We start from the raw sequence: 52,930 nt of genomic DNA, 5'->3' as shown, positions 1-52,930 counted from the left end.
ACACGCGCCGCAACGACGCGCACAGAAAACCCGATCACGGCCACTGTCAACCATCAGCTGGGACCGAACTGTCAAGCATCACCCGGGATCGGACAAGCCCCACGCCCCGCACTGAGTTACAACTTTCTCTACTGGTTCAAGGCGGCTCGCTCCGCTCACCGCGCGCGGCCCGGCCCCCGGCCGGGCCTGCGCTCCTGTCTCCGCCCCGCTCCAGCCCGGCCAGCGCCCGTGCCGCGCACTGAGCAATCAGCCGCCTGATGCCAGAGAAGGGGTACGTCGCGGCTGGGGCGGTCGGCTCCACGGCTTTAGGCAGCCACTTTGGCGCGAGCCTCGAAGATCATGGCCCCAACGTCGTGCTTTACCGGGCAGGTCCACAGACTGCCCGACGCGCCGGAAGCTTACGGGGCCATGATCACTCGCGCCAAAGCAGCTCCAGCCCAAAGCCGTTCCGCCGACCTCACGACCTTGAACACTGCTCTGCCTCGGGCAGGTCCCGACGGATAGGGTTCGGTTAACGCGCACGGCTCCCGTCGAGCAGAGCTGTGACCGCCCAAGCCTTAGACCGGAGAAGACCTGCGTGAGCGTCCTCAGTCAGTTCGTGTGGAGCGTCGCCGACACCCTGCGCGGCCCCTACCAAGAAGCCGAATACGGCTCTGTGATCTTGCCGTTCACCGTGCTGCGGCGCCTGGAGTGCGTGATGGAACCGCACCGGGAGGTGATGGCCGAGATCATCAGCCAGTACCCCGGTGATCAGCAGCGCCGCACTCACCTGAAGCTGAAGACGCGCACCCCAGACAATGCGGGTCTGAACTTCTGGACCACCAGCAATTACACCCTGGAAAAGGCTCTGCAGGACCCGAAAAACCTCGCGGCCAATCTCATCGACTACGTCTCTGGCTTCTCGTCGAACCTGGACGTGTTCAAGTCCTTCGACTTCGAGAACGTCCTGAGCACACTCGACGTCCGTGATCGCCTCTCACCGGTCGTCAAACACTTTCAGAAGATCGACCTGAGCCCTGAGACCGTCTCGAACGCCGACATGGGCGACCTGTTCGAGAACCTCATCTACCGGTTCGCCGAGTCCGCCAACGACGGTGCCGGCCAGTTCTACACACCCCGCGACGTCGTCCGCCTCCTCATCGACCTTGTCTATGCCGAGGACACCGAGGCACTACGCGACCGAGGCCGGGTGCGCTCCATCTACGACCCCACGGTCGGTACCGGCGGCATGCTGACCGTCGCCGACGAGCACCTCCACGACCTGAACCCGTCCGCCTCAACAGCCCTATTCGGCCAGGAGATCAACCCGCGCACCTACGCGATCTGCAAGGCCGACCTGCTCATCAAGGGTCAGGACCCGACCAACGTCCGCCAAGGCGATACCCTCGTCGTCGACCGATTCAAGGACCGCAAGTTCGACTATGTCCTGTCCAACCCGCCATTCGGCACTGACTGGAAGGCCGTCGCTTCCGAGGTAACCGACGAGCACGAGCGCGGTGGTCAGGGACGCTTCGCCCCCGGATTGCCGGGCATAGGGGATGCCGCAATGCTGTTCCTCCTCCACGTCGCCTCGAAGATGCGTGACGTGGACGAGAACGGTTGTGGTGGAAAGGCCGGCATCGTCCTCAACGGTTCACCGCTCTTCACTGGCGGCGCTGAATCCGGACCGTCCAAAATTCGCGGGCACATGCTGGAGCAGGACCTAGTCGAGGCGATCGTCGCTCTACCCAACGACATGTTCTACAACACCGGAATCCCCACCTACCTGTGGATCCTCTCGAACGCCAAGCCGACCGAACGCAAGGGCACCGTCCAGCTCATCGACGCTACAGGGCTCGGCTCCAAGCTGCCCAAGTCGATCGGCTCCAAGCGCGTCGAAATCTCTGACGACGCTCGCACCTCAATCGTGCAGGCATTTGCCTCCCGCGAGGCATCGGATATCTCAAAGATCTTCGAGAACCGAGACTTCGCCTACTGGACGATCACCGTCGAGCGTCCCCTGCGCCTAAAGTTCCAGTGCACTGCCGCGCGGATCGCCGACGTGGCCGACCACAAAACCCTTGGTAAGATCCCAGACCTGGTTGAGGCCCTCGGCTCCTTCGGCGAGCAGGTCTATCTCAACAGGGAGGACTTCCTCCATGACATCGGCAAGCACCTGCGTGAGTGCTCCGTCACGCTGACCGCGGCTCAGCGCAAGGCACTGTGGCAGACAATCGGCGAACACGATGACGACGCCGACATCTGCCGCTACACCTCCGGCCCGCACAAGGGCAAGATCGAGCCCGACCCTGCTCTGCGCGACACCGAGAACATCCCCTTCGGTTGGGGCGGCCACCCCAAAACCCACGACGCCGCCCAGGAGACCATCGCCGCCTACTTCGAGGCTGAGGTCAAACCACACGTTCCCGATGCCTGGGTCGACAAGACGAAGACCGGCTACGAGATCCCGTTCACCCGGCACTTTTACCGCTACAATCCGCCCCGCCCGTTGGAGAAAATCGACGCTGACCTCAACCGCGTTGTTAGCGAGATCATGAAGATGCTGCGGGAGGTGGAGGCGTGAGCGCTGTTCTGCCAGTGAAACGACTGGCAAACGTCGTACTCGGGAAAATGGTTCAGCCGGAGCCGAAGAGCCCGTCTGACATCCCCGCACCATACCTGCGAGCTGCACACGTCCAGCCTCAAGGGAAGATCATTGACCTGCCGGAACAGCCGATGTGGTTCCAACCGAGCGAACTGCGGATACTCGATTTGCGACGCGGCGACGTTGTGATCGTTGAAGGTGGCGCCGGTTATGGCCGATCAGCTGTGCTCCGGGAGGACCTGCCAGGGTGGGGCTTCCAGAACTCGATCATTCGCCTGCGCCCCCTCGCTGGGCATGCCGATGGGAGGTTCCTCGACTATGCGCTGCAAGACGCACTCACGCGTGGCCGGGTTGACCTCGTCACAAGCACCGCAACGATTCCGCACTTCACCGCCGACAAGGTGTCCAAATTCGAGGTCTCCGCACCTGCCCTCGTTGAGCAGCGGGCCATTGCTGACTTCCTGGATCGCGAGACGGCACAGATTGATGTTCTGGTCTCCAAACAGGAGGAGTTCATCGAATTCCTCCGGGAACGACGAGCTGGGTTGATCGCCAGTGTCGTAGCTGGTCTCGATCGCGGCGCCGATCTTGAGTCGGACCACGTGTCCTGGATCGGGCCCTGTCCTCCGGGATGGACTCGTGGCCAGGTCAAGCACTTCGGATCGGTGACTCTTGGCAAGATGTTGCAGAGCGAAAACAAGGGTTCCGATGTTCTTGCTCCATATATGCGAGCCGCTAACGTGCAACCCAACGGCGAACTTGCCCTCGTCGACGCGAAGTCGATGTGGTTCAACCCTCGCGAATTGCGAATGCTCGACCTGCGAGCAGGTGACGTGGTCGTAGTCGAGGGAGGGATCGGTGGCTACGGTCGCGCGGCTTTCATCTCTGAGTCACTTGAGGGCTGGTGCTTTCAGAATTCCATCAACCGGATCCGTCCCGTCGGTGAGAACGATGGTCGCTATCTGACGTACTTCCTCATCATGGCCAGGCAGAAGGGCTTCATCTCGGCATACTGCAACATCGTCTCGATGCCTCACCTGACTTCCGAAAAGCTGGCGGCAATGCCCATTATGATCCCGCCCTCAGGTGTGCAGCGGCAGATTGCAGATAGCCTTGACGAGCAGACCGCAAAGATCAACGCCCTGATCGCCAAGGCGCAGGAGCACATCGCCTTCGCCAAGGAGCGTCGTGCCGCGCTCATCACGGCCGCTGTGACCGGACAAATCAACGTACGCACCGCCCGGAAAGCAGGCTGACGATGGCTGCGTCGGATCAGACCCGCGAGGATGCATTCGAAGCCGAGATCTGCGAGTACCTGGCCATCCACAGCTGGGCGTGCAGCGAGTCGGATGACGGGTACGACGCGAAGCGTGCCCTGTGGCCGGAGGACGTGCACTGGTGGCTGAGCACCACTCAGCCTGAGGAATATGAGAAAGTCGTCAAAGTCGGTACCCCGACGGTGCAGGCCGACAGGGACGCATTGCTCGATGCACTCGTGGCGCGCCTGGATGCTCCGATGAGTTCGGGTGGCGGCACGCTAAACGTGCTGCGGCGGCGTTTCTCGCACACTCGTGGTGCGACAGCGCACTTCCGGATGTGCCAGTTCGCGCCGGCAACGACCCTGAATCCGACGGTAACGAAGGCCTACGAGTCGGTGAGGCTGCGGGTGGTGCGGCAGGTGCACTTCTCGTCGGCTCGCGGCGACAACCAGTCGATCGACCTGGTGTTCTTCGTGAACGGGCTGCCGGTGGCAACGTTGGAGCTCAAGTCATTCTTCAAGCAGGAGTGGCGCACTGCGGTCAAGCAGTATAAGCAGGACCGCCAACCGAAAGGCCAGCCGCTCCTTGGCTTCGGCACTCGCGCCCTGGTCCACTTTGCTGTCGACGACGACGAAGTCTGGATGACCACGAAGCTGGCTGGCGACAGGACCTACTTCCTGCCGTTCAACCGGGGCCACGCCGACGGCGCGAAAGGCAACCCCTCGAACCCGAATGGTGCGGCCACCTCCTACCTGTGGGAGGAGGTTCTTGAGCGGCATAACTGGCTCTACATCCTCGGCGCGCTGATGTTCCTGCGTAAGGACGAGGACGAGGACCCGGCCACCGGGAAGATCAAGCGGACGACGACGCTGCTGTTTCCCCGCTACCACCAGTGGCGTGCGGTGCGGCGGATCGTCGACGAGGTCCGCGTTGGCGGGCCGGGGCGGCGGTATCTGATCGAGCACTCGGCCGGCTCAGGCAAGACCAACACGATCGCCTGGACCGCGCACCACCTCGCCCGGCTGCACGATGGGGACAATCGCAAGGTCTTCGACAAGGTCCTAATTGTCTCTGACCGCAAGGTCCTCGACCGGCAGCTCCAGGACGCCGTCAGCCAGGTCGACGACTCCGGCGACTCGGTGGCCATCATCGATTCCGCCGCCGTGCGCCGCGCTGGCGGCTCGAAGTCCCGGGCCCTACTCGACGCGCTGACCGGGCCTGCTCTGGTCGTCGTGGTCACGATCCAGACATTCCCCTACATCAAGGGCCTGATTGACACGACGTTCAGCGACAAGGTGTTCGCTGTCATCGTCGATGAGGCCCACACCTCTCAGTCGGGCAGGACGGCCAATGCCCTAAAGAAGGTCCTCACCGATGGCGGGCAGGTCGCCGAGGACGAGGTTGTCGACACCCAGGACGTCGTCAACGAGCTCCTGTCGGCCGACGACGAGCAGGCCAAGCGCGAGCGGCAGATATCCGCCGAGACGGCAGCCCGAGCCTCGTCGCCGCACGTGTCGTTCCTTGCGTTCACCGCCACACCGAAGCACAAGACGAAGACCCTGTTCGGGCGACCCGGCGACGATGGCAAGCCCGAGTCGTTCGATGTGTACACAATGCGGCAGGCCATCGAGGAAGGGTTCATCCTCGACGTGCTGCGTGGTTACCAAACGTACAAAACAGCGTTCGAGATCGAGGAGCGCGGCACCGGTGGCGTCGTCACCACGATCAGCAGTGGCGAGGACGGTCAACTGGTCGACCCGAAGGTCGCAACGAAGAAGATCATGCGATTCAAGAACCTTCACCCGTCCAACATCGGGCAGAAGGTCGAGATCATCGTCGAGCACTTCCGGGCCAACGTCGCGCGTCTCCTCGACGGCCAGGCCAAGGCCATGGTCGTCACCTCCTCACGCCAGGCAGCCGTCCGCTACAAAATCGAGATGGACAAGTACATACGCGTCAAGAGCTACGGGCTCAAGACGATCGTCGCGTTCTCCGGTGACATCACCGACGAGGACTACGGCTTGGAGAACGCCACCGAAGCCTCCTTGAACCCGGGCCTCGGCTCCGATCTCGCCCGGGAGTTCAGGCGCCCCGACTACCGGCTGATGCTGGTGGCGGAGAAGTTCCAGACCGGCTTTGACCAGCCGCTGCTGTGCGCAATGTACGTCGACAAGCAACTCCCTGACGTCCATGCCGTTCAGACACTCTCCCGTCTCAACCGCACCTACCGCGCCCCGTCGGGTGAGGCGAAAGACCAGACGTTCGTCCTCGACTTCGTTAACGACCCCGTCGACATCCAGAATGCATTCCTCCAGTACTACACCAAGGCCCACGTCGAGACTGCTACCGACCCCAACCTCGTCCACCAGCTCGCCACGAAGCTCGCCCAGCCCGGCATCTACACCCGCGCCGACGTCGAACGCTACGCCGAAGCCTGGTGGGGCCAGCAGCGGCACTCGGCACTGGCGGCGGCGATCGCGCCGGCTCGCGATGAGTTCGCCAACCGATGGGTCGACGCAACCGATAGGGACGACAGCGAGGCTCTGAACGAGCTGCGGACCTTCCGCAAGGACTGCGGCTCCTACGTCCGCCTCTACGACTTCATGTCTCAGGTCGTCGACTACGCGACCACCGACCTGGAGAAGCTCGCCGAGTTCCTGCGCCAGCTGGTGCGCCTACTTGCGGTCGACGACGCGCGCGCCGACGTGGACCTGTCCGGGATAGTCCTCAAGCGGGTGCGGCACATTGACCAGGGCAAGGCGGCCATAGCTCTGTCCGGAGACCAGGAGACGCAAGGGCTGCGGGGCGTCACTGGCATCGGTACTGCCGTAGCCCGCGATCCGCAGCAGGTGCTGCTGTCGGAGGTAGTCGCCAAGATCAACAGCCTGTTCGGGGGCGAGTTCGCGAACCCACAGATCGGCGGCTTCGTCACGGCCGCGGCCGGGATGGCCGAGGAAGACCCGCGGATCGCCGAGCAGATCGACAACAACGCCCAGGACCAGTTCCTCATCTCCCCCAACCTGCGCGAGGCCCTAACTGACGCGGCCGTGCTTAACGAGGGGGCTTTCGGGAAGCTGACTGGCGCGCTGACCGGCGAGAGCGAGCGAGCCGAAGAGCTCATTCAGCTGATCGGCGCTTACCTGTACCAGTCTCGGCGCGCGCGCACGGAGCCTGAGGGCGGCCCGGAAGATCTAAAAGAATGAATGCTTGAGGGAGGGATCTTCCGGGGAACGCCTCGGAAGATCCCTCCCCTGCGAGTGCCGCCCCATCTGCCCGACTGACCTGTACCTTCCCACTCCGTCGCACGGCAGCGCGTTCGCTGTTGTCCCCCATTCCCCTGTCCGCCGGACCGGGCGTCCGCTCCCCGCCCCGGCCCGCCGCTTCGCGGGCAGAACGAGCGGGGCCCTAACCAACAGCGACTGTGAAGCACAGCATCAAACTCAGGCTGACATCCACGGGTGACATCAAGGTGCAGAGACGAGCAAGCCAGCCTACGACCTAGTTGCAGGGCTGGGGTGTCCCGGAAGCATCCCGTGCTTGTTCGTGTGACGTCGCTTCCGGTCCCAGCCGAGCGACGCCATGCCGGGTACATCCCAACCAGTTGGTGTGCTAAGCAGGATTTACGTCTCCTGCTTCGCCCTCATCCACAATCTGCCGCCAGAGTCGCTCCGCGATCTCAACGAGCGTCCCTTCCCCCGAAACCCTCCACTGTTTAGGGCCTTGGACCGCGCTCCACTGCTCCTTCCAGTCGGCCTCGTTCCACATTTGAGAGACCAGTCCGGTCGGCGAGTACCTCCGGCCGTCGGCCTCCCAGAGGAGCGGCGCCTTCCGATCATTTACCCAACTGGCCCGGCGGCGCCGAGGGTCCGCGTCGAGCCACGCACCGATAGCCAGTTCCTCCACGGCGCTCGGGGCGTAAATGAGAGGCGTCCCATCCTTGATGGCATCGTGGTCGACAAGTAGACGCACGGTCTGTGGCCGCCGCTGCCGACTCCGTGCGGTGCCTTCCATGAATGCGTTCAGATTCATGGGAGAGTCCGGCCCATTACCACGTTCGAGAGTCCCGAGAACGGCAGTAACCAGTTGCGCGCAGCGCGCCTCGTTGGCAAACGTACTCGTGACGTAACTCGCACTCGTGAAAAGAGTGTCGACCATGGCGATGAGGCACGCAAGCACGGTACTGACCTGCACGGGCACCCCTGTGAGGACAGCCTCCCACTCGTCATCCGGCTCGTCGAACTTGTCCTTACCGATGCGTTGAAACACCAGATGGGCTACGAGCAGAGCCCCGCTGTCTACCACTGCCGCCGGCCGTCCGGTCATCTTGGCCCGCACCTCTGACAATTGGTCGCGAACCAGCCTAAAGACCTGCACTGCGCGCCAGATCTGCTGGGCAGTTGGCTGCTGACCGAACAACCTACCGTAGATTCCGCCCTCGCCCTCCTCCCATAGCGCGTTCGTAGATCCCTTGACTCGTACGGCGAGCGACGAGTCCCGGTGCATGCACGCCAGAGCAGTGGCTGCTTCCGTGACCGTGCAACCCGACTCAGGTGCAGGGTCCAGTTCGCCCCGTCGGAAGACATACTCCTTATCGAGCGAAAGCCTGAAATCCTTCTGGATCTCGCTTTGGACGGCATCGATGGCGATGAAGTCCCGGCGCTCCATGTGGTTCTGGGTATTAGTGGCCGTGGTGATGGAGTTACCAAAGCCCGTCGGGGCCCCGTCAAGGGAGATGATTCGCACTAGGACATAGGCCTCTGTGACAGCCTCAGGGTCTCTCTCATACGCCCGGAAGGCCGAAGACACCGTCTGAGCGCCGTTCACCACGCTGGCATTATGCAGAGTTAGAGTGGTGGGCTGCCCAACCGCTCTCTTGCCATGGTATTCCTGGACAATTTTGTCGCACTGCACGGTGATGCCGTTGTGCCGGTATATGAACCCCTCAGGGTCCCCCACCATTGAGTCCACCATGGTTTGGTTGACCCCGGTCAACCCCAGCGAACGTCGGACGTTGCGGTCGTAGAGGCGCTCGCCATGTCCTATGTCGTGGCCCCCGTCATCGCCATTTCCGCCGTACCAACGCGCCAACTGATCGGCGCTGATTTCACCAATCACTGCCTTGTAAGGAGTTTCTCTGGTGTACCACTCCCTGTCCATCGTGGCCTTGAGCGTGATGGGTTGCGGCTTCAGGTCCTCCCGAATCGCTCGGTGGAAGTCCCTCTGGTCTAGGACTCGGTACTCCACCGTCCGCCCGAGTCCGCCGAACTCGTGGGCTGCCTCCTTGAGGATGTTCTGGGTCTCGATGGAGAGACGACCATCACCAATAAGCGCGATAACCAGATTCACTTTGCAAGTTGGGAGCCGAAGGACACCGTGCACACGATCGGCGAGCAATTGCAATCGATCGTTGAAGTGATCGAGATCGCGATTGTCAAGCTTCTTCAATCCGTGCACAAGTTTGAGAGCTGCTTCCGTATCGAAGCCAGCTGTCCCTTTATCCTTCCATTTGGCCTGAATCAAATGGAGTTCAGAGCCGGAGGTGGAGAACGCGACGCAGTCGATGCCGAAATCATCCCGGCCGTCAATTACGCCTGCTGCCGCCTCGTCCGAAGTGCAATCCGTAAGGATGCTGGCGGCCTTGGCCGAAACGGCCCTCGACAACAAGGCCGTCTCTTTCTCCTTCGGATCCTTCTTCTCGAAGTCCTTCATGGAGATCCGGCCCCGGAACTCCCGTAGTAGCGCGCTCCTGATGTGCTGGACCTCAAGAGGCATGCCCTGTACACCCTTGCTCATTCCCACCCCCAACGAACCCACCCCAGGACGGGTCAGCGTATCTGAGAGACGATACGGTGCGCACTAATCTCGTGGACCAGTCGTGGACGACAATTTCCCTTACGCGTCACTGGATGCCGCTGACCAGGGCAGAAGCCGAGGAGTCAAGCGCCCTCCGGAGCCGTGTGCGCAGGTTCGAATCCTGCCGGGGGCACCCGTTATGAGGTGCCCAAAGACCCCGTCACCAGCGGAAACGCTGAGGCCGGGGTCTTCGCGTATGTGCAGGCGTATGCGGCCCGAAGCGGCTCTATGTCGAGGTCCGTGGAGGAGGTGTGGACGGGATCTTGAAGCATCGCCGCAGGATGAGACTGAGTGGGTCCGAGCAGACCTGTCCTCGCCATCGTCGTCCCGGTCTTGGACCATGCTGCGGGTGGGGAGCATGACCATGGCTGAGGGGCTGTCGTGCCGTCTTCAGTCGCCGCCTGCGGACCGACGAATGGACGAGTTGGGGGATCTCGTGGATGTGACCACGCTTGCCGTCGCGCTCATGCGTCGGAGGAGCGCTGGGCGGAACCTGGGTGGGGCAGCAGCCAGCGCGCAAGCCGGGCCGAAGCGACGGAGCAGAACCAGCGTGCGGATCGTGCACGGGAGCAGGAGCGCGATGAGCAAGCGCTGCAAGCCAAGCGTGATCTCTATGCCTATCTGAACACCGCGGTTCGCGCTTGCCGGGTCGCCGCCCAAGACGCCGTCCGTGCAGCCGAACGTGGTGAAAGCGCCGACCCGGCAATCCTTGACGCCGCAAAGGATGCTTGGGGCGACCAGTACTCCCAGGCGCAGATGGCTCTGGCGAAGGACGTCTTGCAGGTGGCCTCCAAGCTCAACAGGGCGCTCGGAGTCGGGTACTCAGTCGTGAAGCAGTTGCCAAGCAGTTCCGACCTCAACGAGGCGTATGAGCGGGCGAAGGCATGGTTCAGCGGCCCCCTGTCCGATGGCGTGTGGCTGCTACGAGTCACCCTGCGACACGACCTCGGCGTCGAAGTCGAGCCCCACTTCGAGCAGATCCGCATGCAGATGCTCACCTCGCTCGACACCGCCCGCGGAAGCCTTGAGCGCCTACTCGCCACAGAGCGCGCGAGCCGCTGAGTCAGCGCAGCACAGGGCACACAGTTACGGGCAAGATCGTCCATAGGGTCCGGGCGGGGTCGCGCCAGCTGGCCTCGTCCCGGCGTCGGCGGCCACAGCAGGTACGGCACAGCAAAAATCAACGGCTCCACCCCCGGTCGGGAGCGGGGGTGGCCTGCCGCTATCGTCCGCATGGCTGGGCCATGTGGCCCGACTTGGCAGGGAGGGGCCAGTCATGGGGATACTGCAGAAGTGGGCGCGCAAGCGCATGACTCAAGGCGCTATCGCAGCACGGGAACGGGGTGAAACCACCTACGTTCACAGACTGGCCAGTTCGAATCAGCAGATCCAGGACCGGTACACCTCGGTGATCGAGTCAGAGGGCTGGAAACTGGCCGGGATACATGAAGATCCCTCACGTCCCAAGGAGCGCTGGGTGATGACCTTCGAGCGCGCAGGCGAGGCTAGTGGGGGAACTACCCAATCGTCCGAGCAGGCCTAGTACACCTGTCTGCCTTCGCGATCTTGCGCCGAGCTCTTAGGACGAGCGGAGACAGCCACCACGTGATCCGACGAGAGGGCCCCTGGAGGATCCCAGAGGCCTCGGACTCGGGCAGTAGATCTCACTCGTACTCGCGGAGCAGGTCCTCGATACGTCGGTTGGCGACGTCTTGTCGTCCGTCGAGGCACTTCGCGTAGCGGGTCAGCAAAGACCTCGACGCTGTTGCCGGCGCGTTCGGCAACCTCGGTGGGATCGACCCCGGCGTTGAGCCACGTCGACAGCGCCGAGTGCCGAAGGTCGTACGGCCTACTTGCGAGTGGCGAGGCCGCGACGGCCGGCGGAAACGCCAGGAATCGAGCCTCCTGCCACACGCGGTAGTAGGTCGAGGACGGGACCACCGATCCCTTCTCGCCGAAGAAGGGCCGACCGTCATCCGCCGTCCCGAATGTGGCCAAGTGATCGCGCAGCACGGCGACGAGGTGAGGCGGGAGAGGCACCCGCCGGACGTTCTCGGTCGGTCGGTTCTTGAGCCCGCGGTCGTCGTGGGTCTCTCCCGAGTCGGTCCACTGCTTGCCGACCGACGGGTCCGATGAGCAAAGCCGATCCCCAGCCCGGTTCAGGGAGGGCCAGGTCAGTCTCGACAAGACCGACCGCTTCAGCCGGCCGGAGACCTCTTGCCGAAGCCCAACGAGCCTTCTTCAACGCCCTATGCCTCGACGCCGAGCGCCGCTTCCACAACGACGCCATGGACCTGCTCGAAGAGGCCGCCGACCACGACGCCTGACAGCACAGCGGCCCAGCAAAGGCCCTTGACTCGGTCATTGGGACTCCACCGACCTCGGTGACCACCAGCCGTGTCAGCCACGACAGAGGCGCACTCCGTGAAATCAGTTCTGAGGTCACCCCTGCGGGCTATCTGAGTGGCATGATCTTCAACCGCCCGCCAAAGTGTGACACATGAGTAAGCCAGGCTCTACAGCAGAAGACCGGAAGGCCAAGAGAACCCGAGCCTTCGTGCTTTTGATCGGGGTTGGCCTCTCTGCCAGCGTTGTAGAAATGGGGGCGCTCGGCGCCATTGACGCCAGTACAGCCGTGACATTTGGCGGCCGCATCACTGGAGTTATCTTCCTTGCCTCGGCCTTACTTGCGCTGGCAGCCGTATTTGCGATGTTCACCTACTCAACCGGCACTCGAGGGCCCAGTTTCTCAGGCGCAGTCATTCTGATCGGCGTCGCTATCGCCGGACTCATGAACCTGGGTCTTCTAATCATGCAAATCGAGACAGGCGACTACACGCCATACCTGTGGCTCTGGATATCTCTTGCATCTTGGTCTTGCTGGACCTTGTTCATGCTCCGCCGTCGAGGCGTATGGAAGAGGATCCCTCAACCGAAAAAATTCGCAGCGGGTGTGTTCCTGACCGGCGTCCTGGCGGTAGCGAACTTCACATACACTCAGGTTTACAAGCCTTACGCACAGCCAAGCAAGATAGAGTTGACCACATCGTTCGGCAAACCAAGCGTCACCCCGGATGGAAAGTCCGTCGCGCTACCGCTGCACATACATCTCGCGAACACAGGTGACGTGAGCCTCTATATCGTCGGTTCGCTCTATCAGGTCACCGCAAGGAAAGCGCACGCCTCGAAAGCTAGAACAACGAAAGACTGGCTACAGGACATCGAAGGATCCCAATTCGACCTCCAACGAGATGTGGACGTAAAGGGGTACGACCTGATTCAAAGTGGCCGCATCGAGGACCCAGGAATCTACATTGACCCAGGAGACAGCAGCACGGAGACCAAAGTCATAGAGATACCCTTGAGTGGCGCCTACGATGTTCTTTTTGCCAGGAGTGAAGCCCTAATCCTACGGAAGGATAAGGTGTCGCTTTCTAGCGACTTCGAGTATTCGGAGAAGTATTCATGGGATGAGAACTATCAACACTCCACAGATGCCCCCGACTGGGTCGACCAACCCCTCAAGCATGAGTTCATAGAATACCAAGCTCCAATCACACAAAACAGCGCCATCTTGAAAGCAATCCGAGGCTCGAAGAATTTGACCGCCTGGTGGATTCTGGGACAGCCGGCACAGGAATCGCAGTTTGGCCCCTACATAACTGGAGTCATAGCCTCAGTAAACGATGAGGGCCGTGAACCCACTTCACGTGAGAACGAACAATCCTCGGAAAGATATGGTTTGGCATTTTTGACGAGTGGAGTAGCGCAAGAATCTTTTGGCGCGGTAAAGAAATCAGTGACGGGCTGACTTGCCAACTCCATCAGAGCGATGACCTACAAAAGCGGAAGCCGGGCTCGCCAGCACGATCGGGTGCCGCAGAAATTTGGTTTCCGCACCGGACATCCCTACGGATCCGCACCGGACATCCCCACGGAGAGGAACGAGGACTCTCCGGCCGCGTCGGCGTCGCGGTGGCCTTCCTCGCGGGTTGTGCCCGGGACGAGCGTGATCGTGTCTGCGGAAGAGCGGTCCCTGAGGACGGACACCACACACTGGACCAACGCGGAATCGCTGCGCTCTTCCCCGACTGATCGACAGCTGGATCACCTTCCCGGCACGGACACGCGCATGCGAGCCGGCAGGAATCGAGCGCTGAGCTGGGCGGATGCCGACAGGAGAGAGCGGGAGTCAGTCCTACTGGCTCCCGCTCTCTCTCGTTGCATCCCGCTGTCCGCGACACACCTCCGACACACCCTGCGGGCGGACGTACGTATGAAGCGCCCCCTGCGCCCTAGAGCAGCCTGCGGCTCAGCCGACCGTCCACTTCTGGTTGGCGCCGCCCGAACAGGTCCAGATCTGCAGCCTGGTGCCGTTGGCCGAGTTGTTGCCCGTCACGTCCAGACACTTGTTCGCCTGCGGGTTCACGATGTCGTTCGCCGAGGAGACGACCCACTTCTGGTTCGGTCCGCCCCCGCAGTCCCACAACTGGACCGTCGAGCCGTCCGCCGTCCCGTTGCCGGTGACGTCGAGGCACTTGCCGAGCGCGCGGATCGTCCCGTCCGAGCCGACGGTCCACTGCTGGGCGGCGGAGCCGTTGCAGTCGTAGAGCTGTACGGGGGTGCCGTTGGCGGAGTTCGCCGCGGCGACGTCCACGCACTTCCCGGCGAGCCCTCTGATCGCGACGCCGGCGGCGGTGTCGCCCGTGGTCACCGACACGGAGTCCACCACCAGCTGCTGCGGGAAGGAGGTGGAGCCGTCCGGGTCGCCCGGCCAGTAGCCGCCCACCGCCAGGTTCAGGATCAGGAAGAACGGCTTGTTGAACACCCAGGAGTTGCCGCCCAGGTCGGCGGGTGTGCGCCGCTGGTAGACGTTCCCGTCCACCGACCAGGTGATCGAGTCGGGAGCCCAGTCCACGGCGAAGGTGTGGAAGGCGTCGGCGAAGGCCTGGCCGCCGGGCAGGGAGTAGGCCGCGCCTATGCCGCCCGAGCCGGAGTAGCCCGGGCCGTGGATCGTGCCGTGGACCGTGGAGGGCTCGTAGCCGACGTTCTCCATGACGTCGATCTCGCCCGAGGCCGGCCAGTTGACCGGTGTGCCGAGCATCCAGAACGCGGGCCACATGCCCTGCCCGCGCGGGATCTTCATCCGGGCCTCGACGTGCCCGTACTGTGCGGTGAACTTCCCGGACGTGTTCAGACGGGCCGATGTGTACTGGCAAGTCCCGTACCAGCACTGGTAGTTGGCGGGGTTCTCCCGGCGGGCCGTGATGACCAGATGGCCCTGACCGTCCAGGGCCGCGTTCTTGTTGCCCGATGTGTAGTACTGCCGCTCGTGGTTGTTGACGTTGTCGCCGGTCTCGATCTGCCACTTCGAGGAGTCGACGGCCGCTCCGGCGGGCCCGTCGAAGTTGTCGGAGAACGTCACGGCGGCGGCCGCGACACTCGGGGCGTCCGCCTTTGCCGGACCGATCGCGGCGGTCGCGACCAGCATGGCGGAGAGGGCGGCGAAGAGACATCTGCGGAGCGATCGTGGCGAGACCACGGCTCTCCCTTCCGGCGCACAGGTGCGCCGAGCGAGGTGGGGGGTGAGTGCGTCGCCTCTTGATTTAAGAAGTGAGATAAGGGGGCGTCAATAGTTTGGTACGGACCAAATGGTGAAGGCGTGGGGTGCGTCGTGCCGGATTCCGCGCAACGACGACCGGTAGCGGCGACCCCTTGGGCATACCGCCTTCGTCTGCGAGGTGGATCTTGCAGGTCAGGCCGCCCGGGACCGTCCAAGTCCCGCGTCTGGGCGATGGTTTCGGGGCGTCGTCCCTTTTTCTGGACGCGTGGCTTCTTCTCGTGGACACCGGCCGCGTGCTGACGGCCCGGCAGATGTCGAATCGTCGAATCCACGCCGGCCATGCTCCACCGGTCCGGTCGGCCGGATCGGCGCGTCCGTCGGCTGTCAGTGCCTCCTGGAGTAGACCTTCGTCGTCCGGCAAGGGCCGCCACGGAGACGCGGGCGACCAGCTCCACGCAGAGCTCCCGGGGTGCTCTGCGTTCCGTGTCAATCGGTTCCCGGCGACCGGCGATCTCGATCCTCGCCCCGTCCCCATCCCCCCGCAGCACTTGCGGTGACCTTGCCATTCTCCTGTCGCACCCACACCTGACGCGGGATCATTACCGCGACACGACACGACAGCACATGGTGACGCGGGGGACCAAGATGACCGACGACGCCACGCAGCACTTCTTCATCAGCTACGCGGGTGTGGACCGGCCCTGGGCGGAATGGGTGGGTTGGCACCTGGAACAGGCTGGGCACCAGGTCATACTCGATGTGTGGGACTGGCGCACGGGGGAGGACTTCGTCCAGCACATGGACCAGGCGCTCAGTCGGGCTGACGCCGTCGTGGCTCTTTTCTCCAGGTCCTACTTCGATCCCGAGCGTTGGACTCAGGAGGAGTGGACCGCGACCGTCGCCCGCAGGGAACGAGTCATCCCTCTTGCCCTCGAACCCATCGCCGCCACCGATGTCCCGCCACTCCTGGCTGCCAAGCTACGCAAAGATCTCCATGGCCTGGACGAGGGAGCCGCCGTCGCCGCCTTGCGTGAAGCGGTCAACGGCGGGATCCGTCCCACCACTCCACCACTTTTCCCGGGCACCGCTCCGTCAGCGAGCGTCGCCGCGGGCGCAAGCAGCACAAAGCCCCGGCTGCCCAGCAGCACTGGCCGGCCCGACGTGTGGAACGTGCGCCGCCGTAACCCCGACTTCTCCGGTCGTGAAGCTGAGATCGCCCAGCTCCGCGACGGTCTGCTCAGCGGGCAGCAAGCTGTGGTACGGGCGCTGCACGGGATGGGCGGCATCGGAAAGACCCAGATCGCGCTGGAGTACGCCCACCGGTTCGCCAGCCAGTACGACCTGGTGTGGTGGATCGACGCCGAACAGGCCGACCAGGTACCCGTCCACTACATCGAGCTGGCCGAGCGTCTCGGGATCGCCAAACCGGAGGCCGGTTCCGAGCACAACGCCCGCGTCCTCCTTCAGCACCTGCGCGCTCAACAGCGCTGGCTCATCATCCTCGACAACGCGGAGAATCCTGATCAGATCGACCCCTGGCTTCCGGAGGGTTCCGGCCACATCCTGATCACCTCTCGCAATCCTGACTGGCGCGGTATCGCCCACCAGACCGGCTTGGACGTCTTCAGCCGCTCCGACTCCGTCTCCTATCTCAAAACCCAAATTCCGAGCATCACCTCCGAGGAGGCGGATCTCCTCGCCGGGGATGTCGGCGACCTTCCCCTGGCCCTCGCCCAAGCTGCGGGCGTCATCGGCAGCGGCATGACCATCGGCCGCTACCGCCAGCTCCTCACGACAAGCACCGCACGGATTCTGAAAGAAGGCGACGCCCCCGGTTACCCGGCGCCGCTGGCCGCCGCGGTCAGCATCGCCACCTCCGGCCTCGAGAACGAGCACCCGGAGGCCGCGGCTCTGCTACGCCTCGGCGCCTTCTTCGGACCTGACCCCATACCGACTGGCTGGCTGGAGAGCGTTCGCCCGCGACTGGCCACCATTCCCGGCGATCCGGGCGATCTCATGTGGCCGCACGCGGCCCTACAACCTCTCAGCCGTTTCGGCCTCGCCCGCGTTGACCACGAGACCTTCCAGATCCACCGCCTGACCCAGGCCGTCCTCCGCGACCAGACGAGCCCCGAGGAGACCGGAAGGATCCGGAGCGACGTCGCCACCATCCTCAGCGGCACCGGCCCCGGCGCTCCCGAAACACCGGACACGTGGCCCGCCTGGGCCTCTTTGGCCTCGCACCTCACCACCCAGCATGTCGTCCTCGCCGGGCGGCCCGAACTACGACCGACCCTGCTCAAGGCCGCCTTCTTCTTTATCCGAAGCGGTCAGCCACGCAGCGCACACAGCCTTACCGCATCCCTGCGCAATGTGTGGGCCGACGAGTTGGGGCCGGACCACCCCGACACTCTCAGCTGTATGCAGTACTTCGGTCACGCCACGGCTGATGTGGGAGACATCGTTGGAGCTCTCGCCTTCGTAAAAGACACTTTTGCCCGTCGACGACGCATTCTCGGTGATGACCATCCCGACACCCTTCACGCCGCCAACGACCTTGCCGCCACCACGTCGAGGCTGGGGAAGCACGCTGAAGCTCACCAGATGTATGAGGACACCCTCCGGCGTCGGCGGAACATCCTCGGCGACAACCACCCCGACACCCTCCAATCAGCCCAGAACCTGGCCACCTCTCTGAATCACTCCCTGAGGCATGAGGAGGCCCGCCGCCTCCACGAGGACACTCTCCAACGTCAGCGAGACACCCTCGGCGACAACCACCCCAACACCCTTCAAACCGCCCACGGCCTCGCCATGACCCTGCATGACCTCAGGGAAGGTGCCGAGGCCCACCGCATGGTCGGGGACACCCTCCGACGTCAGCGAGACATCCTCGGCGACGACCACCCCGACACCCTTCAGACCGCCTACGGCCTCGGCATCGTCCTGAGGGCCCTCGGCCAACGCGACGAGGCCCGCCGCCTCCACGAGGACACCCTCCGACGCCAGCGGAACACCCTCGGCGACAACCACCCCAACACCCTTCAGACCGCCCATGGCCTCGGCATCGTCCTGAGAGACCTCGGCCAACGCGACGAGGCCCGCCGCCTCCACGAGGACACCCTCCGACGCCAGCGAAACACCCTCGGCGACAACCACCCCAGCACTCTTCAAACCGCCCACAGCCTCGGCATCGTCCTGAGAGACCACGGCCAACGCGACGAGGCCCGCCGCCTCCACGAGGACACCCTCCACCGTCAGCGGAACGTCCTCGGCGACGACCACCCCGACACGCTTCGAACCGCCCACAGCCTCGCCATCACCCTGCATAGCCTCCGCCGCCATTCGGAAGCCGCCGAGCTGGCTGAAGACGTGCGCAACCGCCAGCGCCGCACACTGGGCGACGACCACCCCGACACCGTGGATGCCACCGAGAGTCTGGCCGCCATTTGGACCGCCATGGGCAAACGATTCGCGGCCCAGCGCCTGTTGGCGAACCAACGAAAGCAGGCCAAGCGCCGTCCCAACCGTAAAAAGCAACGCCGATAGCTCACGGATACCGGTCACGGGTCCGGACCGCGACCCAGATTTTTTGGCCCCAGGTCACGAGGAACCCGGCCAATCTCCGGACCAGTGGTCGAATCGTTTCGGGTCGAAGAGGTCAGTCCTCGCCGGCCCGGACGGCCGTCGGGCCGTGGTGCAGGCTGCCGCCCGCAGTGGATGCCGGGTTGTCGGCCCAGGCCTGGGCCTCCTTGGCGAGCGAGTCGTCCCACGCCAAAGGTGACTGGCCGGCCTGTTGGCGCACGCGTTGGTCTCGGAGATGATGGCCTGTTGATCGGAGGGGCTGACGTTGGCGACGGCCGCGGAAGCGCCTGTCGCCAGTGTCGTGCCACCGGTCAACAGCGCCGCCGCGACGATGGGCGCGGCGCGACGGCGCAGCGGAGTGGGGTTCCTCATTGCGACTCCCCGGCCGCACAGAAGGCAGCAGCAGCGAGAAGGCCTGCTGGGGAGTATCGGCGTGGAGCAGGGCTGCCACGGAAGCGAGCCGCACCGCCGACTCGTGCCGTGGCCGGACGGCCATCGGCGACAAAGTGGTCTCGTCGGCGGCCGCATGGCCGCATTCGGCACCAGCAGCCTGTGCCCGGGACGCCTGTGCGGCGAACGGAGACGGCGACTTCACATCCCGCCATGGCGGGGCGTCACCGTCATAGGGGTCGTAGGGGTCGCAGGGGAGGTGTGGGGAAGTGTGGCGGAGTGTCCAGGGTCGTAACTCCGGTACGGCCGCGGCGAGTTCAGCGAGACGCCGAGGCGGTCGGGCAAGAGGACCGGGAGCCCGGCGACGGACCCGGGATCCAACTCGGTCGAGGCTCAGCCGTGCCAGACGGCTCGGACCTCTTCGGCGTACTCGGCCGCCTGGCGTAGCCCTGCCCGGGCCGCGCCCGGAATGCGGGACGCGTCCAGGGGGTTGCGGCCGAACGCGCGGCGGGCCGCTCGGTCCGGGACCAGCAGGGCGGCCCGGGCGCCGCCCGCCTCCAGGGAGGCCACCTGATCGAAGGCGCTCGGGGTCGCGCCCGGCACGTCGGGGATCGGGGCCAGGACCACAACCCGCCGGCAGTCGTGCGCCAAGTCGGCGTTGGTCGTGGAGCGTACGCCCCCGTCCATCCAGCGGCCCGCCCCGATCGTGATCGGTGGGAACAGTGGTGGCAGTGCGCACGTGGCCGACATCGCCGTCACCAGGTCGACCCCGCTGTCGGCGCTGAAGCCGCTCGGCTCGCCGGTGAGCGCGTCCACCGCGTACAGCCGCACGGGCCGCTCCGGCCAGTCCTGAACGGGCAGTTGGGGGCGGATCGCGTCGAAGACGTCGGCCTCCGTCACATCGCGCACGTTCAGGGAGAGCCGGCCCAGCCGCTTGACCACGGTCGCCGGATCGCGCGAACCGAGCGCGGCCCACAGGTACTTGACCGTCATGACGAAGGTGAAGTCCACCTCCATCATGGCTCGCTTCCGGGCGACCTGTACCTCGTACAAGTCGGCGGGCGCCGCCCCTGCCGCCAGTTCCACGGCGAGCAGCGAGCCGGCCGACGTGCCGGCGAGCACGTCGGCACCGCCGAGGTCCAGTCCGGCGTCGGCCAGTCCCGCCAGCATGCCGACCTGCCATGCGTACGCGGTCAGGCCGCCTCCGCCCAACACCAGCGCCGTATCCGCCATGTCCATCCTCCCCACTAACGGGGACTTCTCCCCGTTTCCAGCCTTGACGCTAGCACGCAACCGGGGACCATTCCCCGTTTCTGTCCGATCCTCATCCACTCCGCGACTCGCACACACGTCTGCCGCCCGAGCGGATCCGCACGGGGCAACCGACCAACAGGGATGTGCAATGAAATAGGCGGTTATAGAGGGATCCTGCTGACATAGTGCGGCCATGGAGATCCACGACCCCCGGCAGCCGAATCAGTTCCGTGGCCTCCGCGGCCTGCGTGGCCTGCGTGGTCTGCGCTGCCTCCGTGGTCTCCGTGGTCTCCCAGGCCTCCCCGCCCGCCGTACCTGCCCCACCCGCCGTACGGCCCTCCTCCTCACCCTCACCGGCGCCATCGGGATCGGCGGTGCTGTCGCCCTCGTCGGCGCCCTCCCCCACGGAGACCACCCCTCCCCCGCCCACCCAGGCACCCTCGCCACCACCCCCTCCAGCACCACCCCCTCCCCCGGCGCCCCGGGTATCGGCGACCCGCTGCTGCCGCTCGACGGCAACGGGGGGTACACGGTCCGCCGCTACACGCTCGCCTTCGACTGGCGGGCGCCCAGGACGCGCTTCGACGCCCGTACGACCATCAGCGCGAGCGCCACGCAGGCCCTGTCCCGCTTCGACCTCGACTTCGCGGGCAACACGCTCCACTCGGTCACCGTGGACGACGTACCGGCGAGGGCCGTGCGCGACGGTGACGAGCTCGTCGTCACCCCCGCGAAGCCGATCCCCCGGGGCGGCGCGTTCACCGTGCGGGTCGACTACACCGCCGACCCGACGCAGCGACGGCACCGCGGCGACGCGATCGGAGACTACGGCTGGGTCCCCACGCCCGACGGCACCGTGCTCTATCCGCAGCCCGACGGGGCAAAGATGATCTTCCCTGCGGACGACCATCCGAGCCTGCGGGCGCCGGTCACCTTCCTCGTCACCACTCCACCGGGTGTCAGCGCGGTGGCCAACGGGCGGCTCGTCGAACGCGTCCGGCAGCCCGACGGACGGATCCGGTGGACGTACGACTCCGAGCGGCCGGTCGCGGCGCAGCTCGTGCAGGTGGCGATCGGGAAGTTCACGTTCCTCGAGAGCAGCGGTCCGCACGGGCTGCCCGTCCGGGACGTGGTCCCCGGTGACCTGGTGTCCGACACCGCGGCGTACCGCTCGCTCACGCCCGAACACCTGGCCTGGCTGGAACAGCGGCTCGGCCCGTACCCCTTTCGCCGATATGGCGTGCTGGTGGGGGACACGGACCTGCCGGTGGCACTGGAGACCCAGTCGCTGTCCCTTGTGCCGAAGGGCGACCTGCAGGGTGACCGGGTCGACGCCGAGCGCGACCTCGTGCACGAGCTGACCCATCAGTGGACCGGCGACAGCGTGGCCATCCGGCGGTGGTCCGACCTGTGGCTGAGCGAGGGGCACGCCCGTTTCTACGAGCGTCTCTACTCCGAGGCGCACGGCGGCGACAGCATCGAGTCCGCGATGCGGGCGGCGTACGAACAGCACGACCAGTGGCGCCAGGACGACGGGGCGCCCGCCGAACCCCGCACCGAGGCGGCCCTGTTCAAGCAGGTGCGGTACGACGGCTCCGCGCTCGTGCTCTACGCCCTCCGGGAGAAGGTCGGCGAGGAGACCTTCGACAGGATCGAGCGGTCCTGGGTGACGAAGTACCAGGGCCGGGCCGCCGGCACCCAGGACTTCGTCGCACTCGCGTCCGAGGTCGCGGGCGAGGACCTGAAGCCGTTCCTGACGCCGTGGCTGTACGGGGACCGCACCCCGTCCATGCCGGGACACCCCGACTGGCAGGTGGACGCGGCCCAGGACTGAGCCGTCACCTCCCCCGTACGACGGGACTTCCGCGCGGTACGGCGGGCTCGCGCCGACTCCCCGCCGGGGCCGACGTCCTGCCGCCGACCGGGTGGCCTCTGCCGGGTGGCTGGGCCACACCAGTGACGCTTGGCGCGACGGGGCGTGTCGGGCACGGAAACGTACGAGGGGTGATGCAGAGGGCAACTCCTTTGTCCTGATTGCGACGAGCATGATTGGAGACCCTTGCGATGAGAAAACGTGTCGCCCCCCGTGTCCCCAACTCCCCACGCGAGCAACGTCGTACAGTCCGCATGACCGCCTCCGCGGCGCTCCTGATGCCGCTGCTGGCCGGCCCGGCGGCGTGCGCCGGCGGGACGTCGGCCGACCGGCAGCTGCAGAACGTCTTCACGGACGCCGCGGACGAGTACCACGTGCCGCGCAGCGTGCTCCTGGGCGTGTCGTACCTGCAGTCGAGATGGGACGCCCGGCCGGGCACCCCGAGTGTCGTCGGCGGCTATGGGCCGATGCACCTGGTGGACGGCCGCCAGACCAAGGGCAGGTCCCCGAAACCGGCTCCGTCGGAGTCGCACCGCGGAGGTGCCCAGCCGCCCGCGGCGGCGGCGGGGCCCACGGCCTCGCCCGGGGCCGGCTCCCCGGTCGGACGCTCCGCGCAGCCGGCGGACCTGCGACGGGCCGCGGGCCTGATCGGAGCCCCGGTGGCACGGCTGCGCACCGACGCCGCCGCCAATGTGCGCGGAGGTGCGGCGCTCCTGGCGGAGACGCAACGCCAGCTCGGCAAGCCGCTCAGCGCCAACCCGGCGGACTGGTGGGAGGCGGTGGCACGCTTCCCGGGGACGGGCGACACCGCGTCGGCGGCGGAGTACGCGAACAACGTCTTCGCGGTGATCCGCAAGGGTGCGCGGCGCACCACCGACTCCGGACAGCAGATCACTCTCCCCGCCAGCCCGAGCGTGCACCCCCGTACCCCTCACCCGCAGGCCGCACGGCGGCCCAAGGAGGTCGAGTGTCCCGCGGAGCTGTCCTGCGACTGGCTCGCCGCGCCGTACGTCGAATACGACGAAGACGGCGACTACGGCAACCACGACCTGGCCGACCGGCCCAGGGACCAGAAGATCGAGTACATCGTCATCCACGACACGGAGGCGGACCTGCCGTCCATGCGTCAGACCGTGCAGGATCCGACGGAGGCGTCCTGGCACTATTCGATCCGCTCCAAGGACGGCCATGTCACCCAGCACATCAGGACCAAGGACGTGGCCTGGCACTCCGGGAACCAGTTCGTGAACGCCCGTTCGATCGGCATCGAGCACGAGGGTTTCCTCAGGCAGCCCGACGCCTGGTACACGGAGCAGATGTACCAGTCCTCGGCCAAACTGGTGCGTTACCTGGCGAAGAAGTACGACATCCCGCTCGACCGTCAGCACATCTTCGGGCATGACAACGTGGCGTCACCGACCGGCTCGAGCATCCCCGACATGCACGACGACCCCGGCCCCTTCTGGGACTGGCGGCACTACTTCGACCTTCTCGGCGTGCCTCTGCGTGCCACGGCCGGGCCCGACAGCGACCTGGTGACCGTGCTGCCGGACTTCGCCACCCACAAGCCGCTGTTCACGGGGTGCACCAAGAGCGGTGTGAAGTGCGCGCCGCACGGCTCCAGCGCCGTACGCCTGCACACCGCACCGGACGAGCGCGCGCCACTGATCCAGGACCCGGGCCGGCGCCCCGAGGGCGAGGCCTCCACGGAGGACGTCAACGACCTGGGGTCGCGGGTCTCCGCCGGCCAGACCTACGCGGTCGCCGGACGCAGTGGCGACTGGACGGCGATCTGGTATCAGGGCCACAAGGCGTGGTTCAACAACCCGAAGAACCATCCGACGGCCGTCGGCGCGAGCGGCCGGTTCGTGACTCCGAAGGAGGGCTTGAGCGAGATCCCGGTGTTCGGGCGTGCCCTCCCGGAGGAGGAGGCCTACCCGGAGGGAGTGGAGCAGCAGTCCGAGTCCCCGCTCCCGTACAGCCTCCTCGCGGGTCAGCGGTACGTGGCGCAGTCCCGGCCCGTCGGTTCCTACATCGACAGGTCGGCCTTCAGCGACACACCGAGCCTGGTGGTGACGGGGCGCGAGGAGTACTACGAGATCCAGTTCGGCCACCGGATCGCCTACGTCCGCGCGAGCGACGTGGACCTGGTGCGTGTAACCGGCACGGAGAAGGCGCCGTCGGGACACGCGGCGCCCCCTGCCGGGCGGTGACGGAGTCCCCTTCCGAGCCGGAGGCGCCCACGCGACCGCGTGGGCGCCTCCGGCTCGGGCGTGCCGCGGGTGCCGGCGGCGGCAGTCCTGTTCATGGACGCCCCTGCGCCTCCTCTTTGTGGACCACCTGCGCCCTCCTGTTCGTGGACGCCCCCGCGCCCTCTCCTCGGCGCGCGTGAGCGGCTGGAAGGCCGGCCTGCGCGCCGCCCTTCTCCTCCACGCCCCCACAGCCCTCCGCCTCCCCACAGTCCTCCGCGTCCGCGGCCCCGTCGGCGGCGTCCACCCGCCCTTCCGGAATCAGGTACACGTCACTCGTACGCAGTAAGGCCAATCCCCTGCGCAACTCGTCGCCGTGCCGTCGGGCGGGATCGTGGACGAGGAGTGAAAACGGGTGTCGAGCGCTCAATGCCGCGGACATCTGGCGTCAGCGGCGAGAACCCCCTGACGCCGTCGAAGGACAGTGCCATACCGACACGATCCGGTTCGAGTGGCAGCCCCACGGGTGGGCGGCTAAGACTGAGGCAACGGTCTTGTGACCGGACCTGTTTTGTGACCGGCCAACAGATTCAGACCTCATGGCTTCCGGATTACTCGCTCCGGCCATCGAAAAGCGCGAGTGCAGGGCGTTGACCGTATTGGCAGGCGGCGTTCGAAAGTTCCTCAAGGAGCTCGTATGGAGGAGAAGTCCGTCGAAGTCCTGACGCCTGGTCCGGGTGAATTCGCACTCGACAAGCGTGAGTACACCGGACCGAACAGCGACATCGAGAGAGACCTCGCCGAGGTGTTGGCCGGCCTCATCCACGTCGAACGAGTGTCGGTGGAGAGTCACTTCTTCGACGACCTCGGCGCCAACTCATTGGTGATGGCCCAGTTTTGCGCACGGATCAGGAAACGGCCGGATCTCCCCTCGGCGTCGATGAAGGACATCTACCGGCACCCGACGATCCGAAGCCTGGCGACGGGGCTCGCGGACGCCGAACCGCTTCCGGCCGAGTCGCCGGTTCCAGCGCCGGCCACGGTGGTGACCCGGGCCCGGACGGCACAGTACGTCCTGTGCGGAGCGCTTCAGTTCCTGTTCTTCCTGGGATATTCCTTCCTCGCCGGAATGGTCGCCGACCGGGGCTACGGATGGGTGTCCGCCGGCTCGGACGCGATCGGCATCTACCTGCGATCGCTCGTCTTCGGCGCCATCGGCTTCGTCGCTCTGTGCACCTTCCCGATCGTGGCCAAGTGGCTTCTCGTCGGCCGGTGGAAACCGCGCGAGTTCCCGATCTGGGGACTGACGTATCTGCGCTTCTGGACCGTCAAGGTGCTGATCCACGCCAACCCGATGATCTTCTTCGTCGGCAATCCCCTGTACGTGCTGTACCTGCGTGCCCTGGGCGCCCGGATCGGCAAGGGGGTCACGATCCTCTCCCGCCAGACTCCGGTCTGCCCGGACCTGCTCACGATCGGCGCCGGCACGGTGATCCGCAAGGACTCGTTCTTCCACTGCTACCGGGCGCACGCCGGCCGTATCCAGACCGGCCGGGTCACCCTGGGCCGGGACGTCTTCATCGGCGAGAAGACCGTGCTCGACATCGACACGTCGATGGGCGACGGGGCGCAACTCGGCCACACGTCCACGCTGTACAGCGGCCAGGCGGTCCCGGACGGCCAGCGCTGGCACGGATCCCCGGCACAGCCGACCGAGCACGACTACCTGAGGATCGAGCCGGCCGAGTGCGGCACACTGCGCCGGGCCGGCTTCGGCCTCGTCACCCTGCTTCAGGTGTTCTTCCTCTACATGCCGCTGATGGTCGGGGGCGCGTACTTGCTGTTGGACCTGATTCCGGCGCTGCACAACCGGCTGGGCCCGGGTTCGGTGGGGTTCACCTCGCCGAGTCTCTACGCCGACGCGCTGGTCCTGTCCTTTGTGCTGTTCTTCGGCTTCGTCGTCTTCGGCGTGGTCGTACTGTTCACCGTTCCGCGCCTGCTGAACCTGGTCATCAAGCCGGACAAGGTCTATCCGCTGTACGGCTTTCACTACTCGACGTTCCGCGCGATCGGGCGCATGACCAACATCAAGTTCTTCAAATGGCTGCTCGGTGACAGCTCCTACATCGTCTACTATCTGCGCGGCCTCGGATATGACTTGTCCCGGATCGAACAGACCGGGTCGAACTTCGGCACGGAAGTGCAGCACGAGTCCCCGTATCTGTGCTCCGTCGGCAGCGGCACGATGGTCGCCGACGGGCTCTCCATCGTCAACGCGGACTACTCGAGCTCCTCTTTCCGGGTGTCCAGGGCTTCGATCGGATCACGCAACTTCATCGGGAACAACATCGCCTATCCCTCGGGGGCCAGGACCGGCGAGAACTGCCTCCTCGCGACGAAGGTGATGATTCCGCTCGACGGCGAGGTACGCGAGGGGGTGGGCCTGCTGGGCTCGCCGTGTTTCGAGATTCCCCGGTCGGTCGAGCGCGACTCCCGGTTCGACCATCTCCGCAACGGCGAGGAGTTTCGTCGCAGTCTCGCCGCGAAGAACCGTTACAACATCCGCTCGATGGCCTTCTTCCTGCTGGTGCGGTGGATCTACTTCTTCGTCCTCACGGTGGTCGCTCTCGCCGACGTCGATCTGTACGACTCCTACGGACAAGTGCTGATCGCCGTGTTCCTGGTGTTCAGCCTTGCTTTCACGCCCGTCTACTTCGTGGCGGTGGAGCGTTCTATCGCGGCATTCCGCGGGCTGCAACCGCAGTTGTGTTCCATCTACGATCCGTACTTCTGGTGGCACGAGCGTCTCTGGAAGGTGCCCGAGAATTACCTCAACATCTTCAACGGGACCCCTTTCAAGAGTCTGATCTGGCGGATGCTGGGCGTTCGGCTCGGCAGCAGGGTCTTCGACGACGGCTGCCACCTGACGGAGCGGATGCTCACCACCATCGGGAGCGACTGCACGCTCAATGCGGGAAGCAAGATCCAGTGCCACTCGCAGGAGGACGGCACCTTCAAGTCCGACCGCAGCACGATCGGCGCCGGCTCCACGCTCGGTGTCGGCGCCCACGTCCACTACGGCGTGACGATGGGCGACGGCGCGGAACTCGCCCCCGACTCCTTCCTCATGAAGGGCGAGGAGGTCCCGGCGCGCGCCCGGTGGGGCGGAAATCCCGCGGCGGAAATGCGCGACACCCCCTATCAGCCTGCCGCACTGGCGTACGAGGCACAGCGTGACCGCCCCGGCCGGCAGACCCAGTCAAACGGGAAGATGCGATGAGAGTGCAAGTGGAAGCCGATCGGGAGTTCTGGCGCGGTCAGCTCGTGGCCGGTGGGTTCACCGCGCTGCCGCGGTGGACGCCCCATCCGGTGGCGGGCGTCGCCGACCAGGAGACGACGGTCCCGGAGGACGTCGCGGGACCGTTGCGCGGGCTGGCGCAGGACCTGGCGGTACCGCTCGACTCGGTGCTGCTGGCCGCGCACGCCAAGGTGCTCGCCGCGCTGTCCGGTGAGCGTGAGGTCGTGTCCGGCTACGTCCCCGCTGACGGCGGCCGGCCGTTGCCCTGTCGGCTGACGACCGAACCCTCGACGTGGCGGACGCTGCTGCTGGACGCCCATCGGGCCGCGTCGGAGCTGCTGTCGCACAAGGAGTTCCCGGTCGACGGCCTCAGGCGCGAACTGGGCCTGACCGAGCCGCCCTTCGAGGCCGTGTTCGATCCGGGCGGTGTGGGCGGTGACCTGGCCGAGGACACCGTGCTGTGGATCGGGTTCTCGTGGCGGGACGGCCGGCTCGTGCTGCGGCTGCGGTACCGCACCGACGTACTCGACGCGGACTGCGCCGCCCGGATCGCCGGTTACCACGTCACCGCGCTCGCCCTGATCGCCGTCGGTCCGGATGCCGAGCACGGACGGCAGAGCCTGCTCTCCGCCGAGGAACTCCACTTCCAGCTCGAAGGGCTCGCCGGACCCCACCGGGATCTGCCCGACCGCCGGATGCACGAGCTGTTCGAACAGCGGGTGCGGGAACACCCGGACGCCGTCGCGGCCGTACACGGTGAACGGCGGTGGACCTACCGCGAGCTCAACGCCCGGGCCAACCGGCTGGCACGCGCGCTGCTGGCCCGGGGGCTGCGCCGGGAGGGCGTGGTCGCGGTGGTGACCGAACGCAACCTGGACTGGCCGGCCGCCGTGCTGGCGGTCTTCAAGGCCGGGGGCGTGTACCTGCCCATCGAGCCGCACTTCCCGGCCGGCCGCATCGCCACCACGCTGACTCGCGCCGAGTGCGCCCTCGTGCTGACCGAAGCCGGCAGCACCACCACCCTCGACCAGGCTCTGGAGTCCCTGCCCGGGATCGAGAAGGTCCTCATCGACGCGGCCTACGCGGAGGACCACGCCGACGACGATCCGGGCGTGCCCGTCGCGGCGGACCAACTCGCCTACATCTACTTCACTTCCGGCTCCACGGGTGAGCCGAAGGGCGCGATGTGCGAGCACGCGGGGATGCTCAACCACCTCTACGCCAAGATCGACGACCTGGGGCTCGGCGAGGGGCAGGTGGTCGCGCAGACCGCGCCCCAGTGCTTCGACATCTCGCTGTGGCAACTGGTGTCCGGGCTCCTGGTCGGCGGGCGGACCCTGCTGGTGGAGCAGGAGGTGATCCTGGACGTCCAGCGGTTCGTCGACAAGATCGTCGACGGCCGGGTCGCCGTCCTCCAGGTCGTGCCCTCGTACCTGGACGTCGTCGTGTCCTGTCTGCGGCAGCACCCCCGCGAACTTCCGGACCTGCGCTGCGTGTCGGTCACCGGCGAGGCGCTGAAGAAGGAGCTCACGGAGCGCTGGTTCGCCGTCCAGCCCGGGATCAAGCTGGTCAACGCCTACGGGCTGACCGAGACCTCGGACGACACCAACCACGAGGTCATGGACCGGGCGCCGGACCGCATCCTGCTCGGCCGCGCGGTCAACAACGTGCGCGTCTACGTCGTCGACGAACACCTCACCCCGGTGCCGCTCGGCGCCCCCGGCCTGATCGTGTTCTCCGGCGTCTGTGTCGGCCGCGGCTACATCAACGACCCCGAGCGCACTCGGCAGGCCTATCTGGCCGATCCGCACCGAGAGGGCGCCCGGCTCTACCGGGGCGGCGACTACGGCCGCTGGCAGCCAGGGGGCAAGCTGGAGTTCCTGGGCCGCCGGGACACCCAGGTCAAGATCCGTGGCTTCCGGATCGAGATCGGCGAGATCGAGAACACCCTGTTGCGGGTGCCGGGGGTGCGCGACGGCGCGGTGGTCGTCGCCGAGCGGGCCGATCAGAGCAAACACCTGGTGGCGTTCTATTCGGGCCCGCGGGCCCTCGACGGCGACGTCCTGCCGGCCCGGCTCGGCGAGTCGCTGCCCGAGTACATGGTCCCGTCGGCCTTCCACTGGCGCGAAAGCCTGCCGCTGACCGCCAACAGCAAGATCGACAGGAAGGCCCTGGCGGCACTCGCCGAAGAACCCGCCACCACCGACAACGACCACCAGCCGCCGGCCACCCCCACCGAGCAGCGCCTGGCGGCCGCCTGGGCGAAGGTGCTCGGCGTCCCGCAGGACCGGATCGGACGCCGCGACCACTTCTTCGACCGGGGCGGCACATCGCTGTCGGCGGTGAAGCTGGCGATCACCCTGGACCGTGCGGTGTCCCTCAAGGACGTCACCCGTCACCCGGTCCTCGCCGATCTGGCCGGGCTGGTCGACGGCAGGTCCGAGCGGCGCCCCGGACTGCTGCACCCGCTGTCGGAACCGGACGATGCGCGGGCCGGGGCCCTGGTGTGCTTCCCGTACGCCGGCGGCAACGCGGTGAACTTCCAGCCGCTGGCCAGGGCGCTGCCGGCCGGCGGGCCCGCCGTCTACGCCGTCGAGCTGCCCGGTCACGACGTGGCCGCCGACAGCGAACCGTTCGCACCGATGACCGAGGTGGTCGAACAGGTCGTCGACGAGATCGTCCGGCGTGGCCTGGCCAGGGTCCTGCTGTGGGGCCACTCCTCGGGCGCCGCGCCGGCCGTGGAGACGGCCAGAAGGCTCCAGGAGCGCGGGGTGGACGTCCAGCGGGTGTTCCTCGGCGCGCAACTGCCCGGCGACGCCGCCCGGCGGCGCGCCGCCATCGACGAGCTGACGGAACTGAGCGACGCCGAGATCGCCGCGAAGCTGAGCGCGGCCGGCGGGTACACCGAACTCGGCGAGCTGGACGCGCGGCACGCCGAGCACGTGGGCGCCGCCTACCGGCACGACTGCGTGTCCGCACACCGCTTTTTCGCCGACCTCCTGGACAACCCGCCGACGCCGAAGCTGTCCGCTCCGGTCACCGTGGTCGTCGCCGCCGACGACCCGAGCACGGCGGACCATCCGCACCGCTACCGCGACTGGCAGTTCCTGGCCGAACAGGTCGACCTGCACGAGCTCGCCGACGGCGGCCACTACTTCCCACGCACCCGTCCGGCCGAAGCGGCACAGGCCGTTCTGCGCGCCGCCGAACTGTTCGCTCCCTCCTGAGTGACAACTGACAAGTGACAACCGACGAGTGTCCGACTCACAAGTGACTGACCGGCAAGCGACTGACCGGCAAGCGACTGACCGACAAGCAACTGACTGAGTGACAAGCAACTGAGTGGCTACGGAAAGGAAATCGAGATGTCGTCCACTTCCACGGCGTCGATGGTCGACGTGGAACTGCTGTCCGGCAGACCTCCGCTCCTGCGGGCCGAGGTCACCGGTGACGCGGCGAGCTGGGCAGCCGGGCACCGGGACGCGCTGCGCGCCGTCGTCGCCGAGCACGGCTGCGTCCTGGTCCGCGGCCTCGGGCTGCGCGACGCGGCCGAGACCGGTGCTGTCTTCTCGAAGCTCGCCACCGGCCTGATGGCCGAGAAGGAGGTCTTCGCACCCCGGCGCACCTACTCCGACGGCGTGTACTCCTCGACGAAGTGGCCGCCGAACCAGCCGATGTGCATGCACCACGAACTGAGCTACACGCTCGAGTTCCCCGGCCTGATGATGTTCGCCTGTCTGAGCGCGCCCACCGACGGAGGGGCGACCGCGGTGGCCGACTCACCGACCGTCCTCGACGCGCTGCCCGCCGAGTTGACCGAGCGGTTCGAGCGCGAGGGCTGGCTGCTCACCCGCAGCTACAACGACGAGATCGGGGCGTCGGTGGCCGAGGCGTTCGGCACCGAGGACCGTGGTGCCGTCGAGAGCTACTGCCGCGCCAACGCGATCGCGTTCGAGTGGCAGCCGGACGGCGGGCTGCGCACCCGGCAGCGCCGCAGTGCCGTGGTACGTCACCCGGTCACCGGCCGCCGCTGCTGGTTCAACCAGATCGCGTTCCTCAACGAGTGGACGATGGCCCCCGAGGTGCGTGAGTACCTGATGGACGTCTACGGGGCCGACGGGCTGCCGTTCAACACCCGCTTCGGCAACGGCGACCCGATCGGCGAGGACGTCGTGGAACTGCTCAACAGCGTCTACGGGGCCCACACCGCACGCGAGCCGTGGCAGGCGGGCGACCTGATGCTCGTCGACAACATCCGCACCGCGCACAGCAGGGAGCCCTTCGAGGGACCCCGCGAAGTGCTCGTCGCCCTGGCCGACCCGGTGCGTCTGACCGACTGCTCTCCGACCGTCGAGGTGACCGCGTCATGACCACCATCCGTTCCGCCGCATCGGAGCCCGCGCCGGTCGCGCCGATCACCGTGCCACCGTTCGCGGTGATCCCCGGCGCCCAGGTCCAGCGCGCGCTGCGCGGACGCGAGAAGCAGATCGTGGAGTTGGTCGAGGCGACCTACCGGGTGCACGGCGCCGGTGACTCGGTGAACCCGCCGTCGTACTTCCTGCGCTTCCCCGACCGCCCCTCCTCCCGGATCATCGCGCTGCCCGCCTCGATCGGCGGGGAGGTACGGGTGGACGGCCTGAAGTGGATCTCCAGCTTCCCGGAGAACGTGAAGGCCGGTATCCCGAGGGCCTCGGCCGTACTGATCCTCAACGACCATGACACCGGCTACCCGTTCGCCTGTCTGGAGAGCTCGATCATCAGCGCCACCAGGACGGCCGCGTCGGCCGCGGCGGCCGCCGACCGGCTCAGCCGTGACCGGCGGCGACCGGCGCGGGTCGGCTTCTTCGGGGTGGGTCTGATCGCCCGGTACATCCACACGTTCCTGGTCGGCACCGGCTGGTCGTTCGACGAGATCGGTGTGCACGACCTGTCCACCGACAGCGCGGCGGGTTTCCGGTGCTACCTGGAGCAGTCGGGCGCCACCGGCCGGATCACCGTGCACGACAACGCCGAGCAGTTGATCCGCAACAGCGACCTGGTGGTCTTCGCCACGGTCGCCGGGCAGCCGCACGTCAGCGATTTGTCTTGGTTCGATCACAATCCGGTGGTGCTGCATGTGTCGCTGCGTGACCTCGCGCCGGAGATCCTGCTCGCCTCGACCAACATCGTCGACGACGTCGAGCACTGCCTGAAGGCCGACACCTCGCCGCATCTGGCCGAGCAGCTCACGGGCAACCGGGACTTCGTGCACGGCACGTTGGACGACGTGATGGCCGGGCGGGTGACCGTGCCTGCGGACCGGCCGGTGGTGTTCTCGCCCTTCGGCCTCGGGGTGCTCGACCTCGCGGTCGGCAAGTACGTCTACGACGAAGTGACCCGCTGCGGAGAACTGCACGTCGTCGACGACTTCTTCCACGAACTGAGCCGGTACGGATGAGCCGGCCGCGAACCCGGGCCGCAGAAGACAGCGACCCCTGACGCAGGGCCCTGTCCGACTCGGATGGACACGGGCTCCCGCCCACAGAACCGAGAAGCCCGCCCACGGTCGGACGGACATTCCGAAAATGCTCTGCTTCAGATTGAGGAGACCGTCGTGCCCGTCATTTCCGTTCCCCACGCCTACAACGAAGAGGATCTCTACGTCGACCTCCGGTCGATCATCGGGCATTCGCTCTTCCTGAAGTGCGAGGGCTTCAACTTCGCCGGCTCGATCAAGTTGAAGGCCGCCCTCGAGATGGTGGAGGCCGCCGAGCGGGACGGAGTTCTGAAGCCGGATTCGATCCTGGTCGAGTCCTCGTCCGGAAACCTCGGCGTGGCGCTGAGCATGATCGCGGCGAGCAAGGGTTACCGGTTCCTGTGCGTGACGGACTCCCGCGGCAACCTGTCGACCAGGATGATGATGGAGGCCCTGGGCAGCCAGGTGCACATGATCGCCGGTCAGCAGGAGAGCAACGGCGGCTATCTCGGCGCGCGGATCGAGTACGTGCGTGCGCTGTGCGCCTCCGACTCCCGGTACGTGTGGCTCAGCCAGTACACCAATCCGAGCAACTGGAAGGCGCACTACCGCAGGACGGCGCCGGAGATCGCCCGTCAGTTCCCGCAGCTGGACGTGCTGTTCGTCGGGGCCGGCACCACCGGCACCCTGATGGGCTGCGCGCGTTTCTTCCGGGAGTGGCACCGGCCGGTGCGGGTCGTCGCGGTGGACAGCGTGGGCTCGGTGTCCTTCGGTGGTCCGCCCGGCCGCCGGATGATTCCGGGCCTCGGGATGAGCATGCGCCCGCCGTTGCTCGACGAGTCCTACGTGGACGAAGTGATACGAGTCGAGGAGAGAGACACCGTCCGTACCTGCCACCGGCTGGCCAGGCGGGGGTTCGTGTTCGGCGGCTCCACCGGCACGGTGGTCAGCGGCGCGACGGACTGGCTGGACCGGCACAACGCACGCGAACTCACCGCGGTGGCCATCGGACCGGACCTCGGGGAGCGCTACCTCGACACCATCTACCAGGCCAGCTGGCTGCGGGATCTGTACGGCGACGATGTGCTCAACTCCGACCAGATCGCCGCCGAATCCTGGGCGCCCTCCCCCACGCCACCGACACGGTGGGGCCGGGTGGTCGACCTCGAGAACAGCGAGCGCAAGAACAACCAACGCCCTCAGCTCCAGGACCGTAAGACCTAGGGCGTTTCTTCTGGGTCAGGTCGATTCACGAAACGGCGTCCGGACGGCGCCGGTGGGCGGGGTCCGGTGCGTGCCGGACCCCGCGGCCCGGGCCTACGCGCTTCTCAACATGCCTGAAAGCACGGCGGGCTCCGACGAGAAGACGGCCGGGTGCGGGATGCCGACGTAGGCGGCAGCACGGGGTGGCGGTACTGGAGGTGCGGGAGCGAAATTCTGATCATTGATTTCGGTGACGTTGCCCACTATGTGATGGGGACATCTAGGCAATTCCCACTTCTTCACCGACAGTTGGGGACGGAAATCCCCACAGAAAGCAATCGCTCCCCATGCGCCATTCGTCCGACGTTCCCGTACAGCCCCACGCCGTCACCGTCGCCGAAGTGATCCCCGGTGATCTGGTCGCCCTCTCCGAACAGGATGTGGCGAAGAACACCTGGTACGTGGTGATGCACACCCTGCCCGAGAATCCCCACACCATTCGCCTGACATTGCGGCCGCCGCTCGGCGGAATTGATCACGACGAGGTATTCGAACGCGGCCATCAAGTGACCACGGTCTGCCGCCGAATGGATGTCGGGGCAATTCCCGAGATCACCTCCACCGACCTCGGTCCCGTGGAATTCCGGGACGGCGACCGCGTCACCTCACTGCGCACCGTGGACCCCCTGGCCGTCGAGGAGTCGTACACCCGCAGATGGGGTCACTGGCACCGGGACCTGGACCGCCGGGCCGGCGATCCCGTCCCCGACGAGGAACTGCGGGGCTTGGCCGAACAAGCCACCCAAAAGGGGCATGTCGTACGACATCACCCGCGCCCGCGGCGAGCCGCCGAGGCGTACGCACCCCGCCGGGTCGTCGTCACCGGGCTCGGTGCCGTGACGCCGCTCGGTGTCGGGGTCGAGGAGCTGTGGCGGGGCCTGGTCGAGGGCCGCTGCGGGATAAGCGAGTTGGAGGGCGAGGAGTTCGCCGAACTGCCCGTGCGGGTCGCGGGCAGCGTGCCCGTGGACCCCGTCGGGCTGCTGCCCCGGCAGCAGGCCCGGCGGATGAACCGGTCCGCCCAGTTCGCGGTGCTCGCCGCCCGGGAGGCCTGGCAGGACGCCGGGCTGGACCCGGCCGGCACGACGGAGAGCGGGCTGGCGCCCGAGCGGGTCGGCGTCTCGGTCGGGGCCATCCTCGGTGACGCCTCCGTGCTCGTCGGCGGCGACCGCAAGCTGCGGGACAAGGGCCCGCGCGCGGTCTCCCCGCTCACCACACCGATGACCGTGCCCTCGCAGGCCGCCTCCCAGGTGTCGCTGGCGCTGCACATCACCGGCGAGGCCCGCACCGTGACCAGCGCGTGCGCCTCCGGCACCGAGGCCATCGGACAGGCCATCGACCGCATCCGGTACGGCCGGGTGGACGTCGCCCTCGCCGGGGGCGCCGAAGCCGTCGTCACCCCCGCGATCATGGCCTCGTTCGCCGCCATGCGCGCGCTCTCCACCCACGAGCTCGGTTCCACCAGCCCCTCCCGGCCGTTCGCCGGCGACCGCGACGGCTTCGTGAACGGCGAGGGTGCGGGCTTCCTGCTCCTGGAGGCCGAGGAGCACGCCCGGGCACGCGGCGCGCGCATCTACTGCGAGGCCGCGGGCTGGGGACTGTCCGCCGACGCCCACCACATGGCCGCGCCCGACCCGTCCGGCAGCGGCGTGGCGCTGGCACTGCGCCGGGCCGTCCACGACGCCGGTGCCCATGTCGTGGACGTCGTCCACGTCAACGCCCATGCCACCGCCACCGTCGACGGCGACCTCGCCGAGGCGAGCGCGCTGCGTGCCGTGCTCGGCGGGAGCGTGCCCGTGACCGCCCTGAAGGGCCACCTCGGCCATCTCCAGGGGGCCGCGGGCGGCGTGGAGGCCGTCGCCACGGTGCTCACCCTCCATCACGGCCTCATCCCGCCCACCATCGGCTGCGACGACCAGGACGACGCGATCGACCTGGACGTGGTGACCGAGAGCCCCCGCCGACTGCCCGCGCTCGGCGACCTCGCCCTGAGCAACTCGTTCGGGTTCGGCGGGCACAATGCGGTGCTGGCCCTGCGGCGTACGGGGTGAGCCGGACGAGGCGAGCCGTACGAGTGAGCCGTACGGAGTGAGTCGTACGGGGTGACGGGGCCCCGGGTCCCGCGGGTGCCCGGGGCGGTCAGGCCGAGGCGCGCCCCCGCGAGGTGGCCTTCTTCGCGGCCGTCTTCTTCCCCGTCGCCTTCTTGGCGGTCGTCTTCTTGGCCGCCGCCTTCTTCGCGGTGGACTTGGTGGCCGCCGCCTTGCCGGCCGCCTGGCCCGTCGACTTCGCCGTGGACTTCGCGGCGGTCTTCTTCGCCGCCGCCTTCTTCGCGGTCGACGTGGACTTCTTCCCGCCGACCTCCTTGGGCGTCGTACGAGCCGACCTGCGGGACGGCAGCGGGGTGACCTCGGCGGATTCACCGGTCCGCGCCCCGGTCTCCTTGCCCGTCCCCTCGCCCGTCTCCTCACCCCGGGACACCTTGGCCGCGCGCACGCTCTTCTCCAGGGCGGCCATCAGGTCGAGCACCTTGCCGCCGGCCCGCTCCCCGGCGGGGGGCGCGGCCGGGAGTTCGCCGGAGGCCTTGGCGGCGATGAGTTCCTCGACGGCCTCGCGGTAGTCGTCGTGCAGTTCGGTGAGCTCGACCTCACCGAGGGTGTCCATGAGGGCGTCGGCCAGGTCGAGTTCCTTGTCCCGTACGGTCACGCTCGCGTCCGGGGCGACCTCCTGCGTGGACCGGATCTCGTCCGGCCACAGCAGCCCGTGCATGGCGATCACGTCGTCCACCACGCGCAGCATGCCGAGCCGCTCCCGCCCGCGCAGCGCGAACTTCGCGACGGCGACCTTCTGGCTGCGCTTGAGCGCCTCGCGCAGCAGGACGTACGGCTTGGTGGCGGGGACGCCGTTCGCGGCCAGGTAGTACGCCGTGTCCATCTGGAGCGGGTCGATCCGCTCGGCCGGCACGAACGCCACGATCTCGATCGTCCTCGCGGTGGGGATCGGCAGCGCGGCCAGCTCCTCGTCCGTGACCGGGATCAGCGTGCCGTCCGCGTCCTCGTACGCCTTGCCGATCTCACCGGTGGTGACCTCGCGGTCCTCGAGTTCGCAGAACTTGCGGTACCGGATGCGGCCGCCGTCGTCCAGGTGGACCTGGCGGAAGGAGATCGAGTGGCTCTCCGTCGCGTTCACGACCTTGATCGGGATGCTGACCAGGCCGAAGGAGATGGCGCCGTTCCAGATGGATCGCACGTGCGGCACCTTCCTGGTGGTTCCTGCTGACGCGGGTTCTTGGTGAAACGGGTTCTCGCTGACGCGGGCTCGCGGGACGCGGTTGAAAGCCAGGCTAGACGGGTGTGCGCGACCTCACATCCGCACGGGAGCGGCGGGGTGATCTGGGCGCCTTGATGACGATTTCATGCGACTCTCGTCGTATGACGCCGATCACGGAAGTGGAGGGACGGCGGCTCGCGCTCACCAATCTGGACAAGGTGCTGTACCCCGCGACCGGCTTCACCAAGGGTGAGGTCCTGCACTACTACGCGACGGTCGCGGAACCCCTGCTGGCGCACCTCCACGACCGGCCGGTCTCCTTCCTCCGCTACCCCGACGGGCCGGACGGACAGGTCTTCTTCACCAAGAACGTGCCGCCCGGTACCCCCGACTGGGTCCGGACCGCCGAGGTCCCCCGGACGGAGGGCCCCGCCCGGATGGTCCTGGTCCAGGATCTCCCCTCGCTGATGTGGGCGGCGAACCTCGTCACCGAGTTCCACACGCCGCAGTGGCAGGTGGACGCGCCCGGTCTGGCCGACCGGATCGTGTTCGACCTCGACCCGGGGGCGCCGGCGACGGTCGTCGAGTGCTGCGAGGTCGCGTTGTGGCTGCGGGAGCGGCTGGCCGTGGACGGGATCGAGGCGTACGCGAAGACGTCCGGGTCGAAGGGGCTGCATCTGCTGGCGACGGTGGTGCGGGTGCCGTCCTCGGATGTCAGCTCGTATGCGAAGGAGCTGGCCGTGGAGGCGGAGCGGGCGTTGCCGGCGCTCGTCACGCACCGGATGACCAAGAGTCTGCGGCCCGGGAAGGTGTTCGTCGATCACAGTCAGAACGCGGCGCGGAAGACGACGGCGACGCCGTACACGCTGCGTGCGCGGTCTGCGCCCACCGTGTCCGCGCCCGTCACGTGGGACGAGGTCGCGTCGTGCGGGGATCCGTCCCGGCTCGTGTTCCATGCGGACGACATCGCTCCGCGCCTGCGCCGACATGGCGACCTGCTCTCCCCGCTCCTCACCCCGTCGGCCTGACCGACCAGTCCCTCGCCCCCGCCGCCCCTACCCGTCCCATCCCCAGGGGCTCCGCCCCCGGACCCCCTTCGCCCGAAGGGCTCGTCCTCAAACGCCGGACGGGCTGAAGACGCGGGCCGGGCGGGTGGGGCAAGGGAGGGTGGGTGGGGTGCGGCCTTCGGCATCGTCCTCACGCGTCGGACGGCGCAAGGGGTGTGGGCCTCAGTGGGTGGCGTGGACGGGGTGGGAGGGGGCGCGGGCCCGGGTCGGTGGGGTCACCCTCGATCGCCGGCCGACCCGCGGCTTTTAGGGGCGCGGGGAACTGCGCGAGCAGCCCCCACCGGCCCGCAGCCAAGCACATACCGGCAGACAGGGATCCGGGGTCTACGGAGTCACGTTCGTAGCCAGGTGTGGCGGTCGCGGGCCATCGCGTGGAGTGCCTCCACGTCCGCCGGCTTCAGGACACCCCCGAGGCGGGCCAACGAGGACAGGCCGGTGTCCTGGAGGACGCGGACCTCGCGGAGGGGGGCGAGGACGTCGAGGTCGGCGGGGCCGGCCACGGCCAGGACGGCGTGGACCTCGGCGGTCAGCGCGTACGAGGCCCGGTCGGCGTCGGCACGAACCCGGCGCAGAAGCGGATTCGGCTCCCGGCGGCCGACGGTGACCATGGGGTCGGCGACGAGAACCCGCTGCTTGCGGGCGTACAGGGAGCGCAGGACGAAGATGCCGCCGGGGCCGATCAGCAAGTGGTGGACGCGGTCTCCGCCGGGGAGCGGGAGGGAGTGGAGGGTGTGCCAGCCCGCGCCCTCCAGACGGTCCAGCGCCTCCCCGACCGCCTGCTCGGCGGCGAGCGCACGACGTCGCGGGTCGGGCCGCAGGCGGCGCGCCGGTCCCGGGTCGCGGTCGAGGTCGATCATCAGCGCCTCGCCGGGCCGGTTCGGCGCGAGGTCGTCGTCCGGGTGGAGGGTCAGGCGGGCCAGTTCCGCGGGGGTCGGGACCGGTGGGGGCCCCACCGTCACGGGGCCGGTCAGGAACGGGCCGAGCGCGTCGAGCACGTCCTCCCGCCGCTCCTCGCTGAGCAGATTGACGCGGGCTGCCTCACGGTCGTACCAGGCGACGTTCCTCCCGTCGGTCAGGCACACGTACAGGCGCTCCTGCCCGTGGCGCCAGGTCGGTATGACGCGCAGTCCGTTCATGCACCATCACCCCATGACCATGGGAACAGGCGGGGTGCTCCAGGGGCAAGAACCCGGTTACCTTTGTGAGCAGTTGGGGGAGTTGTGGGAGGCGCTGTTGCGGACTCGCAGAAAGCAACCCGATGTGCCCGCTCCGGGCAGCCCGTGGAGCGAGATCGTGCCTGGCCTGTGGATGGGCGGGCACGCGTTCGCGGGGCGTACCGGCGAGCCGGAATTCGCGGTCGTGAGGGATGAGTTCGACCTGGTCCTGACGCTGCTGCGGCTGCCGGGGCACGGCCCGGACCCGGGCGTCGAGCACCATGTGTGGCCGATTCCGGACGGTCCCCTGGACGGGACACAGCTCGCGGGGGTGATCCGGCTCGCGCGGGCCGCGGACGACGCGCTGGAGGACGGACGCCGGGTCCTGGTCCGCTGTTATCACGGCTACAACCGCTCGGGGCTCGTGGTCGCGCACGCGCTGGTCCTCGCGGGACACAGCTCCGACGAGGCGATCCGGCTGATCCGGAGCCGCCGCTCGCCCTGGGCCCTGCACAACGATCTGTTCGTGGAGTACCTGCGCGCCGGTCTGCCCACGGCCCGTCTCCTGGAGGAGCTGGCGGAGTAGCCGCCCTCCGCCGCCCGCGCGTCCGGCACCTCACGCCCTCACGCCCTCACGCCCTCACGTCCTCACGTCCTCATTTCCTCACCAGCCCCAGCGACTCCTCACCAGCCCCACCAACCGCACCCGCGAACAAAAAGGACTTCCCTACGAATATGGTGTAAGGCGTCGGTTTCGTCGATTTCACGCCGACCTCGCGCACCGAGCCGTCCCCCTGGCCCCGGATCGAGGCCGGCCCGGACGCAGGAGAGCAGTGACCCTCACCCGCCCCAGCCGTGTCGTGCTCGCAGCCCTCGTCGCCCTGCTGGCGGCGACCATGGCGGGCTGTGGCGACTCCGGTGCCCTGCGGGGCGCGGGGGCGACGCCCACCGCCGTCGGCCCGGCCCGGCTCTGGCCCGAGCTGCCGCCCGCGTCGACGGCCGCCCTCGACTACGGCGAGGCGGACACCGAGACGGTCACGGGCATCACGGCGCCGGGCGACGACATCCACAAGGTGGACCCGATCGCCGTGTTCCGTGCCGAGATCGGCCGCCACCCGGACGAGTACAGCGCCGTCCACGCCCCGTACCGTGAGACGGCCCAGCAGCTGAAGTACTGCACCGGCAAGGACACGCTCGGCGGGAAGTGCCCGATCCTCCACGCGTACTACCGCGATCTCACGGGTGACCGGAAGGACGACCTGGTGCTCGGCATCCGCTTTCCGCAGAACCAGCTGGCGGTGCGTGTCTACACCTTCGAGCACCACAAGCTGGTCCAGATCATGGGCACCGCGGACAGCACGATCAGCGTCGAGGTCGCGGGCCGTGACGTGATCATCCGCTCGCCCTCGACCCTGCCGGGCTACGAGTACCGCACGGTGTGGACCTGGGACCCGCACCAGCACGCGATGCTGGCGACCCGGGACGAGATCCTGCGCGTGGGCACGCCCAGCCCCACCCGGCGCGGCACCGTCGCACCCGTCCCCTCGGCACCCCCCGCCCCGCCGGTCTCGCCCTCAGCCTCTCCCGCGGCCCCTCCCGCGGTCTCCCCCTCCGCCTCCCCCACACCGTCGAACGCCGCGAGCGCCCCATGAGGCTGCCCCGGCGCCGCTTCCGGCCGCCCCGCCGTCTCCCCCACTGGGCCGCCACCCTCACCTGGAAGGCCGCCGCCTTCATCACGGTGATGTGCTGCGGTCTCGCCGCCCTGCTCGGCGTGCTCGTGCATGTCTCGGTGACCAACCAGACCGTCGGCGAGGCCCGCGGCCGGGCGCTCGACCGGCTGGCGGAGGTGACCGCGGAGTACGAGGCGGGCGACCGGCTGCCGCCGGGCGCGGGGGTGGATCTCCCGGGGCTGCCGGCGCCGCTGCGCGAGCTGGCGACGGACGGGCACCGCGGCACGATGGTCGGGGACAACGACCCGCACCCCACCATGTGGGCGGCCGGACCCGCGAGCGGCGGCCGGGCACTCGCCGTGCAGTTCGACTACTCGCAGGGCGCGCACGCCATCGACGCCCTGGACCGGTCGATCGTGTGGTCCTCGGCGCTGGCGATCGGCGCGACCCTGCTGGTGGGGGCGTTCGCGGTGACGCGGGTGACCCGCCGACTGCACGCGACGGCACAGGTGGCCCGGCGGATCAGCGCGGGCGACCTGGACGCGCGTGTCAACGATCCCCGTACGGCCGTGGACCCCCGTACGCGGTACCCGGCGGGCCCCCAGGACGAGGTGGCCGCGGTCGCCGGGGCCCTCGACACGATGGCGTCCTCGCTGCAGAGCAAGCTGATGAGCGAGCAGCGCTTCACCGCGGACGTGGCGCACGAGCTGCGCACCCCGCTGACCGGGCTGCACGCGGCGGCGGAGCTGCTGCCGCCGGGCCGGCCGACGGAGCTGGTCCGCGACCGGGTGGCCACGCTGCGGACGCTCACCGAGGACCTGCTGGAGATCTCCCGGCTGGACGCCGGGCGGGAGCTGCTGGAGCTGGACTCGGAGCCGCTGGCCCCGCTGGCCGAGCGGGTGGTGCGGGCGTCGGGCACCGAGACCGAGGTGCGGGTCGTGCGTGACGTCCGGGTGGAGACCGACCGGCGCCGTCTGGAGCGGGTGCTCGGCAATCTGGTGGCCAACGCGCACAAGCACGGGGCGGGCCCGGTGATTCTGACCGTCGACGGCCCGGTGGTGACGGTGCGGGACCACGGCGGCGGCTATCCGGAGTACCTGCTGGAGCACGGGCCGCAGCGGTTCCGTACGGAGGGCGGTTCGAAGGGCCATGGGCTGGGGTTGACGATCGCGCTCGGCCAGGCGGAGGTGCTGGGCGCGCGGCTGGTCTTCGCCGACGCCCCTGAGGGCGGTGCGATCGCGACGCTGACGCTTCCTCAGGACGACCGGGACACGCCCGACCTGACCGGTGGGGAAGGGCCGACCGGGGCACGCTGAGCGCCCTCGCGTCCCCGATGGCGCAGTGCGGCCTGCGCGTGTCCGAGCCCACTCCTAATGTGGCGATTAGTCAGATTTGCCACCTTTCCGGAGGAGCCCCCATGTCCCTGCGCCACACCCTCGCCCGCACCGGGATGGTGCTCGCCGCCGGCACGTTCATCGCGGCCGCGGGCGCCGGACCCGCCCTCGCCGCCGGCACGCTCACCGCGACGACGGGCACCGGACCCGACATCGCCCACGACGCCGGGAACTCCTTCCGCGACTGGGACAGCCGCGACTGGGACAACGCCGACGACCCCTACTTCGACAACGGCGACGACCCCTACTTCGACGACGACGGTCCGGGCGACGGCCGGTTCGACGACCACCGCCGCTTCGAGGGCCGGATCATCTCCCGCAACGGCCTCGGGCTGCGCACCCGGCCCGACTTCGACAGCCGGATCATCCGTATCGCACCGTACGGCGAGCGGGTCCACATCTACTGCAAGACCAGGGGCGAGCGCGTCGGCGGCAACCCGATCTGGTACCTGATCACCGACGGCACCTGGTCCTGGGGCGCGGCGCAGCACATCGACAACATCGGCCCGTCCCCGCGCTGGTGCTGACGCCGGGCCGCGTCCACCGGATCGACCCGTTCGTCACCACCTAACGGGACATCAGGTTCACCGCTTGCTACGTTCCGGACATGATTCAGCCCGGAATGCCCGGAATTCCCGGTACGCGGGGAACGACCGTGGCAGCGGACCCGCCCACCCCCGCTGTCCGCCTGCCCCGGCGCCGTGGCATCGAGTTCACCCTGATCGTCATGGCCGTACTGCTGTCCGTGTTCGGCTACTGCGCGGTCGGATACGCACGGCACGGCACCCTCCCGCCCGGCGCCGCGGTCTACGGCGCCGGGCTCGGCGTGCTCGCACTCCTCGCGCATCTCGCGGTGCGGCTGCGGGCGCCGTACGCCGATCCGCTGCTGCTGCCCATCGCCGTCCTGCTCAACGGCCTGGGCCTGGTGCTGATCTACCGCCTGGACCTGGAGACCCCGGGCGACCGGGCCGCCCCCATCCAGCTCATCTGGTCGACGCTCGGCGTCGCGCTCTTCATCGCGGCCGTCCTCTTCCTGCGCGACCACCGGGTCCTGCAGCGCTACACCTACGTCTCGGTCGTCACGGCGCTGGGCCTGCTGGCCCTGCCCATCCTCTTCCCCGCCGTAAACGGCGCCCGGATCTGGATCCGGATCGCCGGGTTCTCCATCCAGCCGGGCGAGTTCGCGAAGGTGCTGCTCGCGGTCTTCTTCGCCGGCTACCTCGCGGCCAACCGCAACGCGCTCGCCTACGCGGGCCGCCCCGTCTGGCGGTTCAAGCGGCTCCAGCTGCCCACCGGCCGGGTCCTCGGCCCGATCGTCGCGATCTGGCTGCTGAGCGTGCTGGTCCTGGTCCTGGAGCGGGACCTCGGCACCTCGTTGCTGTTCTTCGGCCTCTTCGTGATCATGCTGTACGTCGCCACCGGCCGCACCGGCTGGATCGCCGTGGGCCTGCTGCTCGCCTGTGTGGGCGCGGTGGCCGTCGGCTGGCTGGAACCGCACGTCCACAGCCGGGTGCAGGACTGGCTGCACCCCTTCGCGACGATCGAGGCGGGCCAGGGACCGAACCAGCTCGCCCAGTCCCTGTTCGCGTTCGCCGCGGGCGGGATGCTGGGCACCGGCCTCGGGCTCGGCCACTCCATCCTCATCGGATTCGCCGCCAAGTCGGACTTCATCCTGGCCACCGCGGGCGAGGAACTGGGCCTCTTCGGGCTCTGTGCGATCTTCCTCCTCTACGGCCTCCTAGTGGAACGCGGCTACCGCGCCGGCCTCGCCCTGCGCGACCCCTTCGGACGGCTCCTCGCCATCGGCCTCGCCTCGATCGTGGCGCTCCAGGTCTTCGTGATCGCGGGCGGTGTGACCGGTCTGATCCCGCTGACCGGGATGGCGATGCCGTTCCTCGCCCAGGGTGGCTCCTCGGTCGTCACGAACTGGATCATCGTGGCGCTGCTGATCCGCGTCAGCGACTCCGCACGCAGCCAGTACGACGGGACGGCGGCGCCATGACCAAGTACATCCGCCGGGCCGCCGCCCTCTGCGCGCTGCTGCTGGTGGCCCTTCTGCTCAACGCGACCCGCGTCCAGGTCTTCCAGGCCGGGGCGTACGACGGCAACCCGGCCAACCGCCGCCAGACGATCGCCCGTTACGGCCAGCCGCGCGGTGACATCCTCGTCGACGGCCTGCCGGTCACCGGCTCCAGGGACAGCGGCCAGCAGCTCCGCTACGAACGGACCTACACCGACGGCCCGTTGTACGCGCCCGTGACCGGCTTCGCCTCGCAGGTGTACGGGACGACGTTCCTGGAGAACTCCGAGGACGGCATCCTCTCCGGCAGCGACCCGCTGCTCTCGCCGTTCCCCCTGTGGAACGACGCCACCCGCGCCCAGAACCCCGCCGGCAAGGTGGTCACGACACTCGACCCCGCCGCACAGCGCGCGGCGTACCGGGGTCTCGGTTCCCGGCGCGGGGCGGTGGCCGCCATCGAGCCGTCCACCGGCAGGATCCTCGCGCTGGTCTCCACACCGTCGTACGACCCCGGGAAGCTCTCGGGGACGGGCAAGGCGGTCAGGCACGCCTGGGAGCGGCTGAACGGGGCGGCGGACAAGCCGATGCTCAACCGGGCGATCCGGCAGACCTATCCGCCCGGGTCGACGTTCAAGGTGGTGACGGCCGCGGCGGCGCTCGACGCGGGGGTGGTGACGGACCTCGACACATCGACCACCTCCCCCGACCCTTACCGGCTGCCCGGCACCACGACCCGGCTGACGAACGAGATCGAGGGCTGCGAGGACGCCTCGCTGCGGTACGCCTTCGAGTGGTCCTGCAACACGGTCTTCGCCAAGCTGGGCGTGGACGTGGGGCTGAGCGACATGACCCGCACGGCGGGGGACTTCGGTTTCAACGACCGTCTGCGGATCCCCTTCTCCGTCGCCCCCAGCAACTTCGACACGACCCTCGACAAGGCGCAGCTCGCGCTCTCCTCCATCGGTCAGTTCAACACCCGGGCCACTCCCCTCCAGATGGCGATGATCTCGGCGGCCGTCGCGGGCGGCGGGTCCGTCAAAACGCCCTATCTGGTGGAGAAGACGACCACCCGGAGCGACAGCACGGTGTCGACGACCGGTCCCCGCACGCTCCACCAGGCGATGAACCCGGCGACCGCCCTGCGGATGCGCGAGCTGATGACGGACGTGGTGACGGAGGGCACCGGCACCAACGCCGCGATTCCCGGAGCGACGGTCGGCGGCAAGACCGGGACCGCTCAGCACGGCATCGACAACCTGGGGATGCCGTACGCCTGGTTCATCTCCTGGGCCCAGGCGGACGGCACGATGGAGCCCGCGGTGGCGGTCGCGGTCGTCGTCGAGGACGCTGCGGCCGACCGCGGGGACATCAGCGGGGGCGGGGACGCGGCGCCCATCGCGAAGGCGGTGATGGAGGCAGTACTCGGCTTCCGGGACGGGAGTCGGGGCCCCTCTCGGCGATGAACGACCCCGCCTGAACGGACGTACCGGTACGGGCGTATTCATGGGGAGGGGAACCCACCCACGAGATTCCAGCCCGTGCCCTGCCGGAGGTACCTCGCCCGTGAGCATCACCAAAGCGGCCCCGCCCGGGGCCGGCCACCGCGACGCGGACGCACCGGACGGTCCACAAGAGCAGGCCGCCGCACCGGACGGCCCAAGGGAACAGGCGGGCGCGTTCCAGGGCTGGCAGTTCAACTCGCCGCTCGTCCTGGTCATGCTGCTGCTCGTCCTGGTGGCGGCGCAGGGGCCGATCCGCCGGGCGCTGTCGGCGCCGGTGATGCAGAGCTGGATGACCGTGTTCGTCGCGGTGGTCTGCCAGGCGCTGCCCTTCCTCGTCCTCGGTGTGCTGCTGTCGGCGGCCATCGCGGTGTTCGTGCCGCCGGCGTTCTTCGCCCGGGCGCTGCCGAAGCGGCCCGCGCTGGCCGTACCGGTCGCGGGGATGGCCGGCGCGGTGCTGCCCGGCTGCGAGTGCGCGTCGGTGCCGGTGGCGGGGGCGCTGGTACGGCGGGGGGTCACGCCCGCGGCGGCGCTGGCGTTCCTGCTGTCGGCGCCCGCGATCAACCCGATCGTGCTGACGGCCACCGCCGTCGCCTTCCCCCGCAACCCCGAGATGGTCCTCGCCCGGTTCGTGGCGAGTCTGCTCGTGGCCTGCGTGATGGGGTGGCTGTGGCAGCGGCTGGGGCGGGCGGACTGGATGCGTCCGCCGGCCCGGCCCTCGCACGAGGGGCTCGGCAAGGTCGCCGCGTTCTGGGATTCCGTACGGCACGACGTGATGCACGCCGGCGGGTTCCTCGTCATCGGGGCGATGGCGGCGGCCACGCTGAAGGCGGTCGTACCGGCGACCTGGCTGCACGCCGCGGCCGCCAACCCCGTGGTGGCGATCCTCGCCCTCGCGGTCCTCGCCGTGCTGCTCTCCATCTGCTCCGAGGCCGACGCGTTCGTCGTCTCCTCGCTGACCCAGTTCTCGCTGACCGCGCGGCTGGCCTTCCTCGTGGTGGGACCGATGATCGACCTGAAACTCTTCGCCATGCAGGCGGGCACGTTCGGCCGCGGGTTCGCCCTGCGGTTCGCGCCCGCCACCTTCGCCCTGGCCATCCTCGGCTCGGTCCTGGTCGGGACGGTGCTGCTGTGAACCGGCAGGCACAGGCGGCGGTCCTGTTCCTCGTCGGCGCGGCGGTCCTGCACGCCGGACTCACCGACCTCTACCTGCGATACGTCAAGGCGGGGTTGCGGCCGTTGCTGCTGGCGGCCGGGGTCGTGCTGATCCTGGCGGCGGTGGCGACGGTCTGGTACGAGCGGCGGGGCCGGGGTGAAGCCGGCGACGGCGACGGTCACGGGCATGGGCACGTCCACCGCGAACCCCGGGTCGCCTGGCTCCTCGTCCTCCCCCTCCTCGCCCTGATCCTGGTCTCCCCGCCCGCGCTGGGCTCCTACAGCGCCACGCACGCCGGTACGGCCCTGCAGGCGCCCCTCGCCTACCCGTCCCTGCCGGCCACCGACCCGCTCCCGCTCGGCGTCGTCGACTACGCGGGCCGCGCCGCCTACGACCACGGCCGCACCCTGGGTCACCGGCGCGTCGAAGTCACCGGCTTCGTGGCCCTGGACAAGGACGGCACCCCGTATCTGGTCCGGATGGCCCTCAACTGCTGTGCCGCCGACGCCCAACCGGTCAAGATCGGCCTGACCGGCCACATCCCGCCCGTCCTTCAGCCCGACACCTGGCTCCAGGTCACCGGCACCTACACCGCCAAACAGACCAAGGACCCCGTCAACGACGGCCGCATCCCGTTCCTCGACGTCACCGCGGCCAAACCGGTCCCGACGCCGCACGACCCGTACGACGAGAGCTGGAACAACTGAGGCGGCGCCGGGCGGTCCAGGCCAGGACCTAGGCGGCGCCGGGTACCGCCTCGCGGCGGCTCAGCCAGTCCTCGGGTACGTGTCTCACTCCCGTACGGGCGCCCACGATGCCGCCCGTGATGGCGCAGGTCGTGTCGACGTCACCGAAGCCCTCCGCCGTGGTCCACAGGGCCGAGGTCAGGTCGTCGGGGTGGCGGGCGGCGCACCAGACGGCGAAGGGGACGGTGTCGTCGGCGCGCACGCGTTGACCGTTGCCGAGGATGTCCGCGGCCTTCCAGGGTTCGGTGGTGAAGGGGAGCCTCGCGGCGCGCCGCAGCCCCTCGCGGACGGCGCTGTCGGGCGTGGCCTCCACCACCGTGTCGATATTCAGGTCCCAACGGGTGGACAGCGCCGCCGCGACGGCCACCGCCACCGCGCCCGCGATGCCCTCCGGGTGGGCGTGGGTCACCTCTGCCGACAGCGTCGCCTGTGCGATCACCCGGCGCAGGTCGCGCCGGAACCAGGCGCCCAGCGGAGCCACCCGCATCGCCGCGCCGTTGCCGAGACTGCCCTCGCCGTCGAAGAGGCCGCGCGCCAACTCCGCCCAGCGGTCCGGCTCCCGGAGGAGACGTGGGAGCAGTTGGCGCATGCCGTAGCCGTAGCCCCGGGCCGGGTCGGCGTCGTAGCCGAGGGCGCAGGCCTGGGCCAGTTCCGGTTGCCGGATCTCGCCGTGTTCGTCGAGGACACGGAGGATGCCGAGCGCCATCGCCGTGTCATCCGTCCAGTGCCAGTCCGGTTCCTCGGGGGTGCGCCGGGCGCGGATCTCCTCGTACGCCTGCGGGCGGTCCCGGAAGAGGGGGAACCAGCGTTCGCCGAAGGCGTCGCCCAGGGCCAGGCCCTCCAGGCTGCGGCGGGCCAGGGCGCGCGGTGCGGAAGGGGGGCCGGGGCGGATGTCATGATGTGAGCATGCCGGTCCGGGTGGGCCGGCGCACGTGTGTCTGGGCAGGCCGTTTCCGGCTCTCGCCCTACGAGCCCCCGCCCTTCTCGATCATCTCCTCCACCTCCGCCACCCGTTCCCTCTCCTCCGTCGCGAACCGCTCCGCGTCCAAGCGCTCGGCCACCTCCTCGTCCTGGGCCATCAGCAGGTCGAGGTTGGAGTCGCCCATCTCGAAGACGCCCATGTCCACGTACGCCTGTTGGAGGCGTTCGCCCCACAGGCCGATGTCCTTGACGCACGGAACGATGCGACTGAAGAGCAACTGGCGGAAGAGGCGCAGGAATTCGGACTGTTCGCTGTATTCCTCGGCCTCGGCCTTGGGAATGCCGAAGTTCTCCAGGACCTCGACGCCGCGCAGCCGGTCCCGCATCAAGTAGCAGCCCTCGATGACGAATTCCTCGCGTTCGCGGAGTTCGGTGTCGGAGAGTTGTGTGTAGTAGTCGCGCAGCGCCATCCGGCCGAAGGCGACGTGGCGGGCCTCGTCCTGCATCACGTACGCGAGGATCTGCTTGGGGAGGGGCTTGTCGGTGGTGTCCCTGATCATGCCGAAGGCCGCCAGGGCCAGACCCTCTATGAGGACCTGCATCCCGAGGTACGGCATGTCCCAGCGGGAGTCCCGGAGGGTGTCGCCGAGGAGGGACCGCAGGTTGTCGTTGATCGGGTAGAGCATCCCGATCTTCTCCTGCAGGAAGCGGGCGTAGATCTCGGCGTGACGGGCCTCGTCCATCGTCTGGGTGGCCGAGTAGAACTTCGCGTCGAGGTCGGGGACCGACTCGACGATGCGCGCCGCGCAGACCATGGCCCCCTGCTCACCGTGCAGGAACTGGCTGAACTGCCAGGACGCGTAGTGCTTGCGCAGCTCGCCCTTGTCCCGGTCGGTCATCTTCGCCCAGTGCGGGGTCCCGTAGAGGGTCATCGACTCGTCGGGGGTGCCGAGGGCGTCGTGGGGGTCGACTTCCAGATCCCAGTCGATTCTCTTCTGGCCGTCCCACTGTTTGTCCTTGCCCTTCTGGTACAGGGCGAGGAGTCGGTCGCGGCCGTCGTCGTACTCCCAGCTGAAGCGTGCCGCTCCTGAGGCCGGTATCTGCCAGAGCGGGTCTCCCGGGTCCTTGGCGTACAGCTCGTGCGTCGGCATACAACGCAGGCTCACACGAGGTAGACGTGTCGTCAACAAGTCGCGCGCAAGGGATTGACGAGCTTGCTGACAAGCAGTCTCATAAGTCGTGACCGTCGGTAACCCTTGGAGCAATCCCGTACGACGAGGTGGGAACAGCCATGACGACCGTGACAGAAGTGGATGTACTGCGCGATGCGATCGGTCTGCTCAAGGACCGGGAGCAGGTCGCCGAGCGGCTGCTCGACTCCTCCGCCAAGCACTCCTTCGACCCGGACAAGGAGCTGGACTGGGACGCGCCCTTCGAGGAGGGCAAGTGGTTCTGGCCGCCGGAGCTGGTGTCGCTGTACGACACCCCGCTGTGGAAGCGGATGGGCGAGGAGCAGCGGGTTCTGCTCTCCCAGCACGAGGCCGCCGCGCTGGCCTCGCTGGGGATCTGGTTCGAGATCATTTTGATGCAGCTGTTGGTGCGGCACATCTATGACAAGGCGGCGACGAGTGCGCATGTGCGTTATGCGCTCACCGAGATCGAGGACGAGTGCCGCCACTCGAAGATGTTCGCCCGGCTGATCTCGCACGGTGGAACGCCGTACTACCCGGTGAGCCGGACGCATCGGAATCTGGGGCGGGTCTTCAAGACCATCTCGACCACGCCCGGATCCTTCACGGCGACACTGCTCGGCGAGGAGATCCTCGACTGGATGCAGCGGCTGACCTTTCCGGACGAGCGGGTGCAGAGCCTGATACGGGGGGTCACGCGCATCCACGTGGTGGAGGAGGCGCGGCACGTGCGGTACGCACGGGAGGAGCTGCGGCGGCAGATGGTGACGGCGCCGCGGTGGTCGCAGGAGTTCACGCGGGTGACGTCGGGGGAGTTCGCCCGGGTCTTCTCCGTCGCCTTCGTCAATCCCGAGGTCTACACGAACGTCGGCCTCGACCAGCGGGAGGCCGTGGCGCAGGTGCGGGCGAGCGGGCACCGGCGGGAGGTCATGCAGACCGGGGCCAAACGGCTGACCGACTTCCTGGACGACATCGGGGTGCTGCGGGGAGTCGGACGGCGGCTGTGGAAGGCGTCGGGGCTGCTGGCCTGAGGGCGGGGCGCCCGGTGGCTGTGGTGGGTCGGTGGGTCGGGGCCGTGGCGGTACGTCGAGCCCGTCGCCGCCGGATCAGACGTGGGCCGGGCAAGCGAGCCGCTGCTCGATCCGAACGTAAGCGACGGGCTTGCGACGTACCGCCACGGCCCCTCGCGCAGTCCGACGGCTGCGGGTGGGGGCTTGCGACCTACCGCCACGGCCGGGTGGGGGCTTGCGACGTACCGCCACGGCCCCTTGCGCGGTCCGGCGGCTGCGGGTGAGTGGGGGCTCGTGTCCTGGCCGTTACGCTGCCGATATGACCTCGCAGGCTCCCACCCCCGCATACCGTCGGCTGAGTGTCGAGGAGCGGCGCTCGCAGCTCCTCGAAGCGGCGCTGTCCCTCTTCGCGCACCGGGCGCCCGAGGAGGTCTCGCTCGATGACGTGGCGGAGGCGGCGGGCGTGTCGCGGCCTCTTGTGTACCGGTACTTCCCGGGCGGCAAGCAGCAGCTGTACGAGGCTGCCCTGCGGTCCGCCGCGGAGGATCTGGAGCACTGTTTCGCGGAGCCCCCCGAGGGGCCGCTGAGCGAGCGGCTGGCCCGGGCGCTCGATCGGTACCTGGCGTTCGTGGACCAGCACGACGCCGGGTTCACCGCGTTGCTTCAGGGCGGCAGTGTCGTCGAGACCTCCAGGACGACGGCCATAGTGGACGGCGTGCGGCGGGCGGCGGCAGAGCACATTCTGGATCATCTGGGCGTGAAGGATCCGGGGCGACGGCTGCGGACGACCGTGCGGATGTGGATCACGGCGGTGGAGGGCGCCTCGCTGAGCTGGCTGGACGGGGGCAAGGAGCCGCCGTTGGACGAGCTGCGGGACTGGCTCGTGGAGCAGTTCGTGGCGATGCTCGTGGTCAGTGCCGGACGTGATCCGCAGACCGCTGGAGTGGTGCGGGCCGCGCTCGCCCTGGAGGGACCGGAAGGGGCCCTGGGTGAACTGGCCCGGGCGGTTCTTCCGGTGATCGGTGATGCCGCGCGGCTGCTGTGACGGGCGCGTTTGTGACACTGGTGCCGTGAAGAGCGAAGACACCCCCTTCGAGGGCGGCCCGCTGGACGGGCGTGTGCTGCCCGTCCTGCTCGGCCTGACCGGACATCCGCCGAAGGTGTACCGGGTTCCGGTTCCGGATGCGGGCGGCGGGCCGCCGACCGTGCTCGTCTACCGGCGGGTCCAGGCGCGGGCGAGCAAGCGACTGGGGCTGCATCAGGCGTGGAAGTA

The 52,930-nt window shown here is 68.1% G+C and carries 35 protein-coding genes and 1 pseudogene (1 of these 36 only partly in view); 27 read left to right on the top strand and 9 right to left on the bottom strand.

Translation table 11 applies throughout. The features are described 5' to 3' along the window. Positions 1–577 precede the first annotated feature (577 nt). The 3 genes from ACIQTP_RS16735 to ACIQTP_RS16725 are packed head-to-tail and all read left to right on the top strand — an operon-like array spanning position 578 to position 7,046. Complete coding sequence (locus ACIQTP_RS16735; protein ID WP_403400435.1) at positions 578–2,563, top strand: N-6 DNA methylase; 1,986 nt, start codon at positions 578–580, stop codon at positions 2,561–2,563. Continuing rightward, complete coding sequence (locus ACIQTP_RS16730; RefSeq protein ID WP_403400432.1) at positions 2,560–3,840, top strand: restriction endonuclease subunit S; 1,281 nt, start codon at positions 2,560–2,562, stop codon at positions 3,838–3,840. Before ACIQTP_RS16735 ends, ACIQTP_RS16730 begins: the two co-directional genes overlap by 4 nt. 2 nt (positions 3,841–3,842) lie before the next feature. Further along, complete coding sequence (locus ACIQTP_RS16725; RefSeq protein WP_403400429.1) at positions 3,843–7,046, top strand: type I restriction endonuclease subunit R; 3,204 nt, start codon at positions 3,843–3,845, stop codon at positions 7,044–7,046. Positions 7,047–7,452: 406 nt separating this feature from the next. On the opposite strand, the gene ACIQTP_RS16720 is transcribed toward ACIQTP_RS16725, so the two are convergent. Then, positions 7,453–9,615: an AIPR family protein gene (locus tag ACIQTP_RS16720; protein WP_403400427.1), complete on the bottom strand. Its 2,163-nt coding sequence runs from the start codon at positions 9,613–9,615 to the stop codon at positions 7,453–7,455. Between the two features lie 462 nt (positions 9,616–10,077). Between ACIQTP_RS16720 and ACIQTP_RS16715 the strand changes: the two genes are divergently transcribed. Both ACIQTP_RS16715 and ACIQTP_RS16710 read left to right on the top strand, forming a co-directional pair. Next, positions 10,078–10,758, top strand: a complete 681-nt coding sequence (locus tag ACIQTP_RS16715) for a hypothetical protein (RefSeq protein WP_403400424.1) — start codon at positions 10,078–10,080, stop codon at positions 10,756–10,758. 214 nt (positions 10,759–10,972) lie between these two features. After that, entirely contained in the window at positions 10,973–11,239 is a 267-nt protein-coding gene (locus ACIQTP_RS16710; protein ID WP_355306531.1) for a hypothetical protein, read from the top strand. Positions 11,240–11,360: 121 nt separating this feature from the next. On the opposite strand, the pseudogene ACIQTP_RS16705 reads toward ACIQTP_RS16710, so the two are convergent. Next, positions 11,361–11,911, bottom strand: a pseudogene (locus ACIQTP_RS16705) (site-specific integrase); the annotation flags it as partial. Positions 11,912–12,196: 285 nt separating this feature from the next. Between ACIQTP_RS16705 and ACIQTP_RS16700 the strand changes: the two are divergent. After that, on the top strand, positions 12,197–13,507 hold the full coding sequence (locus tag ACIQTP_RS16700) for a hypothetical protein (protein ID WP_403400421.1): 1,311 nt from the start codon (positions 12,197–12,199) through the stop codon (positions 13,505–13,507). Between the two features lie 501 nt (positions 13,508–14,008). Here the strand turns inward: ACIQTP_RS16700 and ACIQTP_RS16695 are convergent. Further along, positions 14,009–15,238 carry a ricin-type beta-trefoil lectin domain protein gene (locus tag ACIQTP_RS16695; RefSeq protein ID WP_403400419.1) on the bottom strand — a complete coding sequence of 410 codons (1,230 nt, stop codon included), beginning with the start codon at positions 15,236–15,238 and terminating at the stop codon, positions 14,009–14,011. Between the two features lie 666 nt (positions 15,239–15,904). Between ACIQTP_RS16695 and fxsT the strand changes: the two genes are divergently transcribed. Then, the gene (gene fxsT / locus ACIQTP_RS16690) at positions 15,905–18,808 is read left to right on the top strand and encodes an FxSxx-COOH system tetratricopeptide repeat protein (protein ID WP_403400417.1); all 2,904 of its coding nucleotides are present in this window, start codon (positions 15,905–15,907) and stop codon (positions 18,806–18,808) included. A gap of 112 nt (positions 18,809–18,920) precedes the next feature. Here the strand turns inward: fxsT and ACIQTP_RS16685 are convergent, their stop codons facing one another. Together ACIQTP_RS16685 and ACIQTP_RS16680 are read right to left on the bottom strand one after the other, a co-directional pair. After that, positions 18,921–19,064 (bottom strand): CAP domain-containing protein, encoded by a 144-nt coding sequence (locus ACIQTP_RS16685; RefSeq protein ID WP_403400416.1) that lies wholly within the window; start codon positions 19,062–19,064, stop codon positions 18,921–18,923. Positions 19,065–19,627: 563 nt separating this feature from the next. Next, a complete protein-coding gene (locus tag ACIQTP_RS16680) occupies positions 19,628–20,467 on the bottom strand; it encodes a patatin-like phospholipase family protein (RefSeq protein WP_403400414.1) in 840 nt (279 codons plus the stop codon). Between the two features lie 214 nt (positions 20,468–20,681). Between ACIQTP_RS16680 and ACIQTP_RS16675 the strand changes: the two genes are divergently transcribed. The 8 genes from ACIQTP_RS16675 to ACIQTP_RS16640 all read left to right on the top strand — a co-directional run bounded on the left by ACIQTP_RS16675 (position 20,682) and on the right by ACIQTP_RS16640 (position 36,614). Next, positions 20,682–22,322 (top strand): M1 family metallopeptidase, encoded by a 1,641-nt coding sequence (locus ACIQTP_RS16675; RefSeq protein ID WP_403400412.1) that lies wholly within the window; start codon positions 20,682–20,684, stop codon positions 22,320–22,322. A gap of 293 nt (positions 22,323–22,615) precedes the next feature. Next, positions 22,616–24,574 (top strand): N-acetylmuramoyl-L-alanine amidase, encoded by a 1,959-nt coding sequence (locus tag ACIQTP_RS16670; protein ID WP_403400410.1) that lies wholly within the window; start codon positions 22,616–22,618, stop codon positions 24,572–24,574. A gap of 673 nt (positions 24,575–25,247) precedes the next feature. After that, positions 25,248–27,830 carry a Pls/PosA family non-ribosomal peptide synthetase gene (locus ACIQTP_RS16665; RefSeq protein ID WP_403400408.1) on the top strand — a complete coding sequence of 861 codons (2,583 nt, stop codon included), beginning with the start codon at positions 25,248–25,250 and terminating at the stop codon, positions 27,828–27,830. Then, complete coding sequence (locus tag ACIQTP_RS16660) at positions 27,827–31,075, top strand: amino acid adenylation domain-containing protein (protein WP_403400405.1); 3,249 nt, start codon at positions 27,827–27,829, stop codon at positions 31,073–31,075. Before ACIQTP_RS16665 ends, ACIQTP_RS16660 begins: the two co-directional genes overlap by 4 nt. A 138-nt stretch (positions 31,076–31,213) precedes the next feature. Then, a complete protein-coding gene (locus ACIQTP_RS16655; protein WP_403400404.1) occupies positions 31,214–32,218 on the top strand; it encodes a TauD/TfdA family dioxygenase in 1,005 nt (334 codons plus the stop codon). Next, complete coding sequence (sbnB, locus tag ACIQTP_RS16650; RefSeq protein ID WP_403400402.1) at positions 32,215–33,285, top strand: 2,3-diaminopropionate biosynthesis protein SbnB; 1,071 nt, start codon at positions 32,215–32,217, stop codon at positions 33,283–33,285. The genes ACIQTP_RS16655 and sbnB overlap by 4 nt, the downstream gene beginning before the upstream one ends. 156 nt (positions 33,286–33,441) lie before the next feature. Further along, positions 33,442–34,527 (top strand): 2,3-diaminopropionate biosynthesis protein SbnA, encoded by a 1,086-nt coding sequence (gene sbnA, locus ACIQTP_RS16645; RefSeq protein ID WP_403400400.1) that lies wholly within the window; start codon positions 33,442–33,444, stop codon positions 34,525–34,527. 326 nt (positions 34,528–34,853) lie between these two features. After that, the gene (locus ACIQTP_RS16640) at positions 34,854–36,614 is read left to right on the top strand and encodes a beta-ketoacyl-[acyl-carrier-protein] synthase family protein (RefSeq protein ID WP_403400398.1); all 1,761 of its coding nucleotides are present in this window, start codon (positions 34,854–34,856) and stop codon (positions 36,612–36,614) included. Positions 36,615–36,702: 88 nt separating this feature from the next. Here ACIQTP_RS16640 and ACIQTP_RS16635 read toward each other — a convergent pair whose 3' ends face one another. After that, on the bottom strand, positions 36,703–37,818 hold the full coding sequence (locus tag ACIQTP_RS16635; RefSeq protein ID WP_403400396.1) for a Ku protein: 1,116 nt from the start codon (positions 37,816–37,818) through the stop codon (positions 36,703–36,705). A 173-nt stretch (positions 37,819–37,991) separates the two neighbouring features. Between ACIQTP_RS16635 and ligD the strand changes: the two genes are divergently transcribed. Continuing rightward, positions 37,992–38,858, top strand: a complete 867-nt coding sequence (ligD, locus tag ACIQTP_RS16630; protein ID WP_403400393.1) for a non-homologous end-joining DNA ligase — start codon at positions 37,992–37,994, stop codon at positions 38,856–38,858. 371 nt (positions 38,859–39,229) lie between these two features. On the opposite strand, the gene ACIQTP_RS16625 is transcribed toward ligD, so the two are convergent. Then, positions 39,230–40,033, bottom strand: a complete 804-nt coding sequence (locus tag ACIQTP_RS16625) for a nuclease-related domain-containing protein (RefSeq protein ID WP_402035748.1) — start codon at positions 40,031–40,033, stop codon at positions 39,230–39,232. Positions 40,034–40,157: 124 nt separating this feature from the next. On the opposite strand from ACIQTP_RS16625, the gene ACIQTP_RS16620 reads away from it, so the two are divergent. The 8 genes from ACIQTP_RS16620 (at position 40,158) to ACIQTP_RS16585 (ending at position 48,497) form a co-directional block, all read left to right on the top strand. Next, entirely contained in the window at positions 40,158–40,637 is a 480-nt protein-coding gene (locus tag ACIQTP_RS16620; RefSeq protein ID WP_402036061.1) for a dual specificity protein phosphatase family protein, read from the top strand. A 247-nt stretch (positions 40,638–40,884) separates the two neighbouring features. After that, positions 40,885–41,703, top strand: a complete 819-nt coding sequence (locus ACIQTP_RS16615) for a hypothetical protein (RefSeq protein ID WP_403400391.1) — start codon at positions 40,885–40,887, stop codon at positions 41,701–41,703. Next, the gene (locus ACIQTP_RS16610) at positions 41,700–43,037 is read left to right on the top strand and encodes an ATP-binding protein (RefSeq protein ID WP_403400389.1); all 1,338 of its coding nucleotides are present in this window, start codon (positions 41,700–41,702) and stop codon (positions 43,035–43,037) included. Before ACIQTP_RS16615 ends, ACIQTP_RS16610 begins: the two co-directional genes overlap by 4 nt. A 101-nt stretch (positions 43,038–43,138) precedes the next feature. After that, positions 43,139–43,642 (top strand): SH3 domain-containing protein, encoded by a 504-nt coding sequence (locus tag ACIQTP_RS16605; RefSeq protein WP_403400387.1) that lies wholly within the window; start codon positions 43,139–43,141, stop codon positions 43,640–43,642. A gap of 80 nt (positions 43,643–43,722) precedes the next feature. Further along, complete coding sequence (locus tag ACIQTP_RS16600; RefSeq protein ID WP_403400385.1) at positions 43,723–45,117, top strand: FtsW/RodA/SpoVE family cell cycle protein; 1,395 nt, start codon at positions 43,723–43,725, stop codon at positions 45,115–45,117. Next, positions 45,114–46,598: a penicillin-binding transpeptidase domain-containing protein gene (locus ACIQTP_RS16595; RefSeq protein ID WP_403400383.1), complete on the top strand. Its 1,485-nt coding sequence runs from the start codon at positions 45,114–45,116 to the stop codon at positions 46,596–46,598. Before ACIQTP_RS16600 ends, ACIQTP_RS16595 begins: the two co-directional genes overlap by 4 nt. A gap of 100 nt (positions 46,599–46,698) precedes the next feature. Continuing rightward, complete coding sequence (locus tag ACIQTP_RS16590; protein WP_403400381.1) at positions 46,699–47,769, top strand: permease; 1,071 nt, start codon at positions 46,699–46,701, stop codon at positions 47,767–47,769. Further along, entirely contained in the window at positions 47,766–48,497 is a 732-nt protein-coding gene (locus tag ACIQTP_RS16585) for a TIGR03943 family putative permease subunit (RefSeq protein ID WP_403400378.1), read from the top strand. Before ACIQTP_RS16590 ends, ACIQTP_RS16585 begins: the two co-directional genes overlap by 4 nt. 28 nt (positions 48,498–48,525) lie before the next feature. Here the strand turns inward: ACIQTP_RS16585 and ACIQTP_RS16580 are convergent, their stop codons facing one another. Both ACIQTP_RS16580 and ACIQTP_RS16575 read right to left on the bottom strand, forming a co-directional pair. Continuing rightward, positions 48,526–49,428, bottom strand: a complete 903-nt coding sequence (locus ACIQTP_RS16580) for an ADP-ribosylglycohydrolase family protein (protein WP_403400476.1) — start codon at positions 49,426–49,428, stop codon at positions 48,526–48,528. Positions 49,429–49,501: 73 nt separating this feature from the next. After that, a complete protein-coding gene (locus ACIQTP_RS16575; protein WP_403400376.1) occupies positions 49,502–50,608 on the bottom strand; it encodes a ferritin-like domain-containing protein in 1,107 nt (368 codons plus the stop codon). Positions 50,609–50,748: 140 nt separating this feature from the next. Between ACIQTP_RS16575 and ACIQTP_RS16570 the strand changes: the two genes are divergently transcribed. From ACIQTP_RS16570 to ACIQTP_RS16560, 3 genes are all read left to right on the top strand, one after another. Beyond that, positions 50,749–51,678: a diiron oxygenase gene (locus tag ACIQTP_RS16570; RefSeq protein WP_402035728.1), complete on the top strand. Its 930-nt coding sequence runs from the start codon at positions 50,749–50,751 to the stop codon at positions 51,676–51,678. Positions 51,679–51,976: 298 nt separating this feature from the next. Then, a complete protein-coding gene (locus ACIQTP_RS16565) occupies positions 51,977–52,702 on the top strand; it encodes a TetR/AcrR family transcriptional regulator (RefSeq protein WP_403400374.1) in 726 nt (241 codons plus the stop codon). A gap of 25 nt (positions 52,703–52,727) precedes the next feature. Next, positions 52,728–52,930 carry the 5' portion of a hypothetical protein gene (locus ACIQTP_RS16560; protein WP_403400373.1) on the top strand. The gene runs 106 nt beyond the window's last position, so 203 of the gene's 309 nt are visible here — the first part of the coding sequence; it begins with the start codon at positions 52,728–52,730; the stop codon falls past the right edge of the window.

Origin of the sequence: Streptomyces sp. NPDC090798 (assembly GCF_044768965.1) — a bacterium.
Classification (GTDB): Bacteria; Actinomycetota; Actinomycetes; order Streptomycetales; family Streptomycetaceae; genus Streptomyces.
Note: the sequence above shows the minus strand (reverse complement) of the source record. Positions and strands in the feature narration are given on the sequence as shown.

Bases quoted from the DNA above. Each gene is read 5' to 3' on its own strand.
- ACIQTP_RS16725 (WP_403400429.1), top strand. From the start codon at position 3,843: ATGGCTGCGTCGGATCAGACCCGCGAGGATGCATTCGAAGCCGAGATC.
- ACIQTP_RS16720 (WP_403400427.1), bottom strand. From the start codon at position 9,615: ATGCCTCTTGAGGTCCAGCACATCAGGAGCGCGCTACTACGGGAGTTC.
- ACIQTP_RS16710 (WP_355306531.1), top strand. From the start codon at position 10,973: ATGGGGATACTGCAGAAGTGGGCGCGCAAGCGCATGACTCAAGGCGCT.
- ACIQTP_RS16700 (WP_403400421.1), top strand. From the start codon at position 12,197: ATGAGTAAGCCAGGCTCTACAGCAGAAGACCGGAAGGCCAAGAGAACC.
- fxsT (WP_403400417.1), top strand. From the start codon at position 15,905: ATGACCGACGACGCCACGCAGCACTTCTTCATCAGCTACGCGGGTGTG.
- ACIQTP_RS16680 (WP_403400414.1), bottom strand. From the start codon at position 20,467: ATGGCGGATACGGCGCTGGTGTTGGGCGGAGGCGGCCTGACCGCGTAC.
- ACIQTP_RS16675 (WP_403400412.1), top strand. From the start codon at position 20,682: ATGGAGATCCACGACCCCCGGCAGCCGAATCAGTTCCGTGGCCTCCGC.
- ACIQTP_RS16670 (WP_403400410.1), top strand. From the start codon at position 22,616: ATGACCGCCTCCGCGGCGCTCCTGATGCCGCTGCTGGCCGGCCCGGCG.
- ACIQTP_RS16665 (WP_403400408.1), top strand. From the start codon at position 25,248: ATGGAGGAGAAGTCCGTCGAAGTCCTGACGCCTGGTCCGGGTGAATTC.
- ACIQTP_RS16660 (WP_403400405.1), top strand. From the start codon at position 27,827: ATGAGAGTGCAAGTGGAAGCCGATCGGGAGTTCTGGCGCGGTCAGCTC.
- ACIQTP_RS16655 (WP_403400404.1), top strand. From the start codon at position 31,214: ATGTCGTCCACTTCCACGGCGTCGATGGTCGACGTGGAACTGCTGTCC.
- sbnB (WP_403400402.1), top strand. From the start codon at position 32,215: ATGACCACCATCCGTTCCGCCGCATCGGAGCCCGCGCCGGTCGCGCCG.
- ACIQTP_RS16640 (WP_403400398.1), top strand. From the start codon at position 34,854: ATGCGCCATTCGTCCGACGTTCCCGTACAGCCCCACGCCGTCACCGTC.
- ligD (WP_403400393.1), top strand. From the start codon at position 37,992: ATGACGCCGATCACGGAAGTGGAGGGACGGCGGCTCGCGCTCACCAAT.
- ACIQTP_RS16625 (WP_402035748.1), bottom strand. From the start codon at position 40,033: ATGAACGGACTGCGCGTCATACCGACCTGGCGCCACGGGCAGGAGCGC.
- ACIQTP_RS16610 (WP_403400389.1), top strand. From the start codon at position 41,700: ATGAGGCTGCCCCGGCGCCGCTTCCGGCCGCCCCGCCGTCTCCCCCAC.
- ACIQTP_RS16605 (WP_403400387.1), top strand. From the start codon at position 43,139: ATGTCCCTGCGCCACACCCTCGCCCGCACCGGGATGGTGCTCGCCGCC.
- ACIQTP_RS16600 (WP_403400385.1), top strand. From the start codon at position 43,723: ATGATTCAGCCCGGAATGCCCGGAATTCCCGGTACGCGGGGAACGACC.
- ACIQTP_RS16595 (WP_403400383.1), top strand. From the start codon at position 45,114: ATGACCAAGTACATCCGCCGGGCCGCCGCCCTCTGCGCGCTGCTGCTG.
- ACIQTP_RS16575 (WP_403400376.1), bottom strand. From the start codon at position 50,608: ATGCCGACGCACGAGCTGTACGCCAAGGACCCGGGAGACCCGCTCTGG.
- ACIQTP_RS16570 (WP_402035728.1), top strand. From the start codon at position 50,749: ATGACGACCGTGACAGAAGTGGATGTACTGCGCGATGCGATCGGTCTG.
- ACIQTP_RS16565 (WP_403400374.1), top strand. From the start codon at position 51,977: ATGACCTCGCAGGCTCCCACCCCCGCATACCGTCGGCTGAGTGTCGAG.